Genomic DNA, 40,643 nt, shown 5'->3' on the forward strand with positions numbered 1-40,643 from the left:
TCGCCTCGGGCTGCGGCTTCGCCCGGGGCGGGGCGGCCGGTGCGAGCGCGACCGGGAAGTCGTGGTGGGGCTCGCCGCCGCCGACCGGCAGGCTCTCCTTCACCAGGACCTCGAAGGCATCGCCGTTCTGCTCGGCCTCCATCACGACCGCGCGAGCCGACGCGCCCTTCGAACCCGGCGCCGGAGCGGTGACCGACGGCGGGAGTGGGTCGTCGTAGACGAGGTGGGGCGTGCCTCCCGGCCGGATGCGCGAGCCGGGCGCGACCGTCCCCGACAACCGGATCTCGCGCGACTGTGAGCGGGCACGCGGCAGCGTGTCCCAGTCCCGCTCGACGGAGGCGCGCTCGACGACGAGGACATCGCGGGTGTCCGCCCAGTCGTCGACGGGGTTCCGGAGGCGGTCGAAGTGGTCCTGCCAGAAGGTCTTGGCCTCGCGGCGGTGGTAGTCGATCGCGGCGGCCGCGAGCGCCAGGGCGGTCTGGTCGGCGTCGCGGTCGAGGGGGTCGACGTCCGCGATCTGCGCGGCGAGGGCCGTGTACACGGGGTTCGGCTCGCGCTCGACGGGAATCGGCGGGAGGAGCTCGGCCTCGTCGGTCGCCGGCTCAGACCGCGGCGGCCGGAGCGACAGCAGCCAGTCGCGGAGCCGCAGCGTCGAGCGGCAGTCGTAGGCGTTGTAGTCGGCGACCTGGTCGAGCATGCGCTGGCCGGTCGCGGGGTCGCCGTTCCGGAGTTCCTCGATCGCCTCGACGTACGCGGTGATGCTGTCGGCGGCGTTCGTGACGTCGCTCATGCGGAGGTCCTCGCCCATGTACAGCGGCTCGAGCTTCTTGATCGAGTAGCTGCGGCTGCCGACGACGAGGGCCTTGCGGACGATCGGGTACAGGTCGACGAGGACGCCGGCGCGGAGCAGGTCGTCGACGTCGTCCTCCCCCACGCCGTGGCGGGCGGCGAGGGACAGCAGGTGCGTCCGCTCGTACGCGGCGTAGTGGTAGATGTGCATGCCCGGGTGCTGCTCGCGCCGTTCCTTGACGAAGGCGAGGAAGTCGATCAGCGCCTGGCGCTCGTCGCGGATCGTGTGTGCCCAGAAGGCGGTGAAGTCGGCGCGGTCGTCGACCAGGCCGAACAGGTAGTCGAGGCCCCAGTGGACGCCGTCCTCGGTGTGGAGGGGGTCGCCCTCGAAGTCGAAGAAGACGTCGCCCGGATCGGGCTCGGGGATCGCGTCGAGTGCTCGGGGGTCGTGGAGTTCGAAGCGCGGCTTGGTCTTGTTTGTGTGGCCTGCTTGCTGCTCGGCTTCGGTCTCGGTCTGGAGGCGCGCCTGACGGACCAGCCTCTCTTGCGTGGATCGCGACATGCCGGGTACGGCCGCGGTGCGGTCCGCCAGATCATCGATCGTCCGCACACCCTGCCGGATCAGCTTCGTCCGCTGGTCGAGGCGCATGCCGGCGACGAGGACCAGGTCGCGGTGCTGCTGCACCTGGGTCTGGCAGATCGCGCAGCGGCCGCAGCTGGAGTAGCGGGGGTCGCCCCACTGCAGCTCTTCGTGTTGCTGCATCCGCTCGGAGATGACCCGTTCGAGTTCGGCGCGCTGTGTGCGGTACACCGGGGCGATGTCGGCGAGGTCGTGCGTGGTCGTCGTGCGGTCGCCGAGCACCAGGTGGACCTGCTCGCCGGTCGGGATGCCGTGCGCCTGCATCTGCTCGGCGTAGGCGGCGAGCTGGAGCAGGGCGCTGATCTTGGCGTGGCGGGCGAGCTTGGTGTCGTAGACCTCGTAGGCGCCCTGGTCGTTGCGGAGGATGAAGTCGGCGAAGCCGATGAAGCCCGGGCGGGCGGTGGTGGGCGGCTCGTGGAAGGTTGGTTGGTAGAGGACGTCAGCGCCGTTCAACAGGTCTCTTCTTGCTTCGGCGGCTGCTCGTGCGTAGTCCTGCGGTGCGGGGCGCTCGAACTCGACGACGTCGCGGGTCTGCTTGAGGATCTCGAGGTAGTCGACCTCGTGCTGGTCCCCCAGGCGTGCGGTGCGCTCGAGCATGTCGTCGTGCTCGTCGGGCAGGGGGCCGCCGCGGCCGAGCTTGGCCTCGAGGCGGCGGAGGAACGACCACTCGCAGGTCGCCCAAGTGCTGAGGTCGCTCGGGCTGAGGAGGACCTGGCCGTCGATGGAGATCTGCATGCGCTCCCCCGGTGTCGTGTGGTGCGGATCGAGCCTAGGGGTCAGGGCCGACAGGACCACCATCCCACTTCGAGGCCGCTCGTCCGATCGTGAAGCGCTTACGAGGAGCCACTGTCTGCTAGTGGCTTGCCCGCAGGGCGACTGACCAGACGACAGGACCGTCCGACGGCGAGATTCTGCGCCGTCCCCACGCCGGTGCTGCGCTTCATCGAGAGCGAATCAATCAACGTATTGGCTCGGTAAGCGCGATGGCGAGCGTTGTCGTCACGACCGCGCTCGTCGCGACGGACCTGGTCTCGGGTTTGCCCTGCCCCGGTCGCCCTTCCCTGGAACCCTTTAGCTGCTGCTGGCCGCATGCGACACTAAGTAGACAGCGGCGGGCGCCACCGCCACGAATCTAGGCCGCGCCTCCGCCAGTGGTCGCGCATCAGTTCAGACCAGTGCTTGGCCTCGAGCCGAGCCTGTGCGTCCTCAGGTTTGGCGGGTCATCACAATCGTGTATGGACCTTTGACCCCTGCCCGCGCCGAGCATGCGGTGCGCCATCCACTAGGGCATGCCGATCGTCTTCAACCTCCTGTTCACCTTAATCAACGCATCGGCACCGAGGGTTGCGGTTGTCGCGTGCACCGTCGCACGTGACTAGGCGCATGACGATTCGTTCACTCGCCCCATCCTCAAGGACAGGGGCCGAATTCGATTAATATTCGATCATCGTATTCCTGCCGCAACATCTCATCCGCCTCGACTCCTTTTTAGCGCTGCCGTTGCGAGCTATCATGCTCATGACAGACTGTCCGACTCTCGGGCATGAGGCTCCCAACCGACGTGGCCGCACCCCTTTTCACCACATCCGCGAGAAAGACGATGATCGAACTGCACAAAGCAGTCGACGCTCGACGCTTATAGTTTATAAGCGCTCCTCATTCTACCGAAAGCTAGGCCCGTGCAAGGTGCCGCTCTCGGTCGCCGCACTTGGGTTGATACCCCTGGTGGCCAGCGGGACACGGGACCTGGGCAGCGGCAACGGCGCCTGTCGCATTGCTCGGCATCGGAGCGGCCATGCTGCTCACGAGCTGGGCGCCAGCCGAACTCTTGCGCACCCTCCGTGCAGGCCGTGGCTTTGCCGCCGCTAGCTCGCTCTTCAGTCGCCCGACCGAGGGATTACGCTTCAGGGCTGCCGCCTCCCCTCCGCCACGACACAAACCTCCAGGAAGAACATCACATCTCATTGGAACACGCGCGGCGGTCCGCCTAGGTTCCGGCGATTGACGAAGCGCTCACGGACGCGCCGCCCATCGGACGAGGCTTCCTTTTCGGGGCTCGCTTGACGGTCTTACCGCCGATCTCGATATGACGCCGCACAACGTCAGTAGATTCTCGAACCCACTTCGCGACCCCTTCAAACTCTTTCAAATCACTCAACGGGGTCCCAGAGAGCGCCCCCAACATGCCCAGACGATCTAGGAATAGATGGACATCGTACGAGATGGTTAGACGAGCGCGGGTGTCAGAAGGAACCACCTCCGGCACACAAAGAGCAGCGTTCGGGAGTGATCCAAATTCGATCAGCTTTCCCCATTCACGCAGAACAACGTCACGACCCTTGCGCTGAAAATCGGATTGTACTGTGGCTTGCACCAGCCAGACACTGAAAGACGCACCGCCGCCCACGAGTGGCTTCCAGGCAATAACGTCGACTCCGGCGTCGTTATCCGTCTTGTCAACAAGTTCGTCTACGTGGGGCGCCCTCAAACCCATCAACTCGGCGACCCAACGAACCGCATCAGGCAGATCCTTTGGCCGCCCTTCGGAACTGGGGTATCCGAAACGAACGCCTCGGGCACCGGCGCCGATATAAGCAAGTACCGCATCGCGAACCAGCGCCTCAAACGCAGGGGTGATTGAAGCGAGAGACGAGGGATTCTTGATCAACCTCCCGCGGAAGGTGAGAAGTATCAACATAAAATAAATCGGAGACGGGATGTACTCTGGAATTACGACCGATTCCGATACGACTCGGAAGGGGTAAAGATCCGGAAACATCGCCGTCCGCCGCTGAACCTCGCCGAATAGCTCATCCAGTTCGGCACTATCCGGGCCTTGACCGGAGGACCATTGGCGCGCAATTGCACTCCGAGAAACAGTGTACATTCCAAAAACCACCATTGACGCCTCGAGCCAGTCAGCAAGACTCAAAGGGTCGAAATCTGTCGGAACGTCCATGAATTCCTCACTCATCGGCCACCGACCTCAGCAACGAGGCGAGCAAGCTGGTGGATGGAATCACGATGGCGCGCGACCAGTTCGCCAGTGGCGAGAAGTTTCGCATTCTCCAGTGAGTGCTTTGCCAAACCCAGCGCTTCGGCAAAACGCGCCGAGTGATCCAATGTCGACTCCTCCGCGGCCGCGAGACTCTCGCCGCGCTCTAAAGAAGCCGCGCCGTTCTCATCGGCGAGGACCTTGCCCAGCCTCGAGATCTGACGCGAGTCCTTAATAAGCCGCCGGTGCGAGCTATCCTCGTCATTTGCCGGCGGTCCGAAGATCCACGTGACCACATTCGCGAGCCGCCCAGCAGCAGTCGCCGGAAGCGGATAGGTGCCTTCCTCAGTTTCCCTTGGAGTGGGTGCCTGCAGGTACTCTCGTATGCCTGAAGCGGTCATCGCTTTATTCCAAACACCGAACTCATCGGTGATCCGATCCGCCTCGGGAAGTTCGAAATCGTTAACCGCCTGCTCGTAGATTGAGTAGTTACGGTAGAACGAGCGCACTTCGGAACCGCTCCGGCCGATCAGGTCCGCAACCTCTCCAAAGCTTAATTCCGAGGTCGGAGAATCGATCAACGATGCAACGTAACGCGCCTGCTGATAAGGCTCCCATGGCGCTATCCCAGTAACATGCCGATAGCCTAGAATCGGCGCAACTTCCTCCCGACTTAACGCGAGAAGGACTGGTATCTGCGCGTCTAGCATGAGAGAAGCTTCGAATTTACGCCACCTCGGATCCTTGAAGCTAGCTCGCAATCCTGCATCCGCAAGCCCGCGAAGAGCAGTGAGCCGACGATTCCCTTCCAAGACAATCAAGTCGCCGGACTCGTCCCTCATCGCGATCAACGGTTCGGTCGGGAAAAAACCGTGCCGGTCGATTGACTCAGCTACTGACGCCGCGTCAAACTGTGCTTCGATATAGCGGTAGACATCAGCATCGCTCTCAAAACGATCGGCGGATCCCGGGAGAAAACGGGGATTTAACCAGTCCGGGCGCAAGTCTGACAGTGGAAAATTCTGCAAAACCGCTCTGCTCGCCATGCGGATCCCTTCGTCATCGATGAGTCCGCACTCACGGCCCCCAAGAGAACGTAGCAGCTACGTCCCCGACCGCCGATCACGGTTTGGAAACGAAGTCAGTCACCGTAGGTGCGATTTCAGCCGACCCGTCGACTGAGCGACGAGACCAGCACCTCGTCCGAACTGCCCTCAGCTGGCTTCTTCCAATAACTCCATGTATCGCTTCCTGACAGGATGCCCGATTTGCGGCACGTTGAGAGATTCGACACTCAACGCCATCAACTCTTCCCAATCGTCCGGATGCAAATCCTCGGGAATGCCCTCATTAAGGAGGTCTGAGAACAGAAGCGCTTCGAAGGTTACACGAACTCCATGTACCCGACGAGACGGCGGCAACACACACTTCAATTCATGTGCCACGAAGAGTACATTGACTGTCCACACTGACGGATCGTCAAGCGCTGCCCAGGAATCATTCAGACGACGTTTGAGAAGAGTCGAGATAGTTCTTAAGTGATCGTCTACGTACGGTTGCGTGAGACTACCGCCGTGAATTTCAACCGCGATGCTATCTCGATCATCGATGCTGACGAACTCGATGTCTCCGAGCTTTCGCTTAGTAGTATTCGAAGCGTTCACACTGTCTCCGAGTCCCAGTGCGCGGCGCCCCCGCCCTAGAACGATAGAACAAACACCATCGAACAACCGCTGCTCGAGGATCCCCTTCGTCCCAGTAGGTCGAGAGGCGACGACCGCTAGGAGTCGATTGAAAATCAACGGAGTAATCGGTCGCGGTACCGGCGTCACTTCGACGGAATGTAGCGAAACTATTCTCACAACCCAGGCCCGGATCGCGCCTGCCGCCCTCCGACGAGCCGAGAAAGGCAAGTTTTCCAACCAATTCAACATCAGCACCAAAGAAGCCGCCCCAGCGCTTCCTCGCGTCCGCGCCCAGCCGGAATCCAATCTCGCTACCGACTTCGCGTTATTGAGGAAAGGGTTGCCCGTGTGGGTGCCAAATCGAGCAAAATACGGAGCAAGCAGAGCTGAACGTGGCGAGAATTCGTAAAGAAAACTTGGCGGATGGTCAACTTTGACAAGCGGAGCACAACAATAGTGCAGAATCTGCAAATAAGGCCAGAACTGCTCGCCTGGTTCCTCGACTTGCTCCAACAACGCGTCAAGCCAACCTAGCTGGAAGCCCGAGGCCACCAGCGACAGTTCAGACGCGAGTATCTGGGAAGATTCGGGACCTGTCGTGTCGAGGAACAAGCGCTCCGCTTCTCGCTCATCATCTTTCCAAACGTCGAATATATCTGCACTGCTAAACGTTGCACTGCGAACAGCCATTCGGCTCGCCACCGCCGCGGCCTGCCATGGGATCTGCAACTGATTCTCTATGCCTTGCAGGACTCTTACAATCTGAGTAAATGACATTGATTGTTGCAAAAGAAACTCAATCAATGATGTGTGAGCCAGCATTCTGCGTGCATCTTCGAGTTCTAGGGCAGGCCAGCGTTTGCTACCCTTTGTCAACGCCTTTAGAGTCTCAAAATATTTTGACGCGTACCGTGCGCCTCTCTCGCCAGGAAACTCGGCTCGAAGGATCTCGATCACGAGCTGCTTGAGAGGGCGAGCGGGCGCAGCTTCCGTCCAGGTTGTCACCAAGAACCGCACTTCTTGGAGCCCATCAACCAGTGTCCAGCCGCGACTCAAGAAGTACGACGCAAGTACATTCGCGCCCCGACTTGCGCCGTCCGAGTTTAGTGGCAGCAAGAGACTGAAAAGAGCGTCCTGAAGAACTGCTTGGCGGTCATGCTCGCTCATGCGGCCCCTCTTTGGTACGATCGTAGTGTTCCCCGGAAATCGCAATTTTCATACCAATGGCGTGCGCTACCGATCGAGCCACATTGAAAGCAAGGCGAGGGGGAACCGCATTCCCGATCTGCCGAAATCGCGCAGACTGTGGGCCCTTCCAAGCCATATCCGCAGGGAACGTCTGTAGCGCAGCAGCTTCTTCAACCGTGAGTCGGCGGAGGCTCTTTGGCACTTCCCACTCTCCTGGCTGAATTTGCCCATCCCACAGTGCTTGGTGGTATCTGACTACCCAGGACTCGACGCTTGGGTCTTCGAGGGCATCTTGGTCAACAATCGGCGTTCGGTTACCGCCCATCGAAGCGGGCAAAGTCATCGATGGGGCATCTAAATTGAGCGGGCGACCTGCTCCATTGAATAGCATGCCAGCCCAAGGACTTCTCCGGAGGACCGGAGTCCTTGCCGTCGAAATCTTTGCTACACAGAAGGAGTCGTTCCCCGGCGTACCATAAACCGGAAGAAGCGAAAAGGCCTGCCTTACTGTCGGCCGTTGGCCTGCGCCCAGAGTGGTAGGCATTAGATCGAACGGAGCGCTGGCGTCCCGAACCCCTACGAGGAACATTCGTTCTCTGGCTTGCGGAACACCGAAGTCGGCCGCGTGCGCCAGCTGCATCGTCACCTCGTATCCGAGAGTCTTGGCACGCTTCGTCAACGCCTCACGGATCGGGGACCAGCGCGAGTTCGCGTACAGCGCCTTGACATTCTCTAAGACAAACGCGCGCGGTCGGACCTGCTCCACGACGTCCAAAAAATGAAAAACGTGTTCCGAACGCGGATCAGTCGGGTTCATTTTTCCGGCCACACTGAAGCCCTGACAAGGGGGTCCTCCGATAACCAGATCAGCCGAGCCGGCCCGTGGTAGCTCCCTCTTCGGAATCTTCAGCAGGTCACCGGCATAGCTACGATAGCTATGCCCGTTGAGGTGAGGAATTTCTGCTGCGAGCTTCCGGAAGGAGGCTTCATGGGTCGCGAATGCGTGGGGGTCATATTCGTTCATCCACACTGGAGCGAACCCAGCCATGGCGAATCCTACGTCGAGGCCGCCGGCTCCCGCATAGAGAGAAACGAAAGTACCAATGGGATTCGAGGTCTGAGTCGCATCGGAGAAGTCAGTCAGTCGGCCATGCCCGAAGCTGAGTGCCTCGTCGGCAGAGCCTGTCTCGTCGGTCGCGACCACACCTGGCGTTTGCATGGTTGAACCCTTCCTTGAACCACTGACGCCATCAGACTCGATGGCGCTCGAGTCTACGCCAGTGCGACGGTGCCAGGGTGTGGTCTCGTTCCCTGCGGCAACTGACAGCTCACTCCTGCCCGCAGGCAGGACGGCGGTAGGCATAGCGCGCGACGACGCTCGGCTCTCGCCGCGGCACGAGGGGTCGGTCGTCGTGACCGGCCTCAGCTCGACGAGGCCTTGATCGGTAGGCTCGCCTCCAGTGCTCGACGATCCGCCCCTCATCCGCGTCACTTGGGAGACCGCCACCGGCACCCGTGCTCCCGAGGACGCCGACCTCCACCGCCTCGTCGAGTTCACCTTCGCCGTCGCCCGCTCAGCCCTGGGACTCCCCCGCTTCGCCCTGCTTCCGTCTGCACGCGCCAGCGACATCCCCCTCTCTGACGCCCTCACCTCGACGTCCCTAGGCGTCATCGATGACATCTGGGACTAACACCGCGTCCGCGCTCGCCCGACAGACCCCGAGCTGATTCACCGCTACGTCTTCCACGTCGGCCTGCTCGTCCGGCCCGACCGGACCGACACGCTGCCTCTGGCTGCTCCCGCGCCAGAGACCCTCGAGTGGCTCTGGAGCCGCGGTGTCGGACGCAGTCGCTGCGGCACCGGGCAGCAGCTCGCGAAGTTCATCAACGGGACACTCAGCCGCGCGCGCCACCGCTTCCTCGAGCAGGACAAACGCCTCGAAGACTGGGAACTTCTCGACGCGCTCGACGGCGACATCGTTCCGACCGACGACCTCTGGGAGGACGCCGGTCTCATTGAAACGCCAAGTAAGGACCAGTCGATGTTCCTGGGTGGTCGGCACCTACCTCTCGACCCGCGTGGAGTGCGGCGGACTCACGCTCGGTCCGGCGGCAACAGACTCACAAATGCCCTAACTGGCATCGCACTTCCCGTCCGCCTCCGCCGCGGTCGTCAAGGTCGTCTGAGCCGGCGGCGGGTGTTCGGTCCGCTCACCTGCAGCACGCTCGCGGCCGCTTGTCAGCACCTCGTCGTCGAGTTCGCCGCCGCGGAACCAGGAGCGGTGCTCGTCGCGCAGATCGAGGCCGGCGGCGTCGGCCTCAACATCCAGGCCGCATCGGTCGTTGTGATCTGCGAGCCCCAGCTCAAGCCGACCACCGAGTGGCAGACGATCGCCCGGTCGCGGCGCATGGGGCAGCTGCAGTCGGTGCAGGTCCATCGGTTGCTGTCCGAGGACGGCGTCGACGCCGCGCTGGTACGGATGCTCGCACGGAAGGCGCAGACGTTCGAGGACTTCGCGGCGGACAGCGAGACGGCCTCGGCGTCGGCGCAGGCGGTGGACGAGTCGGACTCGAAGCTGATCGCGCAGGTGCTGCGGGAGGAGCGGGAGCGACTCAACGTCTCGGAGCTGACTCCCGAGCGAGCGGACGAGGGCGCCGGCGCCGCATGACTCAAGGCTGGCTTCGCAACGTCGCTCGTCCATGCAACGATGTGCTCCATCACCGCGTACCCGAGCGCGGCTCAAGACGAAGGACCCTGCGATGACCGACATCGACACCCCCGACGAGACCCTCGAAGCGGAGGTCCCCGCCGAGGAGGCGACGCGGGAGATCGCGAAGGCGGTCACCGGCCGGCGAGCGCTGGCCCGTCAGTACGTGAAGTGGCTCCGCCGGCGGAACCCGTCGGCGACGCCGGCTGAGATCGTGGCGATGCTCGAGCGCCACTACGTCACCTCGATCACCACCGCTGGTGCGGCGATCACGGTCGGGTCGATCGCCGCTGACATCGCGATTGCCTCGATCCCGATCGCCGGCCCTGCGGTCGCTGGAGCGAAGAGCGCCGGCGCACAGGCGGCAAAGTCTGGCACTAAGGTCGCGATGAAGGCCGCGGCGAAGAACATGGCGAAGAACGCTGCCCGCACGGGTGCCAAGGGTGCTGCGGCCCGTCTGTTGCCCGCCGGCGACCAGCAGCTGCAGTTCGAGATCACAGCCGTCTTCGGACTCGCTGTCGCTGACCTGCACGGCATGGATCTCGACAAGGACCAGGCTCAGGCGCTCGTCCTCGGCCTGACCAACGAGCGGGTCAGCCAGCAGCAGATCGCAGCCATGGCGACTGACGTCGCTGAGGTGACCTCCGAAGGCACCGTCTCGACCGGCCAGAAGATCGCCGCTGGTCGCGACGACTGGTCGCACTGGGCGACCACCTTGTCGGATGCGCTCCCGGGCGGCGCCGCGCAGAGCCTGATGCGCACGATCCAGACCGGTGAACTCGATCCGGTCCGAGAGGGGCTCACGGGCAAGCAGCGTGCCTCGATCGAGTACGGCGTCGGCGCAGTCACTGGTGGGGTCGCGCGCTTCGTCTTCGGACGCGACGTGGTCAAGTCTGCGAAGACTGCGTTCCCCGAGCCGCCGGCGGAGTTCCCGGATCACCTCGCCCTGACCGTGAAGACCGACGGTGACGACGAGGAGTCCGACAACCGCGCCCTCGCCGCACTCGAGGACGCCGCTCGATCGACCGGCACGTGGGTCAGCGGGGCTGCGGGCGCCGTCGGCTCCAGCGTGTCGAGCGCGGCGAGTGGTGCGACGCGGGTGTTCCGCCGAGTCGACCTGGACGGCGATGGCGAACCGGACGAAGCGCAGGCGCTCACTGCGGTGAAGAATGTCGGCGGCAAGGTCGCGGGGGCCGCGGACGCTGTCGGAGGCCGAGTCGCGGGGCTGTTCAAGTCCAAGAAGAAGAGCGACGGAGAATGAGCGCGCTCCCCTCGGCCGCTCGGCCCGAGGAAGTGCTCGCTCGAGCCGTCGGAGATGCGGTCCAGGCGCTGGGCGGGCAACCTCGCCGGGCAGGCGCAGCGGACGTGCCGAACGGGCCGGGGCTCTACGCGATCTGGGCAGATGGAGCCGTGACCGAACAGCTCGGCATCGGCCAGGACGGCCGCGCAGCGCCGATCTACATCGGCAAGGCCGAACGGAGCCTGCGCGACCGCGACCTCCGCGCCCACTTCGGCGTCGACGACGCGAACGTGCGATCCGGTTCCTCGACGCTCCGCCGCTCGTTGTCGGCGCTCCTCGCCGATGAACTCGCACTGCGTCCCGTCCCGAGGGGCAAGATCGCGGGCGACGCGTCGAAGGGCTTCTCGCTGCATCCGGAGGACGAGCGACGCTTGTCCGCGTGGATGCAAGACCAGCTCGAACTCACGACCTGGGCGCTTCCTGCGGCGCTGAGCATCCGACTCGGGGACGTCGAGTCGCGGGTCATCCGGCACTGGGATCCGCCGCTCAACATCGTGCACGCACTCACTCCTCGGACGGCGCTGCGTGCGGCACGGGCGGCGTTGCGCTCCAGAGCACACAACACGATCCCCTGAAGGCAGCCGGGGAACTCGTCGCCAGTCGAGGCTGAACTCCGCGGCTGGTCGGGACCAAGTGATCTGCACGACCGCCGCGTTCAACCCACGGGTCGATCGTCGGCGGGACCGTCGATGCGCTCGTACGCGGCCTCGACCCGGGCAGTCACGTCGACCCCAGCCCCCTGCACCTGCCGCACGAGGATCGCGAACGAGTTCGTGTGCTCAACATGCCGTCCGAGCGCTTCCGTCTCAGCCCGGCCGACCTCTCGCGCCCACGCGAGATCGTAGGTCGACGCGTCGAACACCAGGAACAGCGCCGCGTCGAAGTCCCACGACCGGAACGCCGAGAACGTCTGCGACCGCTTGTCGTCCAGCCGCACGAGTCGCGCCTTCACCTGCAGCCGCCGCCCGTCGGCGGTCCGCAGGTCGAAGCTCTTCTCCGACTTCGGCGCGAGCTCCCCGCCGTAGGCGCGGAGCGCCAGACTTTCCGCGAGGTCACCGAGCGGCGAATTCCGCGTCCGGATCAACCCGCGCCGCAACAGCTCGTCGATGACCGCCACCGAGGAGGCGAGGAGCTGCCGCACCGTCAGAGCGGCCGGGTCGAACGGTGGTCGGTGCGTGGGCATGCGCCGAGCCTACGAAGTCACCACAATCTGACGGGAGGCACGGGACCGGCCGGCGCCGCGCCTCCCGGACGTCCGCGGCTCACCTCCGTGACACAGCGAGATCAGACGGCGGCCGCAACCGCCAACGGCCCCCGCACCACCACCGCATCCGCCGCCGGCGGCCTCCCGTACGCCTCCCGGTAGTCCCGCGAGAAGTGCGACGCACTCCGGAACCCCACCGCAGCAGCAGCCCGCGCAGCCGTGTCCCCGTGCACCACCATCCGCCGCCGCGCCTCCCCCAACCGCGTCCGCTTGAGGTACTGCGCCGGCGTCATCCCCGTCGCCTCCTTGAACCGCGCGAACAGCGTCGACTCGCTCACCCGCAACTCTCGCGCGAGCCGCTCCATCGACCACGCCTCGGCCATCCGCCCGGTGAGCAGCGCCGTCGCCCCTGCGACCACCGACGGCCCGGTCACGTCGAGCGCCGCCGTGATCCTCGGAGCCTGTTCGGTCTGCAGCAACCGCAGCACGATCTCCCGCGACACGAGCGGGAACAACACAGGGATGTCCTCCGGCGCATCGAGCAGCGCGAGCAGCCGGGCGAACGCGTCCGCCAGGGGCTCCGTCCAGCTCCCCAACCGGGGCAGTGGCGCAGCGGCGATCCCGGACGCCGACACCGGCACCGGCACCGGCACGGACATCGAAGCGACGACCTCCCCGACCACCACCGGGTCCAGTCGCCAGACCACCGCGACGAACCCGTCCTCCCCCGCCGCGTCCACGACCCCGGCGACGACCGGCAGGTCCACCGGCGTGATGATGAACCGCTCCCGCCCCCACACCTGGTCGTCGTCCCCGACGATCGAGCGCTTCCGCCCGCGCAGCACGACCGACAACGACGGCTCGTAGCGCCGGTCGAACAACCCGGTCGGCTCGTGCACCTTCGACACCGTCAGCCCGAGGGTCTCCGCGTGGTGCGCCGATCCTGCTCGGGCGACGGCGTCCTGCCGGTCCTTCCCGGGTACCGCCGCATGCGCGGACGCGACCGCCGCCGCACGATCGAGGTGCTGCGCGATCCGGTCGTCCACGTCGCCACGCTACCCACGGGACGGAGACCGCTACAGCGCTCCGGGGTCCTGCTGCGGGATCCGGCAACGTCCTCGTGGATCCGGGCAAGCCGCGGCAACCGAAGACGCTGGACCATCGACGCATGACCACCGCACCGAACGACCAGACCACACCCCGCACCGCCCTCGTGACCGGCGCCTCGAGCGGCATCGGCGAGGCCATCGCCCGTGAACTCGCCGCCGCCGGCCTCACCGTCGCCGTCCACGGCCGGAGCGAGCAGCGCACCCGTGCCGTCGCCGAGGACATCGAACGCCAGGGTGGGCACGCCGTCCCCCTCACCGCCGACCTGTCGCAGGGGCCGGACGTGGTCCGCGCCCTCGCCGCCGAGGCCCGGGACCAGCTCGGCGGTCACGTCGACGTCCTCGTGAACAACGCCGGCGTCTACCCCGGCGGCCCGACCGAGTCCCTCGACGACGACACCGTCGATGCCCTCCTCGCCACGAACATCCGCGCGCCGCACGTCCTCGTCGCCGCGCTCGCCCCTGGGATGGCCGAACGCGGCAGCGGCCACATCGTCAACATCGGCTCGTGGATGGCCCGCGTCGGCGTCCCCTTCATGGCCCTCTACCCCGCCACGAAGGCGGCCGTCGAGCAGCTCACCCGGGCCTGGGCCGCCGAGTACGGGCACCGCGGCATCCGGGTCGTCACCGTCGCGCCGGGTGCGACGGCGACGCCGGGCAACGCCGACTCGGCCGACGTCCTCGCCGCGATGACGCAGGGCACCCCCGCCGGCGTCCCGGTGCAGCCCGTCGACATCGCCCGGGCGGTCCGATGGGTGGTCTCCGACCAGGCCGCGTTCGTCACCGGCGGCACAATCGACGTCGACGGCGGGATCGCGTCCACCCGGATGAGCTGACCGCGACTCGGCTGAGCGCGGTCCGGAACCACCCGCCGGACGGGAGGAGCGGTGCCAGCTGGCACCGCGCCTACCGTCCGTCGCCCGGTCACTCCAGACGGACGAAGCGTGGCCCCTCGTACCCGTCGCGCGAGACATGTGCCGTGAAGTCGGCGAGCGACCGGACCCAGTGCCCCCGCTCTCCGTACAGCGCCCGGTACACGACGACCGGCTCCTCGGTCTCGACGTCCTTCGCCACGAGGACCACCTCGTACTCCCCGCCCTTGAAGTGCCGGTACCGTCCGGGCGTCACGTCGCTGCTCACGCGGCCGATGGTAGCCGGACGTGATCGCGGACCGGGCCCTACTGTTGCCCCTGTGGAGACGCAGTTGCAGGACACCGTCCGTCGAGCCGCACGTCGGGCGGTCTGGATCGCAATCACCGGTGCCGTCGCGGGGATCGCGATCGGGGTGTGGCTGAGCTACGGCGAGCGCTCGCTCGAGGTGTTCCTCACCAGCCTCGGCTGCGCGATGGCCCTCGGAGGCCTCGGCGCAGCCCTGTCGGCGCTGGTGTCGCAGTTCCGGATGAAGCGCCTCGTGAGCGCCGCGGCCGGGGGTCTCGACGCCGCCGAGCAGCGCGACGTGCAGCGAGCGGTCCTGTCGGGAGCACCGGTCCCCGCTGCCCTCCAGGCACGAGCCGTCGCTCATGCGCACGTGCTCGACGTGACCCTCCCGCTCGTCACGGCGCAGCAGCTCTTCCTCTTCTGCGGCATCGCGGGGTCGCAGGTCATCGGCCTCGCATCGGACGTGACGTCGTGGTTCCGGATCGTCCTCGTCGGGGTGCTGGTCGTCGTCGGCGCGATCACGGTCGTGCAGCTCCGGCGCAGCCTCGCCCGCGTCCGACGCTTCCTCGCAGCGAACGACGACGCTGCGGCGGAGACCGCGACCGCTCCCCCTGCACAGAGCTAGCGCAGCGGCAGACTGTCCACCGATCGCTCGTTCGGCGTGCCGCGGCCTGATCCGTCTGTGACGCTGGACGCATGGATCAGTGGGAAGCCGACGACGCCCGCCGCCGCCACATGGCCCGCTTCGGCCGCCGTGACACCGCACCCGAGCTCGCGCTGCGCCGAGAGCTTCATCGCCGCGGCCGCCGCTTCTTCGTCGACCGGCAGGTGAGCCGCCGGTGTCGCGTCCGCCCCGACCTCGTGTTCCCGCGGGCGCGGATCGCGGTCTTCGTCGACGGGTGCTTCTGGCACCTCTGCGAGGAGCACGTGCAGCTCCCGAAGGCGAACGCCGAGTTGTGGAGGCGGAAGCTCCTCGCGAACCGGCAGCGCGACGCCCGGAACCAGGCGATCCTGACGTCGGAGGGCTGGCGCGTCATCCGCTCGTGGGAGCACGACGATCCCACGGCCGTCGCAGATCGAGTCGAGGACGAGCTCGAGCGCTGGACAGCCATCGTCCGACGGAGGCGGGACCCCGTCGGACCGGCACCGCAACGGACGGGAGGCGCGGTGCCAGCTGGCACCGCGCCTCCCGTCCGAGCAGTGGTCGCCGAAGCGACCCGCACTCACCAGGTGAGCACGAACCGCCCCCGCGTCCCGCCTGCCTCGAGCCGCTCGTGCGCCTCCGACGCGCGCTCCGCGGGCAGCACCTCGGCGACCCGCGGCACGAGGACCCCGTCCTCCACCGCCTGCCGCAGCTCCTCGAGCAGGTCGAACGACGTGTACTCCGAGAACACCATGATCCGCTCGAACCGGATGTCGCGAGCGCCGTTGCCCTCCCAGCCCCGCACGTCCGCGAAGAACCCGCCGTCGCGCACCGCGTCGACGACCTCGTCCCGCTGCACGGCGGCGTCGGCGAGCGCATCGACCCCGTCCGACACGATCCCGCGCACGGCGGCCGCGAAGCCGTCACCCCGTCGGACCAGGTGGTCGGGCCCGAGCGATCGGACGAGGTCCTCGTCCTTCGGCGCGGCGTCGGCGATGACCGTGATGCCCCGCTGCTTCGCGAGCTGCACGACGTAGTTCCCGAGCAGGCCCGCGGCTCCGGTCACGGCGAGCGTGTCCCCGGTGCTGAGCCCCGACCGCGCGAGGATCTGCAGCGCGGTCAGGCCGTTCATCGGGACGGTGGCGGCCTCCTCGATCGACAGCCCGGCCGGGATCCGCGTGAACGAGCCGACCGGCGCGACGAGGTGCTCGACGTACGCGCCGCCGTGCTCGGACAGCGGCAGGGCCATCGCCATGACCTGGTCGCCGACCTGCCAGCCCTCGACCCCGTCGCCGACCTCGTCGATGACCCCGGCGGCGTCCATCCCGGGCACGTACGGCGGCGATGCCTCCGACGAGTCCCGCTGGCCCGCACGGACCCCGGTGTCGGTGGGGTTCACGGCGAACGCCTGCACCCTGATGCGGACGGTGCCGGAGCCGGCGTGCGGCTCCGGGACCTCGTGGACGGCGAGGGCCTCGGGCCCTCCGAACGTTTTGACTCCGACGACCTTCATGCCTTCCGGTCTACGCGCGGGCGCTGCGGTCCACTCAGCGGACGTTGCAGGAGGGAACACGCGGACGGCCCGGACCGGACACCGCAGGGTGTCGCCGCCTACGCTCGAACGAATGCCCGCCCCGCACCACCCCACGGACCACACCATCCCGGCCGACGGCTTCATCCGCGTCCGCGGCGCCCGCGAGCACAACCTGCAGGACGTGAACGTCGACATCCCGCGCGACCGCATCGTCGCCTTCACCGGCGTCTCCGGCTCCGGCAAGTCGAGCCTCGCCTTCGGCACCGTCTTCGCGGAGGCCCAGCGCCGCTTCCTCGAGTCCGTCGCCCCGTACGCCCGTCGGCTCATCGCCCAGGGCAGCACGCCCCACGTCGACGAGATCACGGGCCTTCCCCCGGCGGTCGCCCTGCAGCAGCGTCGCGGTGCCCCGAGCACCCGGTCGACCGTCGGCACCCTGACGACGCTGAGCAACTCCGTCCGCATGCTCTACTCGCGCGCTGGCACCTACCCCGCGGGCGCCGAGCAACTGTACTCCGACTCGTTCTCCCCGAACACCGCGGTCGGAGCGTGCCCCCGGTGCCACGGTCTCGGCACCGCGCACGAGGTGACGGAGGCTTCCGCGGTGCACGACCCGTCGCTGTCGATCCGCGACGGCGCGATCACCGCCTGGCCCGGCGCCTGGCAGGGCAAGAACCTCCGCGACGTGACGGCCGTGCTCGGCTACGACATCGAGCGTCCGTGGCGGGAGCTGCCGCAAACGGACCGCGACTGGCTGCTCTTCACCGAGGAACAGCCCGTCGTCGAGGTCCACCCCAAGCGCGACCGCGTGGCGAAGCCGTACAAGGGTCGCTTCTGGAGCGCCCGGCAGTACACGCTGCACACCCTCGCCGACTCGCAGAGCGAGGCCCAGCGGAACAAGGCGATGCGCTTCGTCGAGTCCGGCCCGTGTCAGCTCTGCCACGGCTCCGGTCTGACCCGCGCGGCCCTCGCGGTGACCTTCGGCGGGTTGGACATCGCGACGTTCAACGCGCTGCCGCTGTCCGAGGTCGCCGAGGTCCTCCGCCCGACCGCCGAGCTGGCGGAACCGTCGGCGGCGCAGAGCCGGGTGACCTCCGGCGAACGGTCCGAGGTGGCGAAGTCGATCGCCGCGGACCTGCTGAGCCGCGTCGAGGTCCTCACCGGCCTCGGGCTCGGCTACCTCGGGCTCGACCGGGCCACGCCGACGCTCTCCCCCGGTGAGATGCAGCGCCTCCGCATCGCGACGCAGCTCCGCTCGGGGCTGTTCGGGGTCGTCTACGTGCTCGACGAGCCGTCCGCGGGCCTGCACCCGGCCGACGCGGAGCCGCTCGTGCAGGTCCTCGAGGACCTCCGCGCGAGCGGCAACAGCGTCTTCGTCGTCGAACACGACATGGACATCGTCCGTCGGGCCGACTGGATCGTGGACGTCGGCCCCGGTGCCGGGACCGGCGGCGGCCGCGTGCTCTACAGCGGGCCACCCGAGGGACTCGCCGACGTGTCGGAGAGCGTGACCCGTCGCTACTTGGCGCCCCGAGCACCACGCGACCCGCGCAACCCGCGCGAGCCCGTCGGCACCCTCGAGATCCGGGACGCCACCCTGCACAACCTGCGTGGACGGACCGGCAGCGCCGCGGACGCTGGCGGGCTCGACGTCGACCTGCCCCTCGGCGTGATGACCGCCGTGACCGGGGTGTCCGGCTCCGGCAAGTCCTCGCTCGTCGGCGGGGTCCTCCCCGCGATCGCGACCGCGCACCCCGTCATCAGCCGGGTGGTCGAGGTCGACCAGAAGCCGATCGGCCGGACACCTCGGTCGAACCTCGCGACCTACACGGGCATGTTCGACGCCGTCCGCCAGGCCTTCGCCGCGACCGATGACGCCCGCGAGCGTGGGTGGACCGCCGGCCGGTTCTCGTTCAACGTCGAGGGCGGCCGGTGCGAGGTCTGCCAGGGCGAGGGTTCCGTCTCGGTCGAGCTGCTCTTCCTGCCGGGCAGCTGGGCACCGTGCCCGGAGTGCCAAGGCGCCCGCTACAACGCCGAGACCCTCGAGGTCCGCCGGGGCGACGCGACGATCGCGGACGTCCTCGGCATGACCGTCGACGACGCGGCCGAGGCCCTCGCGGACCTCCCCGCCGCCGCCCGCGCCCTCGACGCCCTGCGGAGCGTCGGCCTCGGCTACCTCCGCCTCGGGCAACCCGCACCGGAGCTCTCCGGCGGCGAGGCCCAGCGCATCAAGCTCGCCACCGAACTCCAGCGCGCACGCTCCGGCCACACGCTCTACCTGCTCGACGAGCCGACGACGGGGCTGCACCCGGCGGACGTCGAACTCCTCACGGCACAGCTCGCCCGGCTCACCGACGCGGGCAACACCGTCGTCGTGGTCGAGCACACGATGTCCGTCGCCGCCCAGGCCGACCACGTGATCGACATGGGTCCGGCGGGCGGTGACCAGGGCGGTCGCGTGGTCGCGACCGGCACACCGGCTGCGGTCGCCGCCGCAGCGGACAGCAGGACGGCTCCCTTCCTGCGGGCGGCGCTCGGTTCCTGACGCGCGTCGGACGGGAGGCACGGCCCACGCCCGCCACGACCGCGGCGGTCAGCAGCATCCTCCGATCGGAGGATGCTGCTCCGCCCGGCCTTCCGATCCGCCGCCCGCACGGCGCGAGCAGGCTGGGACCATGCCGAACAGCCCCGCCATCCAGGTCGAGCGCCTCACGAAGCAGTACCCGAACGGCAAGCGCGCCGTGTCCGACGTCTCGTTCACCATCGAGCGCGGCGAGACCTTCGCCCTGCTCGGCCCGAACGGCGCCGGCAAGTCCACGACGGTCGAGATCCTCGAGGGCTACCGCTCACGCACCGCCGGCGAGGTCCGCGTCCTCGGCCACGACCCGGCCCGCACGAGCCGCAGCCACAACGCCCGGGTCGGCATCGTCCTGCAGACCAGCGGTGAGTCCCCGAACGTCACCGTCGCCGAGCAGCTCGCCCACTTCCGGCACCTGTACCCGCGGAGTCGCCCGGTCGAGGACCTCCTCGCCGTCACCGGGCTCGAGGCTCAGCGCAACACCCGGATCAGCCGGCTCTCCGGTGGGCAGCGGCGCCGGGTGGACGTGGCGCTCGGCATCATCGGTCGGCCCGAGGTGCTGTTCCTCGACGAGCCGACCACCGGCTTCGACCCGGAGGCCCGCCGGCAGTTCTGGCAGCTCATCGACGACGTCAAGCGCGAGGGCACGACGATCCTGCTCACGACGCACTACCTCGACGAGGCCGCACACCTGGCGGACCGGGCGGCGGTGATCGCCGACGGCAGCCTGATCGACATCGCGCCCATCGACGAGATCGGTGGGACCGAGGCCCGGACGCCGGTCGTCCGGTGGCGCGACGACGCGGGCATCGAGCACGAACGGCGGACCACCGATCCGACTGCCCTGGTCCGCAGCACAGCGACGGCGATGCACGACCTCGAGGTGATCCGCCCCGCGCTCGAGGACGTCTACCTCGCGATGATCGCCGAACACAGCGCCGAGCACGGCGCCGAGCACAGCGCACAGCAGACCGCGCAGCACACGATCACTGAGGATGCAGCATGAACGCCGCAACACTCGGCCTGCACCGCATCGGCTACGAGGTCCGCTCCTACTTCCGCGCCCCCGACGCCGTGTTCTTCACCTTCCTCTTCCCGGTCATCATGCTGGCGCTGTTCTCGGTCGCCTTCAGCGGTTCGCCCGACATCCAGGCGGGCCCCGGCGTCAGCGTCGACTACGCCACCTACTACCTGCCCGGCCTCGTCGCCACGGCCCTCCTGCTCTCCGGCACCCAGTCGCTCGGCGTCGACATCGCCGGCGAGCGGAGCGACGGCACGCTGAAGCGCCTCGGCGGCACCCCGCTGCCGGTCCTGTCGTACTTCGTCGGCAAGATCGGCATGGTGCTGGTCACCGTCACCGCCCAGGTCGTGCTCCTGCTCCTGATCGCCGCCCTCGTCTTCGGCGTCGACCTGTCGACCGACGGCGGCGCGTGGGCCCGGTTCGCCGGCATCGTGCTCCTCGGCGTCGCCACGAGCTGCGTCCTCGGCATCGCGATCTCGGCGCTCCCCCGCGAGGGCCGCCGTGCCACCGCGACCATCGTGCCGATCGTCCTGGTCCTGCAGTTCATCTCCGGTGTCTACCTCCCCTTCACACAGCTCCCCGACTGGTTGCAGACCGTCGCCGGCGTCTTCCCCCTCCGCTGGATGGCGTCGGGCATGCGGTCGGTGTTCCTGCCCGAGGGTTTCGCGTCCGCCGAGCCGGGAGGCGCGTGGCACCTCGGTCTCGGCACCCTCGTCCTGGCAGCATGGCTGGTCTTCGGTGTGGTCGCCTGCCTCCTGACGTTCCGGTGGAACCGTCGGGATGCCTGACAGGCCTGTGGAGAACCGCCGGACGGGCGCGGATCGATGGGAGGCTGGCCGCATGGACCGCATCACGACGCAGCGCAACGTGGGACTCCACGTCGCCTTCGGCGTGACGGTCGCGCTCATCGCGGTGATCGCGGCCTTCGGCTGGTCACCGTGGTCGACCCGGTGGCCCGCGTTCGCGATGCTCGGCGTCCTCGCCGTCGCGTACGTCGCCTACGGCCGGCGCGGGTACGACGACCCCCGGTCCGCGGCCGCGTTCGTGCCGCTCCTCGTCGTCGCGGCCCTCGTCCTGCCGGCCGTCGTGCCGAGCACCGCGTTCGTGCAGTGCATCCTGTTCCCGGTCGCCTGGTGCCAGATCGAACGCGCCCGGACGTCGATCGCCGTCTCGGTCGTCATCGGCATCGCGTCGGGCATCGGGCTGCAGATCGCGTCCGGGCCCGACGAACTGCTCTCGACGCTCCTCATCGAGAGCATCAGCGTCGTCGGTGCGTGCGCGCTCGGCCTCTGGATCACCCGCATCGCCAGGCTCTCGGACGAGCGACGGCTGCTCCTCGAACAGCTCCAGTCCGCGCAGGCGTCCCTGGCCGAGGCACACCGCACCGCCGGCGTGACGAGCGAACGGGAGCGTCTGGCGCGCGAGATCCACGACACCGTCGCGCAGGACCTCGCGGGCATCGTCATGCTCACCGAGCGGGCGCGTGGCGACCTCGACGCCGACCGGGTCGACCGGCTACGAGACCGACTCGCCGTGCTCGAGGAGTCCGCCCGCACCGCGCTCGAGGACTCCCGCACCCTCGTCGCCGCCGGCGCCGCCGGGGTGTCGAGCGACGGTCTCGGCGCAGCGCTCCACCGCCTCGGCGAACGGTGCACCCGCGAGACCGGGATCACCGTCACCGTCGACGCCCCCGACGTCCCGCTCGACCGCGACACGCAGGTGGTCCTGCTCCGCGTCGGCCAGGAGGCCCTGGCGAACGTCCGCAGGCACGCCCGGGCCACCTCGGCGCGGGTCGCACTGCTCGTCGACGGCCCGCAGGTCACCCTGCGGATCGCCGACGACGGCGCCGGCTTCGACGCGTCCGTCCCGTCCGCCGGCCACGGCCTGCGCGGCCTGCGCGACCGCCTCGCCCTGGCCGGCGGGACCTGCGTGGTGGCCTCGTCGCCCGGAGCCGGCACCGTCGTCGAGGCGACCGTCCCCACCGGGGCCGGGCGGCGCCTCCCGTCCGCACCCGCACCGCTGTCGGCGGTGACGCGGTGATCCGCGTCGTCGTGGCGGACGACCACCCGATCGTCCGCGCCGGGATCGTCGCGCTCCTGCAGGACGCCGACGACGTGTCGGTGGTCGGGCAGGCGAGCGACGGCGAGACCGCGGTCTCGATCACCCTCGCTGAGCGTCCCGACGTCGTCCTGATGGACCTGCGGATGCCCGGCATCGACGGGGACGAGGCAACGGCGCGGATCCTCGCCCGCGAACCCGCCATCCAGGTCCTGATACTCACCACGTACGAGTCCGACGACCAGATCCTGGCCGCGATCGAGGCCGGGGCCGCCGGCTACCTGCTCAAGGCGGCACCGGAGTCCGAGATCCTCGCTGGCCTCCGCGCCACCGCCCGGGGCGAGACCGCACTCGCGCCCTCGGCGGCCGCGGCCCTCGTCCGCCGGGCCACGACGAAGGCCCCCGCCGGACCGACGCTGTCCCCGCGCGAGCTCGAGGTGCTGCAGCTCGTCGCCCAGGGTGGGTCGAACCCGGCGATCGGCCGCGCGCTGTTCCTCAGCGAGACGACGGTGAAGACGCACCTCGGGCACGTGTTCGAGAAGCTCGGCGTGAACGACCGCACCCGGGCGGTCACCCGCGCGATGGAGCTCGGACTGCTTCGCTGACACCCGTCCTCGCCGCTGTCACCGCGGGTTCGATGCCGGGTGTTCCCGGGGGCGACGGGACGTTCGGCGGCCGGAACTCCGTCGGGACGCTCACTGTTCACGCTCCACGCGGTACCAGCGAGGTCGGAGCCGCCGCGGAACACCGGCCAGCAGGATCCACAGGCCGAGCGCACCGGCCACGGCGGCGCACAACGCGAAGACGAAGGAGAACCCGAAGACCCGCGTTCGGATGAAGCTCGCCGCGAGCCCCATCGACAGCACTGCCAGACCCAGCCAGAACCACCCGAAGACGACGTTCTGGTGGATCCGACCGATCCACGAACGCCAGACGCCGGCGTACGCCGATGCTCCGGCGCCGCCGAAGACGGTCCCGATGGCGAACAGCATGACGAGGAATCCGACGGGTGTCACTCGAGATCCTCGTCCACCCGCTCCGGCGAGCTCCCCGTGGTCATCGACCGTCGCGGGTCGCGGCACCGATGACCTGTGATCACGCGCCGCTCCGCTGCCGGTACCAGCGCGGGGTCAGCCACGCCGGCACACCGAAGATGAACAGTCCGACCGCGACGAGGATCAGCACGAAGGCCGCGACCATCGCGAGAGCGGTGACCACGAATGCGTGCGTCGACAGGAGCGCCCCGAAGGCGCCCAAGCAGATGCCGCCGAGCCCGAGGAAGGCGGTCGGGAAGACACGGTCGGCGCTCCACGAGCGCGTCCAGCTCCGCCAGAGGCCGTTGTAGGCCAACAACCCCACCAGCGCGAGCGCGCACGACACCGCGATCATCGCCCAGATCATCCGAAGATCCCCTTCCACACGTCGTGCACGCCCTTCGCGAAGTCCGACCCCTGGTACATGTCGTTCAGCTTGTCGACGAGCACCTCGCCGCCTGTCCCGCCGAGCCAACCCCCGATGGCGCTCACGACGATACCGCCCACGACCGTCCCGACCCCTGGGAACAGCGCGGTCCCGATGGCACCTCCGATCCACGCACCGGCCGCCGCTGCGCCGACCGGTACGGTCGAGTGCGACGAGAGCGGAGGGACGACGTGATCTGGATCATCGGCGCGGCGCTGATGCTCATCGGCTTGCTCGGCTACAGCGGCCTCTGGCGCTCCTGGGCGCAGGGCGGCCTGTCGTACTGGGTCTTCGGCCTGTTCTGGTTCGGCCTCGGCATCGTCCTGGTGAGCATCGTCCTCGCCCTGCCGGCCCGCCCGAGCTGGCTCTTCTGGATCCCGGCGGTGATCGCGCTCCTGGGCGCCGGGTCGACCTGGTACCTCCCGCCGGCGCTCACCCCACGCTGGTTCCGCGCGCTCCGCAGCAGCTGGCGCTGAGCGGCGCGACCCGCGCGGCGAGACGGGACGGACAGCGGACGGGAGGCACGGCACCTGCCTGCACCGCGCCTCCCGTCCGTCGACGCGCACCGTCTGCCATCCGGCGCGCGTCCCCTCAGCGCCCCGTGTCCGCCCCCTCGATCCGGACACGGAACACCCGAGCCGTCGGGGTCGCACCGCCGTTGTCGACGTGCAGCACCCCCGCGGCCCCGTCCCAGGACACCGTCCACGGCGCCACCGCCGTCGGGAACAGCGGCTCGACGACGACACGACCCGGTGCCGGACCCGGATCGAGCGGCAGCGCCACCGTCCGCGAGGTTCCCGGCAACGACCACACCGACAGGTACAGGTCGCCCGACGCCGTCCGGAGGCCGAGCGCGACCCACGGGTCCTCCCACCCGGGCAGCCCGAGCGGCCACACCGGCAGCACGGTGTCGACGACCTCGAGCACCTGCCGGTGCGCGGCGATCGCGGATCCGACGACCGCCCGCTGCTCCGCCGACATCCGTGGCAGGTGCCCCGACAGGTACATCCGCCCGAGCACCCCGTTGACGAGCGACAGCGTGAACAGCTCGTCGGACATCTCCGGCGCCGGGTACGCCCAGTTCCCCGCCTGCTCGGGCAGCATCGCGGCGGGGGCCGCGGCGACGATCGAGGCGGACAGCACGGGGTCCTGCTGGTCCGAGGTGGACTGCACGTGCAGCCGGGACAGCATCGCCTGGTCAGCGCGCATCGCCCCGGACGCGCAGTTCTCGATGAGCAGCGCCGGGTACCGGTGTTGGACGTCGTCGAGCCAGTCGAGCAACGCACGACCGCCGTCCACCGAACCGGCCCACGGCCCGGTCATGGTGTTGTCGTCCATCTTGAAGAACGTCACACCGAAGGTCCCGACGAGTCGGTCGACCACGGCGTCCAGGTGGGCTCGGGCGTCCGGTGACCGCAGGTCGAGCACGTGCCGTCCGTGCTCGGCGACCCGCACGCCGTGGTGCTGCACGAACGCGGAGTCGGGCAGCGAGGACGCGAGTGGCGAGTGGATGCCGATGACCTCGGGCTCGAGCCAGAGCCCGGCCTGCATGCCGCGGCTCCGGATGTGGTCGACGACCTCGCCGAGCCCGCCCGGGAACCGCGAGGCCGCGGGCTCCCACGCCCCGACGGTGTCCCACCAGTGCCCCTCGGCGTACCAGCCGGCGTCGATGCAGAACAGGTCGGCCCCGGCGTCGGCGGCCGCGTCGATGAGCGGCAGCAGCTGCTCGGTCGTCGGGTCGCCCATGAGCGTGTTCATGTAGTCGTTGAACACGAGCGGCATCGCGGCGTCGGCGGCCCGCGTCCTCCGCGAGGCCCGGCGCTGCGCGGTGAGGACGCCGAACGCCTGGTCGATCGAGCCCGCGATGCCCACCGACACCGGCACCGACGTGAACGGCTGTGTCGGCGTGACCACCGCGGTCCACTGGTGCTCCTGGTCGGTCGGTCCGCTGAGCAGCAGGTACGCGGCGCTCCGCGTCTCCCCGAGCTCGTACAGCCACGGGCCGTTGTGCTCGACCTCCCAGGCGAGCGCGTACCCGGGTCCGGTGAGCACCCCGATGGGCAGTGCCTCGCCGGTGGACCACGATCCCCGGTTCTGCACGACGGCGCGGCTGCGGGGCGGGTGGTGCTGCGCCTCGCGGTCGATGCGGGCGAGGCCGATGTCCCGCAGCGGGTCGGTCCGCCACCGGCTCTCGGCCGCCCAGTCGTTCGCCGCGTGCGTCAGCGACAGGTCGTCGACGTCGACGCCCGAGTCGGTCAGCCACGCGCCGCTCGCGAACGAGGACACGGAGTCGACGACGTGCTCGCCCCGCTCGGCCCGGACCTCGGTCCAGGTGCGGAACGCCGGCACGCCGTCGTGCGCCCGGAAGACCGAGACGGTCTGGAGGCCCGTGGCCGCGTCCGCCTGCACGATCCGGATCCCGGGTCCGGTCACCACCACGGCCGCGCTCGCGTCCGTCCCGTCGGGCACACCCGACCCGTCGGTCGCGTCCGTCGCGCCCGTCGCCTCGTGCGCCACGTACCGCAGCCGCGCACCGACGGTGGAGTCGACGTGCCGGAAGCCGCCCGGGAACCGACCGTGCCCGACCGTCGTCAGTTCGACGAGCGGCTGCGGTTCGGCGGTCCCGTCCGAGGGCGTCCCGCCTGCCGGCACGAACGACACGAGCGACACCGGCTGCTCGGGGCCGATCCGGAACCGGGCGGTGAAGCCGGTCGTGACCCAGTCGACGAACGGCGCCGTCACCGGGCACCGACGGGCGCCGCCGGGGCGTCCACCCACGCGCCGAGCCCGTGGTCGTAGCAGGTGGTGTTGTCGATCGTCGACCGGTCGACCACGGGCCCCGCGGTCACGCGCCGGTCGACACGCTCGGGGTCCGGCGCCGCGTCGGCGAGCAGCCGCGTGTAGTCGTGGTGCGGGTCGAGGATGACGGCGTCCGACGGCCCCCGCTCGACCACGCGGCCGCGGTAGAGCACGAGGATCTCGTCCGAGAAGTGCCGCGCGGTCGCCAGGTCGTGCGTGATGTAGAGCACGGCGAGGTGGTCCTCGCGCTGCAGCCGTCCCATCAGGTTGAGCACGCTGAGCCGGATCGACACGTCGAGCATCGACACCGGTTCGTCGGCGACGAGCACCTGCGCGCCCGGTGCCAGCGCTCGGGCGATCGCGACCCGCTGCCGCTGGCCACCGGAGAGCTCGTGCGGGCGACGCTCGGCGAAGTCCTCGTCGAGGTTGACCCGGTCGAGCAGTTCGCGGACGCGCTCCCGGGTCTCCTCGGCACCGCGGGTCCGGTGGTGCAGCTGCAGCGGCCGGGCGATGTGGTGCTCGATGGAGTGGAACGGGTTGAGCGACGCGAACGGGTCCTGGAACACCATCTGCACGTGCCGCCGGTACATGCTCCCGACGACGGGCGTGCCGTCCTCGAGCCGGACGTCGATCGACCCGCTCGTGACGGACTCCAGCTTCGCGAGCATCCGCGCGATCGTGGACTTGCCGGAGCCGGACTCCCCCACGAGCGCGACGGTCCGGCCGGGCAGCAGCTCGAAGGACACGTCGTCGACGGCGCGCAGCGTGTTCCTGCGCAGGCCCTTCCGGACGTGGAAGTCCTTGGTCAGGTGGTTGACGGTCACGCTGGTCACGATGCGACCTCCTCGAAGCCGAGGCCCGTGCGGATGAAGTCACCGCGGGCGCCGGACAGGCTCGGGAACGACCGCAGCAGGCGCTGCGTGTAGGGGTGCTGCGGCTCGTGCTGGATGCGCGCGGCGGTGTCGCACTCGACGACCTCGCCGCGGAGCATGATCGCGATCCGGTCGCTGATCTCGAGCAGCAACGGCAGGTCGTGCGTGATGAACACCACCGCGAAGCCGAGCTCGTCCCGCAGCCGCACGATCTCGCGCAGGATCTCGCGCTGGACGACGACGTCGAGCGCGGTGGTCGGCTCGTCCATGATCATCACCTGCGGCTCGAGCAGCATCGCCATCGCGATCATGACCCGCTGCCGCATGCCGCCGGACAGCTCGTGCGGGTAGGCGGTGATGCGTGCCGGGTCGACGCCGACCCGGCGGAGCGCGTCCTCGGCGATCGCTCGTCGCTCCTTCTTCGGCATGCCCTTCCGGTGCTCGACGAGGGCGTCGTCGAGCTGCGCCCGGATCGTGGTGACCGGGTTGAGCGCGTTCATCGCGCCCTGGAACACCATGGACAGCTTCGACCAGCGGACCGCTCGGAGCCGCTCGTCGCTCAGTCCGAGCAGGTCGACGTCGCTGCCGTCGCGGTCGTGGAACGTGATGCTGCCGGACGCCACCTTCGCCGGCGGCTTGTGCAGCCGGGTGATGGCGTAGGCGAGCGTCGTCTTGCCGCAACCGGACTCCCCCGCGAGCCCGAGGATCTCCCCCGGAGCCAGCGAGAGCGAGACGTCCTTGACGGCGTGCACGGGCCGTTCGGTCTCGTAGACGACGTCGAGGTGGTCGATGGTGAGGACGGCGTCCCGGGTCATCGGGTGACCCCCTTCCGGTCGGTGGCGGTCTGCGCGGAGCGGGCCGCGCCTCCAGGGCCGGACGTGCGGCGAGCCGCGCGCCGCGCCTGGCGCTCGCGCCGTCGCTGTGCCCGCACGTTGGCGAGTCGCGGGTTGATGACCTCGTCGATGGAGAAGTTGACGAGGGACAGGCCCATGCCGAGCAGCGCGATGAGCAGCCCCGGTGGCACGAACCACCACCAGGCGCCCTGCGCGAGCGCGAACCCGTTCTGCGCGTAGAAGAGCATCGTGCCGAGCGTCGACGAGTTCGATGCCCCGAGCCCGAGGAAGGACAGGCCGGCCTCCCCGAGGATCGCCGCGATCACGGCGAACACGAACTGCGACGCGAGCACGGGCAGCAGGTTCGGCAGGATCTCGACCGCGATGACCCGCCACGGTCGTTCGCCGGCGACGCGCGCCGCCGAGACGTAGTCGCGGTTGCGGATCGACATCGTCTGCGCGCGGAGGACCCGCGCGGAGCCCGCCCACGACGTGATCGCCAGGACGATCGCGATGGTCCAGAGCCCGCGTGCCTCCTGCGGGACGAGGCCCGAGATCACGATGACGAGCGGCAGTCCCGGGATGACGAGGAAGACGTTGGAGAACAACGAGAACGCCTCGTCCATGATCCCGCCGAGGTACGCGCCGAGGATGCCGAAGAAGGCCGACAGCACCGTCGCGAGCACCCCGACGATGAGCCCGATCTGCAGGCTGCCACGGGTCGCGTACGCCAGCTGGGCGAGGACGTCCTGACCGGTCTGCGTGGTGCCGAGCAGGTTCTCCCCGCTCGGCGCCTGCATCCCGGAGTCGCGGATCGCGTTCGGGTCGCCGACCAGGAACGGGCCGAGCAGCCCGAACGCGGTGACGCCGAGGATGAGCACGATGCCGGTGACGAGCCACGGGGTCATCGTGGGGAGGAAGCGGCGGAGGCCGCCGCGGGGCTTCGCCGAGCGTGCCGTCGCGATGCTGCGCGTCGAGTGGCCGTCGGCCTCCTCGGCGAGCGCTCCGACGGTGGGCTCGGTCTCCTCTTGGATGTTGGTCACGGTCGTGTCCTCCTAGCTCCGGGCCCGGGTGCGCGGGTCGATGAGCCCGTACAGCAGGTCGACGACGAGGTTGGCGCCGAGCACGGCGAGGGTGATGAACAGGAAGATGCCCTGCATGAGCGCGTAGTCGTTGTTCGTGACCGCGGACAGGAGCTTCGACCCGATGCCCGGGTACGAGAACACCTGCTCGGTCACGACCGACCCCGACACGATGAAGCCGAGCGAGATCGCGAACCCGGCGACCGACGGCAGCACGGCGTTGCGGGCGGCGTAGTTGCGGAGGACCTTGCCGGGCGGCAGGCCCTTCGCGAGCGCCGTGGTGATGTAGTCCTCGGACAGCGTCGACACCATCATGTTCCGCATGCCGAGCAGCCAGCCGCCGAGCGAGGCGAGCACGATCGTCGCCGCCGGCAGCACGCCGTACTCGAGTGCCGACATCAGGAACGGGCCGTTGAATCCGGGGTCGAGGACGACGTCGTAGCCGCCCTGGGCCGGGAACAGGTGGAGTCCGGTGGCGAAGAAGTACACCAGGATGAGCGCGAGCCAGAAGTACGGCACGGCGGCGAGCAGCGTGGTGGCCGGCACGAACGAGTCGAGCCAGGTGCCGGGCTTCCACCCGACGAAGGCACCGAGGGCCACGCCGATCACCGCGGCCAGGATCGTGGCGATCCCGACGAGGGCGATGGTCCACGGCAGCGAGCTCCCGATGACCTCGGTGACGGGTGCCGGGAAGTAGCTCACCGACACCCCGAGGTCACCGCGGAACACGTTGCCGAGGTACTGCCCGTACTGCACGATGAGCGGCTGCGAGGAGTCGCCACCGAGGAGCAGCTGGTACGCCTCCCTGGTCTCCGGGGTGATCTGCCCGCCGCGCTGCTGCAGCTTGGCGAGCAGGATGTCCACGGGGTTCCCGGGCAGGAGCCGGGGGATGATGAAGTTCAGCGTCAGGGCCGCCCACAGGGCGACGACGTAGAAGCCGATCTTGCGCAGGAAGTACTGCATACGAGTGCTCCTCGGTCGCGGTCCGCCGTCAGCCCTTGACGGGCTTCAGGGCCTTGAACACCTCGGCGTTGTCCGGGCTGGCCCAGATCGCCGGGAAGGCGTACAGGTCGTCCTGGGTCGGCCAGCCGGTGAACTTCGCCGTGTGCACCTCGCTCGTCGTGCCGCCGGTGAGGATCGGGATGTACGGCATGTCCTCGACGAGGTGCTGCTGGATCGTGTCGAGTTCGGGCTGGGTCGACGCGGTGTCCTCGGGGTTGATCGCCTTGAGCTTCGCGAGCGCGGCGTCGACGTCGGGGTTGCTGTAGCGGGACAGGTTCGTCGCGGCGCCCTCGCCGACCTTCGCGGTGTTCGAGGTCGCGAGGTTGTTGTTGTAGAGGTAGTACGGGTTCGCGGTCGGGCCCTGGCCGAGCGAGTCGATCGCGAGCTGGAACTGCCCCTTGGTCTTCTTGTCGGTCCACTCGTTCCACGACGACTGCTGCGCCTTGAGCTCGATGCCCGCGGCCTTGAGCTGCTGGGTCATCGTGTCGATGGCGGTGATGTAGTCGGTCCAGCCGGTGACGACCTCGACCGTCAGCGAGAGCTTCTGCCCGTCCTTGGCGTAGATGCCGTCCGAGCCCTTCTCCCACCCGGCGCCCTCGAGCGTCGAGGCGGCCGCGTCGGTGTCGGGCGAGTCCGGCATCACCGCCGGCTCGATCTCCTTCGAGATCATGTCCTGCTGCGTGGTGGTGAGGGCGAAGGTCGGCGAGATGTCGCTCGCGGTGTTCGCGAACGCCAGCGAGTTGAGCTGCTTGCGGTTGATCGCGTCGGCGACGGCGTGCCGGACGGCGGGGTCGGTCTGCGGTCCGGAGCACCCGAGGTCGGTGTTCGCGCAGGTGATCAGGGCCATCTGGTTCTGCCCGATCGTGATGCCGTCGTAGCCCGGGTAGTTGCCCTTGATGTCGTCCATGTTCGGGACGGGGCCGGTCTGCCAGTCGATCGAACCCTGCTTGAGCGCGTCGGCGCCGGCGGTGTTGCCGGAGAGCGACAGGTAGCGGACCGTCTTGACCTCCGGGGCACCGCCCCAGTAGTCCTCGTTCGCGGTCAGGGTGAACGCCTGCGCCTTGAAGTTGCCGAGCGTGTACGGGCCGGTGCCGACCGGCTCGCGCATGACGTCGGTGGCGGGGTCGATGTCCTTCCACAGGTGCTCGGGCACGATCCAGGTCTTGCCGAGCAGGTTCGGGCCGAGCACGAACGACGGCTCGTCGAACGAGACGACGACCTTCGAGTCGCCCTCGGCCTTCGCGGTGCCGGTGTAGCCGATCGAGTTGAGCGACTTGTCCTGCTTGAGCATGTCGAGGGTGAACACGACGTCCTTCGCCGTGAAGGGCTTGCCGTCGCTCCACTTCGCACCCTCGCGGAGCTCGATGGTCAGCTGCGTGCCGTCGGCGTTCCACTCGTAGCTCTTGCCGAGGAGCGGCTTGGGGTCCTCGGTGTTCACGTTGGTGATGAAGAAGAGGCTCTCGTAGATGGTGCCGATGCCGCCGATGTTCGACGGGGACCACGGGTTGAAGTTGATCTGGTAGTCGCCGGACTGCCCGGTGTAGGCGACGAGGGTGCTCGCGGAGTCGGACGACGCCGCGGTCCCGCTCGAGCTGCAGCCGGTCAGGGCGAGCCCGGCGGTGGTGACGATGGCCGCGGCTGCGATGGCGAGCCGCCGTGAACGGTTGAGTACTGACATCGTTGTCCTCTCGGTCTGCTCCGTCGCAGTCCAGTTCGTTGACGGCGATTGTTACACGGCTAAACTAACCCGGTCAAGCATCTGCACGACGAACTGAGGAGGCGCGATGGAGCGCACGACACTGGACGGCCCCTGGACCCTCGAGGCGGTGACCGGTCCGGCGGAGTCCGAGCCGTTCCGGACCCCCACCGAGGCGGTGGTGCCGGGATGCGTGCACACCGACCTCCTCCGCGCGGGGCGGATCCCGGACCCGTTCGACGGCGACGGCGAGGCGGCGACCCAGTGGATCGGCGACACCGTGTGGCGCTACCGCCGCACTTTCACCTGGGACAGCACGGACACCGAGCACGTCGTCGGCACGGGTACCGCGGAACGGCACGACCTCGTGGCCGAGGGGCTCGACACCCTCGCGACGATCGAGCTGAACGGGCTGGTCGTCGGCACGACCGCGAACCAGCACCGCTCCTACCGGTTCCCGGTCGGCCACCTCCTCCGACCGGGCGACAACGAGCTCGTGGTCACGTTCGACGCACCGGTGCCGGCCGCCGTCCGGCTGTCCGAGCAGCACGGCGGCGAGCTCCCCCACGTCAACCACCACCCGTACAACGCGCTCCGCAAGAACGCGTCGAACTTCGGCTGGGACTGGGGCGTCGACGTCGCCACGAGCGGCATCTGGCGCTCGATCGGCATCGAGTCCTGGAGCGGTGTGCGGATCGCCGCGGTCCGCCCCCTCGTCGACGTCGACGGCGCCACCGGCGTGCTCACCGCGCACGTCGACGTCGAGCACGCCGGCACCACCGGCGGCTTCCGCCAGCACATCGGCTCGGCTCCGGTGACCGACGGCAGCACCGGCACCGGCCTGGAGGCGCGCGTCACCGTCTCCGGACACGGCGCGTCCGTCTCCGGGTCGCGTCCGGTCTCCGGCGGTCGCGCCGCCGGGTCCGCTGCGGTCCGCCTCGAGCTCCCCGACGTCGCGGTCTGGTGGCCGCGGGGCCACGGCGAGCAGCCGCTCTACGACGTCCGCGTCGAGGTCGGTGACGACGTCTGGACCGGCCGCGTCGGCTTCCGGACGGTCACGCTCGACACCGCTGCCGACGCCGGCGGTGCGCCGTTCCTCCTCCGGGTCAACGACGAGCCCGTGATCGTGCGCGGCGCGAACTGGATCCCGGACCATGCGTACCTGACCGAGATGACGCCGGAGCGCTACACCGAGCGCATCGACGACGCGATCGAGGCGAACGTCAACCTGCTCCGCATCTGGGGCGGCGGGATCTACGAGTCCGACGACCTGTACGACCGCTGCGACGAACTCGGCGTGCTCGTGTGGCAGGACTTCCTCTTCGCCTGCGCCGCCTACGCCGAGGAACCCTGGCTCGCCGACGAGGTCGAGCCCGAGGTCCGCGAAGCGGTCACCCGCCTCAGCCCGCACCCGTCGCTCGTGGTCTGGAACGGCAACAACGAGAACCTCGTCGCGTACGCCGAGTGGGGCTGGCGGCCGTCGCTCGTCGGGCGGACCTGGGGCAACGGGTACTACCGGTCCCTGCTGCCCGCGGTCGTCGCCGAGCTCGACCCGACCCGGCCGTACACGCCCGGTTCCCCGTTCTCGTTCGACGAGTACCTGCACCCGAACGACGACCGCAACGGCACCGTGCACATCTGGGACGTCTGGAACACGAAGGACTACACCGCCTACGCCGACTGGCACCCCCGGTTCGTGGCCGAGTTCGGGTACCAGGGCCCGCCCGCCTGGTCGACGCTCACCGCCGTGGTGCACGACGAGCCCCTCGACCCGGACGGCCACGAGATGCTCGTGCACCAGAAGGCACACGAGGGCAACCGGAAGCTCGCGGACGGCATGCGCGGACACCTGCCCGAGCCGCGGAGCATCGAGGACTGGCACTGGGCGGCGCAGCTGAACCAGGCGCACGCGATCCGGTTCGGCATGGACTGGTTCCGGTCCCGCACGCCCGACAACACCGGCATGGTCGTCTGGCAGCTGAACGACGACTGGCCCGTGGTCTCGTGGGCGCTCGTCGACCACGCCGGGCACCGGAAGCCCGTCTGGTACGCCGTGCGGCAGGCCTACCGTCCGGTCCTCGCCACCGTGCAGCCGTCGGAGGACGGTGCCGGCACGGAGGTCGTCGTCGTGAACGCCGGCGCCGGTGCGGTCACGGACGACCTCGTCGTCGAGCGGCGGTCCTTCGACGGCACGGTGCTCGCGTCGACGAGCGCGTCCGTGACGGTCGCCCCGGCGGACGCGGTACGGGTGCCGCTGCCGGTCGAGGTCGCTCGGTCGGAGGACGCCGCCGGCGAGGTCCTCGTCGTCACCGGCACGTCCTCCGGTCGGCGGGTGCACGACCTCGCCGAGGTGGTGGACCAGCGACTCGCGCGCCGACCGTTCACGACCGAGGTGGAGCCGACCGACGACGGCGCCCGGGTCACGGTCACGGCGACCGGGTACGTCCGCGACCTGTCGCTCTTCCCGGACCGGCTCGTGGCGAGCGCCCGCGTGGACGAGGGTCTGGTGTCCCTGCTGCCGGGCGAGCACGTCGTGTTCACCGTGTCCCGCGTGCCGGGCGTCGACGCCGAGGCGCTCGTCGGCCCGCTGGTCCTCCGGCACGCCGGCGACCTGCTCGACTGACGTGGAACGACGATCGGGGCCCTGCATGTGCAGGGCCCCGTTGGTCGTTGCGTCAGACCGCCTGCGCCTCGAGCACCAGCGCGGTGCCGGGCGCGAGCGACGGCAGCCGGACCCCGAGGTCCTCGAGCACCGCTCCGGACAGCTCGACGCTCCCCCGCTCGAGCCACGGCGTCCGGGTGACGTCCACGCCCTTCGGCACGCGCAGCCCGTTCACCGGCGCCACCCGGTAGCGCCGGCGGCGGTCGAGCCCACGGAAGCGCAGCGGCACCGCGAGCGCCCGCGGTCCGGTCTCCGTCCGGACGACCCGCGCGAGCGCGCGGTCCCGGTCGGCGCCGACGACGACGGTCGTCGCGAGCCCCGCGTCCCCGAGGTCCACGTGGTGCACCCGCCCGGAGTGCAGCAGCCCGCGTTCCCGCTTGTAGAGCGCCGTCCACTCCCGCAGCCGGTCGCGCTCGGCGGCCGTGCAGCGCGTGACGTCCGTCTCGATGCCGGCGCTGCCGAACAGCGACACCGCCATCCGGAAGTCCAGGTCGAGGTGTCGGCCCGTGGTGTGGGAGACCTCGGGGCCGACGTGCGAGCCGATCAGCTCCGGCGGCAGCAGCAGCTCCGTCCACCGCTGGATCGCGAGCCGCTCCATCGCGTCGTTCGAGTCCGAGGCCCACACCCGGTCGGTCCGCTCGAGCACCCCGAGGTCGACCCGGGCGCCGCCGGAGGCACAGGCCTCGATCTCGAGCCACGGGTGTCGTCGGCGCAGCTCGTCCATCACGGCGTACACCCCGCGCGTGTGGGCACCGAGGCCGACCCGTCCCGCGTGCACGGTCTGCACGACGTCGCGGTTCTGGTCCCACTTCACGAAGTCCACGTGGTGCTCCTCGATCACCGCGGACATCCGGTCGAGCACGTGCTCGCGGACATCGGCGCGCGCGAAGTCGAGCGTGTACTCGTGCCGCCAGGTCCGCGCCCGGTCGGGGTCCTGCAGGAACCAGTCCGGGTGCGCCTCGGCCAGGGCGGACACCGGGCTGACGCACTCCGGCTCGAACCAGAGCCCGAAGTCCATCCCGAGCGCGCGCACCCCGTCGACCAGCGGGCCGAGCCCGTCCGGCCAGACCTCGGCGTCCACCGTCCAGTCGCCGAGCGACGTCGTGTCGGACCGGCGGCCGGTGAACCAGCCGTCGTCGAGCACGAACCGCTCGACCCCGACGTCGGCCGCCGCTCGGGCCAGCTCGAGCAGCGGGTCCAGCTCCTGCCGGAAGTACACCGCCTCCCACGTGTTGAGGACGACCGGTCGCGGGCTGACCGGGTGCCCCGGGCGTGCACGCAACGAGTCGTGCAGTCGCGCCGACAGCCCGTCGAGTCCGCCGTCGCTCCACACGAAGACCGTCTCGGGTGCCGTGAACCCCTCCGCCGGTCGGAGCACCACCTCGCCCGCCCGCAGCAGTTCGCCCGCGCCGAGCAGGGTCCGCGCCTCCGCCAGCCGGTCGATGCGGTGCACGGTGTCCGCACTCCACGCCGGGTGCACCGCCCACAGCTCGCCGAGCGCGTCGTCGAAGCCGGTCGTGCCGAGGATCGTCAGGGTCGGGGCGTCGTGACCCGTCCGACCGCGGCGGCTCTCGCGCACGTGCACCCCGTCGGTCAGGGCCCGTCGCTGCGGGGTCCGCTCGCGCGTCCACTTCCCGGCCAGGTCGAGCACCTCGGTAGCACGCTCCCCCACCGGCAGCACGGCTTCGAGCGCGGTCAGCTCGACGTCCTCGACACCGGTGTTGGTGACCGTCTGCCGCACCCGGAGCACGCCGGCGGCATCGAGGGCGAGGACGATCGACAGCGTCAGCTCGTCCGACACCGCGTCGACCACGAGCTCGGTGTCGGTCCCGGCGACCGCGGCCTCGTGCCAGACGGGGACGAGCGGTCGCCCGCCGACCTGCCCGGCGATCCCCGGTCGCCCCTCCCACCCGTCGTGCTCGGTGGGCAGCAGCGTCAGCGGCCACGCGGCGTCGTAGGCGCTCGGCGAGACCGCACGGTCCTGCGCGAGCACGAGGTCCGCGGCGTCCGCGGCCGCGACCGGTCCGGTGTCCCGACCCCAGTGCAGCACCTCGGGCAGCCCGTCCGGACGACTCGCGAGCACCAGCGCGACGCCGCCCCCGCGCAGCACGTGCACGGTCCGCTCCGGCAGCCCGGCCTCGGTGACGGCGCGCTCCACGACGGTCATGCGGTCACCGCCTCGAGCAGCACGCGGACGCCACCGGCGGGCACGACGGTCTCCGGGCCCTGCCCGGAGCCGTCGAGCAGGTCGGTGCCGGAGGCGACGACCGTGACGTCGTCGTCGCGGTGGTTGAGGAGGAAGAGGGCCCCGGAACCGTCGTCTCGGACGCGACGCACCGCCTCCATGCCGGGAGGCGCGGTGACCGTCCGCGGGACCGCCCGCTCCTCGACGACCCGGTCCACGATCCGCTGCACGCCGTCCTGCTCGAGCATCGCGGAGACGTACCAGGCGCCGCCACCGGCGGCGCGGCGGGTCACCGCCGGACGACCGGCGAGCGGGCCGTCGACGTGCCGGAGCACGACGTCGGCGTCCTCGACCACCAGGTCCTCGGCCCAGTCGGTGACGAGCGTGCCGTCGTCGAGCCGCGCGTGCTGGTCGCGCTGGAGCGGGACGAACTCCTCCGCCCACACGCCCAGGACGTCGCGGAATGCACCCGGGTAGCCGCCGGGCAGCACCCGCGCGGTCTCGTCCACGATGCCCGACGCGTAGGTGACGAGCAGGGTCGCGCCGCGGTCGACCACGGCGCTGATGCGCGCTGCCGACGCCGCGTCGACGACGAACAGCGTCGGCAGGACGACCACGTCGTACCCGCTCAGGTCGGCGTCGAGCGGGACCACGTCCGTGGTGACCTGCCGACGCCAGAACGCGGTGTGCCACGCCCGGACCTCGTGCCCGTACCGGAGCCCCCGGTGCGGCTTGAGCCCGGCCTGCAGTGCCCAGCCCGACGCCTCGTCCACGACGATCGCGACCCGGGCGGCTTCGACGGGTGCGCCCTGCACCGGGGCGAGCGCCTCGAGCGCACGGCCGAGGGCGCACACTTCACGCCAGACGCGGGTCCGGGTGCCGGCGTGCGGGACCATCGCGGAGTGGAACTGCTCGGCACCCGCGGTCGAGGCGCGCCACTGGAAGAACAGCGCGCCGTCCGACCCCCGGGCGACGTGCGCGAGGGAGTTCCGGATCAGCTCGCCGGGCTCCTTCGCCCGGTTGCGCTGCTGCCAGCTCGGCCCGCCGGTCGAGTGCTCCATGAGCAGCCACGGGGTCCGACCGCGGGCGATGCCGCGCATCCGGTCGGCGGACGCCGCGAGGTCCTCGGCGCGGTCCGGGTCGTCCACCAACGTGTAGTGGTCGTTCGCGGGGATGGCGACGTGCTCTGCCCACCCGGCGTAGTCGACCACGTGCGAGCCGGCGCCGACCATGAAGTTCGTGGTGACCGGCACGTCCGAGTGCCGCTCGATGGCGTCGCGCTCGGCCGTGTAGTGCGCCAGCAGGGCGTCCGAGGAGTACCGCTCGAAGTCGAGGGCCAGGCCCGGGTTCGGCGCGCCGCCGACACCGCGGGGCGGCGAGACCTCCTCGAACGACGTGTAGGTGTGGCCCCAGAAGGCCGTGCCCCAGGCCGCGTTCGCCGCGTCGACGTCCGGGTACCTCGCCCGGAGCCACCGCCGGAAGTCCGCTGCCGACACCTCGCAGAAGCAGCGGGCGTTGCCGCCGCCGAGCTCGTTGCTGACGTGCCACAGCCGCACGGCGGGGTGCCGGCCGTACCGATCGGCCAGCGCGTCGACGATGCGCAGGGCGTGCTCGCGGAACACCGGGGACGCGGGGCACCAACCGAGACGGCCCCCGGGACGTTCGCGCCGCTCGGTGGCGTCGACGGGCAGCACCTCGGGGTGCGCGGTCAGCAGCCAGTTCGGCGGGGCCGCCGTCGGGGTCGCGAGGTCGACCGCGATGCCGTTGGCGTGCAGCAGGTCGAGCACCTCGTCGAGCCAGGACCACGTGTACTCCGCCGGCGACCGCTCGAGCAGCGCCCACGAGAACACCCCGACCGTGACCAGGTTCACGCCGGCCTCCCGCATCAGGCGGACGTCCTCGTCCCACACCTCGCGCGGCCACTGCTCGGGACTGTAGTCACCTCCGAAGGACAGACCCTCGGTGGGCCAGGGCACGGAACGGGCAGCGGTCACGACATCTCCTTCGACGGTGGACCGCACCAGCATCCCGTCCGCGTCGGGTCTTTGTCAACTTGTGAAACTAACGCGTGCTCCGTCAGGAGCGCAGGGACCGGCGGATGGCCAGCACGGCCGCTGCACGGGCCCACTCGGAGAACTCGAACGGCTGCACCACGACGGTGACGGCCGCCTCGTACGGGCGGAGCCCCTGCCGGAAGGCCTCCTCGACCTCGGCCCGCGCGATGTCGTGGACCGGCAGCCCGTCGCCCGTGAGCACGATCGACTCCGGGTCGACCAGCGTGACCACCGTCGAGAGCAGCACGCCGAGTGCCGTACCGGCGTCGCGGAACGCCTGCAGGGCACGCGGCTCCCCGTCCCGGGCACGCTCGACCACGGCGGCGTACTCGTCGTCCCCGGCTCCGGCGTTCCTGGCGATGATCGAGCTCGGGAGGTAGCTCGAGACACACCCGTGGTGCCCCACCCCGCAGTCGGGCCCGCCGCCGTACACCGGCAGGTGCCCGACGCGGCCGAAGCGACCGTGCGCCCCCTCGGACACCTCGCCGTTGGTGACGAGCCCGAAGCCCACGCCCGTGCCGACCGTGACGAGCGCCATGGACCGGACCCCTGCGCCCGCGCCGATCCAGTGCTCCTTCGCCGTCAGGGCGTCGACGTCGTTCGCCGTGTGCGTCACGAGTCCGGTCCGCTCCTCGAGCAGGGCCGCGAGCGGCACGTCCCGCCACCCGAGGAACTGCGAGACCTCGACCACGGCGACGTCGTCACGGGTCACGACGTCGCCCGGCACGGACACCCCGAGGGAGCACACCGCCGGCGACGCCCGGCGGAGCACCTGCACCATGGTTGCCAGCTGGTCGACGAGCGCCTGCGGCTCGGTGTCCGGCACCGCTTCTTCATGGAGTGCCAGCACCCGACCGTCCAGGTCGGTCACGGCGGCGTAGAGGCGGTCCGGCGTGAGCTTGATCCCGAGGAACTCCCACCGGCCCGTACTGGCGCGCAGGAGCTCCGAGGGACGGCCGGTGACACCGCGGACCCCCGTGCCGACCTCCGTCACGAACCCGTGCTCCTGCAGGGTGCGGACGGCGCGCGTCAGGCTCGCTCGCGACAACCCGAGCGACCGCGCGATCTCCGCCCGGGAGAGCACACCGTGCACGACGATCTCCCGCAGGGCCGCGCGGGTGGCATCGGTCAACACGGGCCACGAGGCTCCCGGCTCCGGCGGCGTGACCTCGAGCAGATCGGTCATCGCTCTCCTTCGTCGTCGGCCGATCATACTGCCGCGGATGCTTGCTGCCGACGCCACGAACGCAGAAAACCCCTGACCATGACTGGTCAGGGGTTCCCTGGTGTTGCAAAGGTGAGTCCGGCGGCGTCCTACTCTCCCACAAGGTCCCCCTTGCAGTACCATCGGCGCTGAGAGGCTTAGCTTCCGGGTTCGGAATGTGACCGGGCG

34 protein-coding genes, 1 rRNA gene and 1 pseudogene (1 of these 36 running past the window's edge) are annotated in these 40,643 nt (G+C 69.6%); 13 read left to right on the top strand and 23 right to left on the bottom strand.

The annotated features are described in order from the left end of the window. From AB0N84_RS06470 to AB0N84_RS06495, 6 genes are all read right to left on the bottom strand, one after another. Nucleotides 1-2,164, bottom strand: the 5' portion of a protein-coding gene (locus AB0N84_RS06470) for a TM0106 family RecB-like putative nuclease (RefSeq protein ID WP_363544490.1). 1,322 nt of this gene lie to the left of the window's left edge; only the first 2,164 of its 3,486 coding nucleotides appear in the window; its start codon is at nt 2,162-2,164; its stop codon lies off the left edge, out of view. A 1,252-nt stretch (nt 2,165-3,416) separates the two neighbouring features. Further along, nucleotides 3,417-4,403, bottom strand: coding sequence for a hypothetical protein (locus tag AB0N84_RS06475; protein ID WP_363544492.1), 987 nt, complete (start codon nt 4,401-4,403; stop codon nt 3,417-3,419). After that, complete coding sequence (locus tag AB0N84_RS06480) at nt 4,400-5,470, bottom strand: hypothetical protein (protein WP_363544494.1); 1,071 nt, start codon at nt 5,468-5,470, stop codon at nt 4,400-4,402. Before AB0N84_RS06480 ends, AB0N84_RS06475 begins: the two co-directional genes overlap by 4 nt. Before the next feature lie 168 nt (nt 5,471-5,638). Then, nucleotides 5,639-7,276, bottom strand: coding sequence for a hypothetical protein (locus tag AB0N84_RS06485; protein WP_363544496.1), 1,638 nt, complete (start codon nt 7,274-7,276; stop codon nt 5,639-5,641). Continuing rightward, nucleotides 7,263-8,516, bottom strand: coding sequence for a DNA cytosine methyltransferase (locus tag AB0N84_RS06490; protein WP_363544498.1), 1,254 nt, complete (start codon nt 8,514-8,516; stop codon nt 7,263-7,265). Before AB0N84_RS06490 ends, AB0N84_RS06485 begins: the two co-directional genes overlap by 14 nt. A 442-nt stretch (nt 8,517-8,958) precedes the next feature. After that, nucleotides 8,959-9,360, bottom strand: coding sequence for a hypothetical protein (locus AB0N84_RS06495; RefSeq protein WP_363544500.1), 402 nt, complete (start codon nt 9,358-9,360; stop codon nt 8,959-8,961). Nucleotides 9,361-9,495: 135 nt separating this feature from the next. Between AB0N84_RS06495 and AB0N84_RS06500 the strand changes: the two genes are divergently transcribed. From AB0N84_RS06500 to AB0N84_RS06510, 3 genes are all read left to right on the top strand, one after another. Beyond that, entirely contained in the window at nt 9,496-9,966 is a 471-nt protein-coding gene (locus AB0N84_RS06500) for a C-terminal helicase domain-containing protein (protein WP_363544502.1), read from the top strand. Nucleotides 9,967-10,057: 91 nt separating this feature from the next. Further along, entirely contained in the window at nt 10,058-11,266 is a 1,209-nt protein-coding gene (locus AB0N84_RS06505; protein WP_363544504.1) for a hypothetical protein, read from the top strand. 149 nt (nt 11,267-11,415) lie between these two features. Next, nucleotides 11,416-11,880 (top strand): GIY-YIG nuclease family protein, encoded by a 465-nt coding sequence (locus AB0N84_RS06510; protein WP_363544506.1) that lies wholly within the window; start codon nt 11,416-11,418, stop codon nt 11,878-11,880. A gap of 80 nt (nt 11,881-11,960) precedes the next feature. On the opposite strand, the gene AB0N84_RS06515 is transcribed toward AB0N84_RS06510, so the two are convergent. After that, the gene (locus AB0N84_RS06515; protein WP_363544508.1) at nt 11,961-12,488 is read right to left on the bottom strand and encodes a hypothetical protein; all 528 of its coding nucleotides are present in this window, start codon (nt 12,486-12,488) and stop codon (nt 11,961-11,963) included. 101 nt (nt 12,489-12,589) lie between these two features. Next, nucleotides 12,590-13,555, bottom strand: coding sequence for an AraC family transcriptional regulator (locus AB0N84_RS06520; RefSeq protein WP_363544510.1), 966 nt, complete (start codon nt 13,553-13,555; stop codon nt 12,590-12,592). Nucleotides 13,556-13,677: 122 nt separating this feature from the next. Here AB0N84_RS06520 and AB0N84_RS06525 point away from each other — a divergent pair, with 122 nt between their 5' ends. Further along, on the top strand, nt 13,678-14,451 hold the full coding sequence (locus tag AB0N84_RS06525) for an SDR family oxidoreductase (protein WP_363544512.1): 774 nt from the start codon (nt 13,678-13,680) through the stop codon (nt 14,449-14,451). A gap of 88 nt (nt 14,452-14,539) precedes the next feature. Here the strand turns inward: AB0N84_RS06525 and AB0N84_RS06530 are convergent, their stop codons facing one another. Continuing rightward, nucleotides 14,540-14,755 carry a DUF1653 domain-containing protein gene (locus AB0N84_RS06530; protein WP_363544514.1) on the bottom strand — a complete coding sequence of 72 codons (216 nt, stop codon included), beginning with the start codon at nt 14,753-14,755 and terminating at the stop codon, nt 14,540-14,542. Nucleotides 14,756-14,807: 52 nt separating this feature from the next. Between AB0N84_RS06530 and AB0N84_RS06535 the strand changes: the two genes are divergently transcribed. Together AB0N84_RS06535 and AB0N84_RS06540 are read left to right on the top strand one after the other, a co-directional pair. Next, nucleotides 14,808-15,398, top strand: a complete 591-nt coding sequence (locus tag AB0N84_RS06535; RefSeq protein WP_363544516.1) for a hypothetical protein — start codon at nt 14,808-14,810, stop codon at nt 15,396-15,398. 110 nt (nt 15,399-15,508) lie between these two features. After that, a pseudogene (locus tag AB0N84_RS06540) lies at nt 15,509-15,769 on the top strand (very short patch repair endonuclease); the annotation flags it as partial. A 227-nt stretch (nt 15,770-15,996) separates the two neighbouring features. Here AB0N84_RS06540 and AB0N84_RS06545 read toward each other — a convergent pair. Next, a complete protein-coding gene (locus AB0N84_RS06545; RefSeq protein WP_363544518.1) occupies nt 15,997-16,929 on the bottom strand; it encodes an NADP-dependent oxidoreductase in 933 nt (310 codons plus the stop codon). A gap of 112 nt (nt 16,930-17,041) precedes the next feature. Between AB0N84_RS06545 and AB0N84_RS06550 the strand changes: the two genes are divergently transcribed. The 5 genes from AB0N84_RS06550 (at nt 17,042) to AB0N84_RS06570 (ending at nt 23,209) form a co-directional block, all read left to right on the top strand. Beyond that, a complete protein-coding gene (locus tag AB0N84_RS06550) occupies nt 17,042-19,492 on the top strand; it encodes an excinuclease ABC subunit UvrA (protein WP_363544520.1) in 2,451 nt (816 codons plus the stop codon). Nucleotides 19,493-19,622: 130 nt separating this feature from the next. Next, a complete protein-coding gene (locus tag AB0N84_RS06555) occupies nt 19,623-20,531 on the top strand; it encodes an ABC transporter ATP-binding protein (protein WP_363544522.1) in 909 nt (302 codons plus the stop codon). Then, a complete protein-coding gene (locus tag AB0N84_RS06560; RefSeq protein ID WP_363544524.1) occupies nt 20,528-21,334 on the top strand; it encodes an ABC transporter permease in 807 nt (268 codons plus the stop codon). Before AB0N84_RS06555 ends, AB0N84_RS06560 begins: the two co-directional genes overlap by 4 nt. A gap of 52 nt (nt 21,335-21,386) precedes the next feature. Further along, nucleotides 21,387-22,586, top strand: coding sequence for a sensor histidine kinase (locus tag AB0N84_RS06565; RefSeq protein WP_363544526.1), 1,200 nt, complete (start codon nt 21,387-21,389; stop codon nt 22,584-22,586). Then, complete coding sequence (locus tag AB0N84_RS06570) at nt 22,583-23,209, top strand: response regulator transcription factor (RefSeq protein WP_182046376.1); 627 nt, start codon at nt 22,583-22,585, stop codon at nt 23,207-23,209. Before AB0N84_RS06565 ends, AB0N84_RS06570 begins: the two co-directional genes overlap by 4 nt. Before the next feature lie 90 nt (nt 23,210-23,299). Here the strand turns inward: AB0N84_RS06570 and AB0N84_RS06575 are convergent, their stop codons facing one another. From AB0N84_RS06575 to AB0N84_RS06585, 3 genes are all read right to left on the bottom strand, one after another. Next, on the bottom strand, nt 23,300-23,620 hold the full coding sequence (locus tag AB0N84_RS06575) for a hypothetical protein (RefSeq protein WP_363544529.1): 321 nt from the start codon (nt 23,618-23,620) through the stop codon (nt 23,300-23,302). 79 nt (nt 23,621-23,699) lie between these two features. Further along, entirely contained in the window at nt 23,700-24,005 is a 306-nt protein-coding gene (locus AB0N84_RS06580; protein ID WP_363544531.1) for a hypothetical protein, read from the bottom strand. Beyond that, nucleotides 24,002-24,130: a hypothetical protein gene (locus AB0N84_RS06585; RefSeq protein ID WP_363544533.1), complete on the bottom strand. Its 129-nt coding sequence runs from the start codon at nt 24,128-24,130 to the stop codon at nt 24,002-24,004. The genes AB0N84_RS06580 and AB0N84_RS06585 overlap by 4 nt, the downstream gene beginning before the upstream one ends. A 126-nt stretch (nt 24,131-24,256) precedes the next feature. Here AB0N84_RS06585 and AB0N84_RS06590 point away from each other — a divergent pair, with 126 nt between their 5' ends. Beyond that, entirely contained in the window at nt 24,257-24,541 is a 285-nt protein-coding gene (locus AB0N84_RS06590) for a hypothetical protein (RefSeq protein ID WP_289458762.1), read from the top strand. Nucleotides 24,542-24,656: 115 nt separating this feature from the next. On the opposite strand, the gene AB0N84_RS06595 is transcribed toward AB0N84_RS06590, so the two are convergent. Genes AB0N84_RS06595 through AB0N84_RS06620 form a run of 6 tightly spaced genes read right to left on the bottom strand, consistent with a single transcriptional unit; the run spans nt 24,657 to nt 32,331 of the window. Next, nucleotides 24,657-26,807, bottom strand: a complete 2,151-nt coding sequence (locus tag AB0N84_RS06595) for a glycoside hydrolase family 36 protein (protein WP_363544535.1) — start codon at nt 26,805-26,807, stop codon at nt 24,657-24,659. After that, nucleotides 26,804-27,697 (bottom strand): ATP-binding cassette domain-containing protein, encoded by an 894-nt coding sequence (locus AB0N84_RS06600; RefSeq protein ID WP_289458764.1) that lies wholly within the window; start codon nt 27,695-27,697, stop codon nt 26,804-26,806. The genes AB0N84_RS06595 and AB0N84_RS06600 overlap by 4 nt, the downstream gene beginning before the upstream one ends. Continuing rightward, nucleotides 27,694-28,551, bottom strand: a complete 858-nt coding sequence (locus tag AB0N84_RS06605) for an ABC transporter ATP-binding protein (protein ID WP_363544538.1) — start codon at nt 28,549-28,551, stop codon at nt 27,694-27,696. Before AB0N84_RS06605 ends, AB0N84_RS06600 begins: the two co-directional genes overlap by 4 nt. Next, entirely contained in the window at nt 28,548-29,612 is a 1,065-nt protein-coding gene (locus AB0N84_RS06610) for an ABC transporter permease (RefSeq protein ID WP_223246508.1), read from the bottom strand. Before AB0N84_RS06610 ends, AB0N84_RS06605 begins: the two co-directional genes overlap by 4 nt. 12 nt (nt 29,613-29,624) lie before the next feature. After that, a complete protein-coding gene (locus AB0N84_RS06615; RefSeq protein ID WP_069711271.1) occupies nt 29,625-30,614 on the bottom strand; it encodes an ABC transporter permease in 990 nt (329 codons plus the stop codon). Between the two features lie 28 nt (nt 30,615-30,642). Next, on the bottom strand, nt 30,643-32,331 hold the full coding sequence (locus tag AB0N84_RS06620; RefSeq protein WP_363544541.1) for an ABC transporter substrate-binding protein: 1,689 nt from the start codon (nt 32,329-32,331) through the stop codon (nt 30,643-30,645). A gap of 106 nt (nt 32,332-32,437) precedes the next feature. Between AB0N84_RS06620 and AB0N84_RS06625 the strand changes: the two genes are divergently transcribed. Continuing rightward, nucleotides 32,438-34,972 carry a glycoside hydrolase family 2 protein gene (locus AB0N84_RS06625; RefSeq protein WP_363544542.1) on the top strand — a complete coding sequence of 845 codons (2,535 nt, stop codon included), beginning with the start codon at nt 32,438-32,440 and terminating at the stop codon, nt 34,970-34,972. A 52-nt stretch (nt 34,973-35,024) separates the two neighbouring features. On the opposite strand, the gene AB0N84_RS06630 is transcribed toward AB0N84_RS06625, so the two are convergent. The 4 genes from AB0N84_RS06630 to rrf form a co-directional block, all read right to left on the bottom strand. Further along, nucleotides 35,025-37,178, bottom strand: coding sequence for an alpha-galactosidase (locus tag AB0N84_RS06630; protein WP_363544544.1), 2,154 nt, complete (start codon nt 37,176-37,178; stop codon nt 35,025-35,027). Continuing rightward, the gene (locus tag AB0N84_RS06635; RefSeq protein WP_363544546.1) at nt 37,175-39,190 is read right to left on the bottom strand and encodes a beta-galactosidase; all 2,016 of its coding nucleotides are present in this window, start codon (nt 39,188-39,190) and stop codon (nt 37,175-37,177) included. Before AB0N84_RS06635 ends, AB0N84_RS06630 begins: the two co-directional genes overlap by 4 nt. Before the next feature lie 82 nt (nt 39,191-39,272). Then, nucleotides 39,273-40,436, bottom strand: a complete 1,164-nt coding sequence (locus AB0N84_RS06640) for an ROK family transcriptional regulator (protein ID WP_363544548.1) — start codon at nt 40,434-40,436, stop codon at nt 39,273-39,275. Nucleotides 40,437-40,551: 115 nt separating this feature from the next. Next, nucleotides 40,552-40,643 (bottom strand): 5S ribosomal RNA (rrf, locus tag AB0N84_RS06645); the annotation flags it as partial.

This window comes from Curtobacterium sp. NPDC089185, from assembly GCF_040685235.1.
In the GTDB taxonomy this organism is placed as follows: domain Bacteria; phylum Actinomycetota; class Actinomycetes; order Actinomycetales; family Microbacteriaceae; genus Curtobacterium; species Curtobacterium citri.

Bases quoted from the DNA above. Each gene is read 5' to 3' on its own strand.
- AB0N84_RS06490 (WP_363544498.1), bottom strand. From the start codon at position 8,516: ATGCAAACGCCAGGTGTGGTCGCGACCGACGAGACAGGCTCTGCCGAC.
- AB0N84_RS06625 (WP_363544542.1), top strand. From the start codon at position 32,438: ATGGAGCGCACGACACTGGACGGCCCCTGGACCCTCGAGGCGGTGACC.
- AB0N84_RS06475 (WP_363544492.1), bottom strand. From the start codon at position 4,403: ATGAGTGAGGAATTCATGGACGTTCCGACAGATTTCGACCCTTTGAGT.
- AB0N84_RS06555 (WP_363544522.1), top strand. From the start codon at position 19,623: ATGCCGAACAGCCCCGCCATCCAGGTCGAGCGCCTCACGAAGCAGTAC.
- AB0N84_RS06630 (WP_363544544.1), bottom strand. From the start codon at position 37,178: ATGACCGTCGTGGAGCGCGCCGTCACCGAGGCCGGGCTGCCGGAGCGG.
- AB0N84_RS06620 (WP_363544541.1), bottom strand. From the start codon at position 32,331: ATGTCAGTACTCAACCGTTCACGGCGGCTCGCCATCGCAGCCGCGGCC.
- AB0N84_RS06565 (WP_363544526.1), top strand. From the start codon at position 21,387: ATGGACCGCATCACGACGCAGCGCAACGTGGGACTCCACGTCGCCTTC.
- AB0N84_RS06480 (WP_363544494.1), bottom strand. From the start codon at position 5,470: ATGGCGAGCAGAGCGGTTTTGCAGAATTTTCCACTGTCAGACTTGCGC.
- AB0N84_RS06485 (WP_363544496.1), bottom strand. From the start codon at position 7,276: ATGAGCGAGCATGACCGCCAAGCAGTTCTTCAGGACGCTCTTTTCAGT.
- AB0N84_RS06640 (WP_363544548.1), bottom strand. From the start codon at position 40,436: ATGACCGATCTGCTCGAGGTCACGCCGCCGGAGCCGGGAGCCTCGTGG.
- AB0N84_RS06560 (WP_363544524.1), top strand. From the start codon at position 20,528: ATGAACGCCGCAACACTCGGCCTGCACCGCATCGGCTACGAGGTCCGC.
- AB0N84_RS06550 (WP_363544520.1), top strand. From the start codon at position 17,042: ATGCCCGCCCCGCACCACCCCACGGACCACACCATCCCGGCCGACGGC.
- AB0N84_RS06545 (WP_363544518.1), bottom strand. From the start codon at position 16,929: ATGAAGGTCGTCGGAGTCAAAACGTTCGGAGGGCCCGAGGCCCTCGCC.
- AB0N84_RS06605 (WP_363544538.1), bottom strand. From the start codon at position 28,551: ATGACCCGGGACGCCGTCCTCACCATCGACCACCTCGACGTCGTCTAC.
- AB0N84_RS06580 (WP_363544531.1), bottom strand. From the start codon at position 24,005: ATGATCTGGGCGATGATCGCGGTGTCGTGCGCGCTCGCGCTGGTGGGG.
- AB0N84_RS06505 (WP_363544504.1), top strand. From the start codon at position 10,058: ATGACCGACATCGACACCCCCGACGAGACCCTCGAAGCGGAGGTCCCC.
- AB0N84_RS06615 (WP_069711271.1), bottom strand. From the start codon at position 30,614: ATGCAGTACTTCCTGCGCAAGATCGGCTTCTACGTCGTCGCCCTGTGG.
- AB0N84_RS06525 (WP_363544512.1), top strand. From the start codon at position 13,678: ATGACCACCGCACCGAACGACCAGACCACACCCCGCACCGCCCTCGTG.
- AB0N84_RS06515 (WP_363544508.1), bottom strand. From the start codon at position 12,488: ATGCCCACGCACCGACCACCGTTCGACCCGGCCGCTCTGACGGTGCGG.